This window comes from Amycolatopsis rifamycinica, assembly GCF_000695625.1.
Lineage (GTDB): Bacteria > Actinomycetota > Actinomycetes > Mycobacteriales > Pseudonocardiaceae > Amycolatopsis > Amycolatopsis rifamycinica.
Map to the genome: position 1 here is coordinate 56877 of NZ_JMQI01000063.1, position 57260 is coordinate 114136.

Annotated in this window: 51 protein-coding genes and 1 pseudogene (2 of these 52 cut by a window edge); 30 read left to right on the plus strand and 22 right to left on the minus strand. The window is 71.6% G+C overall.

Going from position 1 to position 57260, the window contains the following annotated elements:
- Positions 1–233, plus strand: partial view of an NAD(P)/FAD-dependent oxidoreductase gene (locus tag DV20_RS29845; RefSeq protein WP_043786196.1) — the 3' portion only. Its footprint begins 757 nt before the window's first position; 233 of the gene's 990 nt are visible here — the last part of the coding sequence; its start codon lies beyond the left edge, outside the window; the stop codon is at positions 231–233.
- A gap of 1 nt (position 234) precedes the next feature.
- On the opposite strand, the gene DV20_RS29850 is transcribed toward DV20_RS29845, so the two are convergent.
- From DV20_RS29850 to DV20_RS29875, 6 genes are all read right to left on the minus strand, one after another.
- A complete protein-coding gene (locus DV20_RS29850) occupies positions 235–984 on the minus strand; it encodes a S1 family peptidase (RefSeq protein ID WP_043786197.1) in 750 nt (249 codons plus the stop codon).
- A gap of 8 nt (positions 985–992) precedes the next feature.
- Positions 993–2042: a class II fructose-bisphosphatase gene (glpX, locus tag DV20_RS29855; protein ID WP_051736191.1), complete on the minus strand. Its 1050-nt coding sequence runs from the start codon at positions 2040–2042 to the stop codon at positions 993–995.
- Positions 2043–2127: 85 nt separating this feature from the next.
- Positions 2128–2349: an exodeoxyribonuclease VII small subunit gene (locus DV20_RS29860; protein ID WP_043786198.1), complete on the minus strand. Its 222-nt coding sequence runs from the start codon at positions 2347–2349 to the stop codon at positions 2128–2130.
- The gene (locus DV20_RS29865; protein ID WP_043786199.1) at positions 2346–2744 is read right to left on the minus strand and encodes a hypothetical protein; all 399 of its coding nucleotides are present in this window, start codon (positions 2742–2744) and stop codon (positions 2346–2348) included. Before DV20_RS29865 ends, DV20_RS29860 begins: the two co-directional genes overlap by 4 nt.
- On the minus strand, positions 2741–3988 hold the full coding sequence (xseA, locus tag DV20_RS29870) for an exodeoxyribonuclease VII large subunit (protein WP_043786200.1): 1248 nt from the start codon (positions 3986–3988) through the stop codon (positions 2741–2743). Before xseA ends, DV20_RS29865 begins: the two co-directional genes overlap by 4 nt.
- Entirely contained in the window at positions 3985–4743 is a 759-nt protein-coding gene (locus tag DV20_RS29875; RefSeq protein WP_043786201.1) for a lipid droplet-associated protein, read from the minus strand. The genes xseA and DV20_RS29875 overlap by 4 nt, the downstream gene beginning before the upstream one ends.
- 142 nt (positions 4744–4885) lie before the next feature.
- On the opposite strand from DV20_RS29875, the gene DV20_RS29880 reads away from it, so the two are divergent.
- A complete protein-coding gene (locus DV20_RS29880) occupies positions 4886–5881 on the plus strand; it encodes a 4-hydroxy-3-methylbut-2-enyl diphosphate reductase (protein ID WP_043786203.1) in 996 nt (331 codons plus the stop codon).
- Between the two features lie 145 nt (positions 5882–6026).
- On the opposite strand, the gene DV20_RS29885 is transcribed toward DV20_RS29880, so the two are convergent.
- Together DV20_RS29885 and DV20_RS29890 are read right to left on the minus strand one after the other, a co-directional pair.
- Positions 6027–6932, minus strand: a complete 906-nt coding sequence (locus DV20_RS29885; protein WP_043786204.1) for a DUF6542 domain-containing protein — start codon at positions 6930–6932, stop codon at positions 6027–6029.
- 634 nt (positions 6933–7566) lie between these two features.
- Positions 7567–8481: a DNA recombination protein RmuC gene (locus DV20_RS29890; RefSeq protein WP_043786206.1), complete on the minus strand. Its 915-nt coding sequence runs from the start codon at positions 8479–8481 to the stop codon at positions 7567–7569.
- Positions 8482–8708: 227 nt separating this feature from the next.
- On the opposite strand from DV20_RS29890, the gene DV20_RS29895 reads away from it, so the two are divergent.
- From DV20_RS29895 to DV20_RS29905, 3 genes are read left to right on the plus strand one after another with little or no spacing between them, the layout of a single operon-like run.
- Positions 8709–9860: an exonuclease SbcCD subunit D gene (locus tag DV20_RS29895; protein ID WP_043786207.1), complete on the plus strand. Its 1152-nt coding sequence runs from the start codon at positions 8709–8711 to the stop codon at positions 9858–9860.
- Positions 9857–12808, plus strand: coding sequence for an AAA family ATPase (locus tag DV20_RS29900; RefSeq protein WP_043786209.1), 2952 nt, complete (start codon positions 9857–9859; stop codon positions 12806–12808). The genes DV20_RS29895 and DV20_RS29900 overlap by 4 nt, the downstream gene beginning before the upstream one ends.
- A gap of 21 nt (positions 12809–12829) precedes the next feature.
- A complete protein-coding gene (locus DV20_RS29905; RefSeq protein ID WP_043786210.1) occupies positions 12830–13021 on the plus strand; it encodes a DUF1737 domain-containing protein in 192 nt (63 codons plus the stop codon).
- Between the two features lies 1 nt (position 13022).
- On the opposite strand, the gene DV20_RS29910 is transcribed toward DV20_RS29905, so the two are convergent.
- Positions 13023–14396 (minus strand): DNA-3-methyladenine glycosylase 2 family protein, encoded by a 1374-nt coding sequence (locus DV20_RS29910; protein ID WP_043786282.1) that lies wholly within the window; start codon positions 14394–14396, stop codon positions 13023–13025.
- 102 nt (positions 14397–14498) lie between these two features.
- Between DV20_RS29910 and ychF the strand changes: the two genes are divergently transcribed.
- The gene (gene ychF / locus DV20_RS29915) at positions 14499–15581 is read left to right on the plus strand and encodes a redox-regulated ATPase YchF (RefSeq protein ID WP_043786211.1); all 1083 of its coding nucleotides are present in this window, start codon (positions 14499–14501) and stop codon (positions 15579–15581) included.
- A 142-nt stretch (positions 15582–15723) separates the two neighbouring features.
- On the opposite strand, the pseudogene DV20_RS44365 reads toward ychF, so the two are convergent.
- From DV20_RS44365 to DV20_RS29940, 3 genes and pseudogenes are all read right to left on the minus strand, one after another.
- Positions 15724–16606 (minus strand): annotated as a pseudogene (locus tag DV20_RS44365) (IS5 family transposase).
- Positions 16607–16652: 46 nt separating this feature from the next.
- Positions 16653–18221 carry a restriction endonuclease gene (locus DV20_RS43485; protein ID WP_084093740.1) on the minus strand — a complete coding sequence of 523 codons (1569 nt, stop codon included), beginning with the start codon at positions 18219–18221 and terminating at the stop codon, positions 16653–16655.
- A gap of 574 nt (positions 18222–18795) precedes the next feature.
- Complete coding sequence (locus tag DV20_RS29940; RefSeq protein WP_043786216.1) at positions 18796–19080, minus strand: 4a-hydroxytetrahydrobiopterin dehydratase; 285 nt, start codon at positions 19078–19080, stop codon at positions 18796–18798.
- A 160-nt stretch (positions 19081–19240) separates the two neighbouring features.
- On the opposite strand from DV20_RS29940, the gene DV20_RS29945 reads away from it, so the two are divergent.
- From DV20_RS29945 to DV20_RS29955, 3 genes are all read left to right on the plus strand, one after another.
- On the plus strand, positions 19241–20290 hold the full coding sequence (locus DV20_RS29945; protein ID WP_051736193.1) for a thiamine ABC transporter substrate-binding protein: 1050 nt from the start codon (positions 19241–19243) through the stop codon (positions 20288–20290).
- Positions 20291–20403: 113 nt separating this feature from the next.
- Positions 20404–21960 (plus strand): ABC transporter permease, encoded by a 1557-nt coding sequence (locus DV20_RS29950; protein WP_043786286.1) that lies wholly within the window; start codon positions 20404–20406, stop codon positions 21958–21960.
- The gene (locus DV20_RS29955) at positions 21960–22967 is read left to right on the plus strand and encodes an ABC transporter ATP-binding protein (protein ID WP_043786219.1); all 1008 of its coding nucleotides are present in this window, start codon (positions 21960–21962) and stop codon (positions 22965–22967) included. Before DV20_RS29950 ends, DV20_RS29955 begins: the two co-directional genes overlap by 1 nt.
- 16 nt (positions 22968–22983) lie before the next feature.
- Here DV20_RS29955 and DV20_RS29960 read toward each other — a convergent pair whose 3' ends face one another.
- From DV20_RS29960 to DV20_RS29970, 3 genes are read right to left on the minus strand one after another with little or no spacing between them, the layout of a single operon-like run.
- Positions 22984–23862: an ABC transporter permease gene (locus DV20_RS29960; protein WP_043786220.1), complete on the minus strand. Its 879-nt coding sequence runs from the start codon at positions 23860–23862 to the stop codon at positions 22984–22986.
- A complete protein-coding gene (locus DV20_RS29965; protein WP_043786221.1) occupies positions 23859–24833 on the minus strand; it encodes an ABC transporter ATP-binding protein in 975 nt (324 codons plus the stop codon). Before DV20_RS29965 ends, DV20_RS29960 begins: the two co-directional genes overlap by 4 nt.
- Entirely contained in the window at positions 24830–25927 is a 1098-nt protein-coding gene (locus tag DV20_RS29970; RefSeq protein ID WP_043786223.1) for a LolA family protein, read from the minus strand. The genes DV20_RS29965 and DV20_RS29970 overlap by 4 nt, the downstream gene beginning before the upstream one ends.
- A gap of 148 nt (positions 25928–26075) precedes the next feature.
- On the opposite strand from DV20_RS29970, the gene DV20_RS29975 reads away from it, so the two are divergent.
- From DV20_RS29975 to DV20_RS29985, 3 genes are all read left to right on the plus strand, one after another.
- Complete coding sequence (locus tag DV20_RS29975; protein ID WP_043786224.1) at positions 26076–26792, plus strand: response regulator transcription factor; 717 nt, start codon at positions 26076–26078, stop codon at positions 26790–26792.
- The gene (locus DV20_RS29980; RefSeq protein ID WP_043786225.1) at positions 26789–28108 is read left to right on the plus strand and encodes a sensor histidine kinase; all 1320 of its coding nucleotides are present in this window, start codon (positions 26789–26791) and stop codon (positions 28106–28108) included. The genes DV20_RS29975 and DV20_RS29980 overlap by 4 nt, the downstream gene beginning before the upstream one ends.
- A gap of 142 nt (positions 28109–28250) precedes the next feature.
- Complete coding sequence (locus DV20_RS29985; protein ID WP_043786227.1) at positions 28251–28640, plus strand: NUDIX domain-containing protein; 390 nt, start codon at positions 28251–28253, stop codon at positions 28638–28640.
- On the opposite strand, the gene trpS is transcribed toward DV20_RS29985, so the two are convergent.
- The gene (gene trpS, locus DV20_RS29990; protein ID WP_043786228.1) at positions 28633–29598 is read right to left on the minus strand and encodes a tryptophan--tRNA ligase; all 966 of its coding nucleotides are present in this window, start codon (positions 29596–29598) and stop codon (positions 28633–28635) included. The genes DV20_RS29985 and trpS overlap by 8 nt on opposite strands.
- Positions 29599–29812: 214 nt before the next feature.
- Between trpS and DV20_RS29995 the strand changes: the two genes are divergently transcribed.
- Positions 29813–30112 (plus strand): YciI family protein, encoded by a 300-nt coding sequence (locus tag DV20_RS29995; RefSeq protein ID WP_043786229.1) that lies wholly within the window; start codon positions 29813–29815, stop codon positions 30110–30112.
- A gap of 8 nt (positions 30113–30120) precedes the next feature.
- Here the strand turns inward: DV20_RS29995 and DV20_RS30000 are convergent, their stop codons facing one another.
- The gene (locus tag DV20_RS30000) at positions 30121–30912 is read right to left on the minus strand and encodes a carbon-nitrogen hydrolase family protein (protein ID WP_051736194.1); all 792 of its coding nucleotides are present in this window, start codon (positions 30910–30912) and stop codon (positions 30121–30123) included.
- Positions 30913–30998: 86 nt separating this feature from the next.
- Between DV20_RS30000 and DV20_RS30005 the strand changes: the two genes are divergently transcribed.
- Complete coding sequence (locus DV20_RS30005; RefSeq protein ID WP_051736200.1) at positions 30999–31952, plus strand: GlxA family transcriptional regulator; 954 nt, start codon at positions 30999–31001, stop codon at positions 31950–31952.
- 6 nt (positions 31953–31958) lie between these two features.
- Here DV20_RS30005 and DV20_RS45980 read toward each other — a convergent pair whose 3' ends face one another.
- The gene (locus tag DV20_RS45980) at positions 31959–32108 is read right to left on the minus strand and encodes a hypothetical protein (protein ID WP_167344408.1); all 150 of its coding nucleotides are present in this window, start codon (positions 32106–32108) and stop codon (positions 31959–31961) included.
- A gap of 195 nt (positions 32109–32303) precedes the next feature.
- Between DV20_RS45980 and typA the strand changes: the two genes are divergently transcribed.
- From typA to DV20_RS47060, 6 genes are all read left to right on the plus strand, one after another.
- Complete coding sequence (gene typA / locus DV20_RS30010) at positions 32304–34229, plus strand: translational GTPase TypA (RefSeq protein WP_043786230.1); 1926 nt, start codon at positions 32304–32306, stop codon at positions 34227–34229.
- Positions 34230–34609: 380 nt separating this feature from the next.
- Positions 34610–36346, plus strand: coding sequence for an ABC transporter family substrate-binding protein (locus DV20_RS30015; protein WP_043786231.1), 1737 nt, complete (start codon positions 34610–34612; stop codon positions 36344–36346).
- A gap of 290 nt (positions 36347–36636) precedes the next feature.
- Entirely contained in the window at positions 36637–38448 is a 1812-nt protein-coding gene (locus tag DV20_RS30020) for an ABC transporter family substrate-binding protein (RefSeq protein WP_043786233.1), read from the plus strand.
- A 186-nt stretch (positions 38449–38634) separates the two neighbouring features.
- Complete coding sequence (locus DV20_RS30025) at positions 38635–39654, plus strand: ABC transporter permease (RefSeq protein WP_043786234.1); 1020 nt, start codon at positions 38635–38637, stop codon at positions 39652–39654.
- Entirely contained in the window at positions 39647–40576 is a 930-nt protein-coding gene (locus tag DV20_RS30030; RefSeq protein WP_084093744.1) for an ABC transporter permease, read from the plus strand. The genes DV20_RS30025 and DV20_RS30030 overlap by 8 nt, the downstream gene beginning before the upstream one ends.
- Positions 40577–40667: 91 nt before the next feature.
- The gene (locus DV20_RS47060) at positions 40668–40802 is read left to right on the plus strand and encodes a hypothetical protein (protein ID WP_268747452.1); all 135 of its coding nucleotides are present in this window, start codon (positions 40668–40670) and stop codon (positions 40800–40802) included.
- A gap of 184 nt (positions 40803–40986) precedes the next feature.
- Here DV20_RS47060 and DV20_RS30035 read toward each other — a convergent pair whose 3' ends face one another.
- Positions 40987–42768 carry an ABC transporter ATP-binding protein gene (locus DV20_RS30035; protein ID WP_043786235.1) on the minus strand — a complete coding sequence of 594 codons (1782 nt, stop codon included), beginning with the start codon at positions 42766–42768 and terminating at the stop codon, positions 40987–40989.
- A 112-nt stretch (positions 42769–42880) separates the two neighbouring features.
- On the opposite strand from DV20_RS30035, the gene mshB reads away from it, so the two are divergent.
- Genes mshB through DV20_RS30050 form a run of 3 tightly spaced genes read left to right on the plus strand, consistent with a single transcriptional unit; the run spans position 42881 to position 44884 of the window.
- Positions 42881–43723, plus strand: a complete 843-nt coding sequence (mshB, locus tag DV20_RS30040; protein ID WP_043786237.1) for an N-acetyl-1-D-myo-inositol-2-amino-2-deoxy-alpha-D-glucopyranoside deacetylase — start codon at positions 42881–42883, stop codon at positions 43721–43723.
- Complete coding sequence (locus DV20_RS30045) at positions 43720–44112, plus strand: hypothetical protein (RefSeq protein WP_043786238.1); 393 nt, start codon at positions 43720–43722, stop codon at positions 44110–44112. The genes mshB and DV20_RS30045 overlap by 4 nt, the downstream gene beginning before the upstream one ends.
- Complete coding sequence (locus tag DV20_RS30050; RefSeq protein WP_043786240.1) at positions 44105–44884, plus strand: hypothetical protein; 780 nt, start codon at positions 44105–44107, stop codon at positions 44882–44884. Before DV20_RS30045 ends, DV20_RS30050 begins: the two co-directional genes overlap by 8 nt.
- A 28-nt stretch (positions 44885–44912) precedes the next feature.
- On the opposite strand, the gene DV20_RS30055 is transcribed toward DV20_RS30050, so the two are convergent.
- Positions 44913–45674 (minus strand): site-2 protease family protein, encoded by a 762-nt coding sequence (locus DV20_RS30055; RefSeq protein WP_043786242.1) that lies wholly within the window; start codon positions 45672–45674, stop codon positions 44913–44915.
- 264 nt (positions 45675–45938) lie between these two features.
- Here DV20_RS30055 and DV20_RS30060 point away from each other — a divergent pair, with 264 nt between their 5' ends.
- Together DV20_RS30060 and DV20_RS30065 are read left to right on the plus strand one after the other, a co-directional pair.
- Complete coding sequence (locus DV20_RS30060) at positions 45939–46226, plus strand: WhiB family transcriptional regulator (RefSeq protein WP_161790928.1); 288 nt, start codon at positions 45939–45941, stop codon at positions 46224–46226.
- Between the two features lie 304 nt (positions 46227–46530).
- The gene (locus DV20_RS30065) at positions 46531–49854 is read left to right on the plus strand and encodes a glycosyltransferase family 2 protein (protein ID WP_043786243.1); all 3324 of its coding nucleotides are present in this window, start codon (positions 46531–46533) and stop codon (positions 49852–49854) included.
- A 250-nt stretch (positions 49855–50104) separates the two neighbouring features.
- Here the strand turns inward: DV20_RS30065 and DV20_RS30070 are convergent, their stop codons facing one another.
- A complete protein-coding gene (locus DV20_RS30070) occupies positions 50105–50569 on the minus strand; it encodes a metallopeptidase family protein (protein ID WP_004559274.1) in 465 nt (154 codons plus the stop codon).
- A gap of 79 nt (positions 50570–50648) precedes the next feature.
- Here DV20_RS30070 and DV20_RS30075 point away from each other — a divergent pair, with 79 nt between their 5' ends.
- The 5 genes from DV20_RS30075 to manA all read left to right on the plus strand — a co-directional run bounded on the left by DV20_RS30075 (position 50649) and on the right by manA (position 55110).
- Positions 50649–51002: a DUF3499 domain-containing protein gene (locus tag DV20_RS30075; RefSeq protein ID WP_026468546.1), complete on the plus strand. Its 354-nt coding sequence runs from the start codon at positions 50649–50651 to the stop codon at positions 51000–51002.
- Between the two features lie 80 nt (positions 51003–51082).
- Positions 51083–52438 carry a phosphomannomutase/phosphoglucomutase gene (locus DV20_RS30080; RefSeq protein ID WP_043786246.1) on the plus strand — a complete coding sequence of 452 codons (1356 nt, stop codon included), beginning with the start codon at positions 51083–51085 and terminating at the stop codon, positions 52436–52438.
- Between the two features lie 87 nt (positions 52439–52525).
- A complete protein-coding gene (locus DV20_RS30085) occupies positions 52526–52747 on the plus strand; it encodes a Trm112 family protein (RefSeq protein ID WP_043786248.1) in 222 nt (73 codons plus the stop codon).
- Positions 52731–53825: a hypothetical protein gene (locus DV20_RS30090; RefSeq protein WP_043786250.1), complete on the plus strand. Its 1095-nt coding sequence runs from the start codon at positions 52731–52733 to the stop codon at positions 53823–53825. Before DV20_RS30085 ends, DV20_RS30090 begins: the two co-directional genes overlap by 17 nt.
- Positions 53826–53880: 55 nt before the next feature.
- A complete protein-coding gene (gene manA / locus DV20_RS30095; RefSeq protein WP_084093747.1) occupies positions 53881–55110 on the plus strand; it encodes a mannose-6-phosphate isomerase, class I in 1230 nt (409 codons plus the stop codon).
- 895 nt (positions 55111–56005) lie between these two features.
- Here manA and DV20_RS30100 read toward each other — a convergent pair.
- Positions 56006–57260 carry the 3' portion of an AfsR/SARP family transcriptional regulator gene (locus tag DV20_RS30100; protein ID WP_043786253.1) on the minus strand. It continues 1679 nt past the right edge of the window, so only the last 1255 of its 2934 coding nucleotides appear in the window; its start codon lies beyond the right edge, outside the window; the stop codon is at positions 56006–56008.

Consider the following 57260-nt stretch of genomic DNA (forward strand, 5'->3'; position numbering starts at 1 on the left):
GCCCGATCGAGAGCTGGGGCCTGGAAATCAGCCACCGCGCCATCGCGGTCGATTCGACGATGGCGACCGCGCGCGAACGCGTCTACGCCGCGGGCGACGTCGCCGCGTACCCGGGCAAGGTGAAGCTGATCGCGACCGGCTTCGGCGAGGCCGCGACGGCCGTCAACAACATCGCCGTCGAGCTCGACCCGGACGCCCACCTGTTCCCGGGCCACTCGAGCAACGCCGAGTAGGTCAGGCCTTCGTCTTCTCCGCGAGCCACGGCGCGTAGGCGACGACGGAGGTGTAGATCGACGGCGCCGTCGCGCATTCCGGGTCGTTGTTGCCTGGACGGCTGGTGACGCCGACGAGCAGCCAGCGGTCGCCGTCGCGCACGACCTGCGGGCCGCCGGAGTCGCCGAAGCACGCCCCGGACTTGCCGCCCGGGTTGTCGGTGCACAGCTCGGCCGTGCCGTCGAACCCCGACGTGCACTTCGAGCCTTCGACGATCTTCGTGTCGAGCTGCTGCAACGTCGTCGGGAGCCCGCCGCAGTTGAGCTTCGGGCAGGTCTGGCCCCAGCCGACGATCCGGGTCGCGGTGCCCGGCGACGCGGCCGTCGCGAGCCCGATCGGCGCGGTCGTGACCGGCGCCGTCAGCCGCAGCAGCGCGATGTCGCCGGCCGGGCTCTGGGTGTTGAACGCCGGGTTGACGACGATCCCGGCGACCTGGGCGACCTCGCCGCCCTGGCTCACGTCGTTCGTGCCCGCTCGCAGCGAGAAGTCGGCCGGGGTCCTGCCGAACGCGCAGTGCGCGGCCGTGACGACCCAGGTGGGCGCGATCAGCGCGCCGGCGCAGAACAGCTTGCCCGACGAGGTGTGCAGCGAGACCGTGAACGGGTACGGCTGGTCCGCGGCGGCACCCCCGACGATGGCCGGGCGGGCCGACGCCGTGCCGGGGACCATGGCGAACACCAGCACCAGCAGGACCAGTAGTCGCCTGGACACGGAACTCCTTACGGCAGCGGGGGCACGACGTCGTCGTCGGGCGCGTCCAGGTGGCCGTCGAAGTTGACCGAGGAGTACGCCCGCAGCTTGTTCAGCCGGTGGTAGCCGTCGATCATTCTGACGGTCCCGGACTTGGACCGCATCACGATGGACTGCGTGGTCGCCCCGCCCTCGCGGTAGTGGACGCCGCGCAGCAGGTCGCCGTCGGTGACGCCGGTGGCGCAGAAGAAGACGTTGTCGCCGCGCACGAGGTCGTCGTTGAGCAGGATCCGGTCGAGGTCGTGCCCGGCGGCGAGGGCCTTCTCGCGCTCGGCGTCGTCCTTCGGCCACAGCCGGCCCTGCAGCTCGCCGCCGAGGCACTTCATCGCGCAGGCCGCGATGATGCCCTCGGGGGTGCCGCCGATGCCGATCAGCATGTCGACGCCGGTGGTCGGGCGGGCCGCGGCGATCGCGCCCGCGACGTCGCCGTCGGAGATGAACCGGATCCGCGCGCCTGCCTCGCGGACCTCCTTGATGATCTGCTCGTGCCGCGGGCGGTCGAGGATGCACACGGTGACGTCGCCGACGCTGCTGTTCTTCGCCTTGGCGACCCGGCGGATGTTCTCCGCGATCGGCGCGCCGAGCTCGACCTTGCCCGCCGCCTCGGGACCGACGGCCAGCTTCTCCATGTAGAACACCGCGGAGGGGTCGAACATCGCGCCGCGCTCGGCGACCGCGAGCACGGCGAGGGCGTTCGGCATGCCCTTGGCCATCAGCGTTGTGCCGTCGACCGGGTCGACCGCGACGTCGCAGTCCGGCCCGTCGCCGTTGCCCACCTCTTCGCCGTTGAACAGCATGGGCGCTTCGTCCTTCTCGCCCTCGCCGATCACCACGACCCCGCGCATCGACACCGTCGAGACGAGCTGGCGCATCGCGTCGACGGCCGCGCCGTCGCCGCCGATCTTGTCGCCGCGGCCCACCCAGCGGCCGGCGGCCATCGCGGCGGCTTCGGTGACCCGGACCAGCTCCATCGCGAGGTTGCGGTCGGGCGCTTCACGACGACTGTCTTCGGCGGGCATCTGTGCCTCCCGGATCGTGGAACTGGCGGGTAGCCAGTCTGTCAGATACCGGCCGTGTTTCCAGATACCGAGGGCATGGCCTACCTCACTGCTCGGAGTCGTCCTCCACGGACGCCAGGGCGGCTTCGATCCGCTCGCGCGCGCCTTCGAGGTGACGCTCACACACCTTCGCGAGCTTCTCGCCCTTCTCCCACAACGCGAGCGACTGCTCGAGGGACAGCCCACCGGCTTCGAGCTCGCGGACGACCTCGACGAGGCGGTCGCGAGCCTGCTCGTAGCCGAGTTCCTCGCCGGTTGTTTCACTCACGCTCGGTGTTCTCCGACCTTCCGGGCCTGCACGCTGTTCGCGCACACTACCGCGCTGGCCATCGCGTGGTCGTACCCGACGAACGCCAGGGCGAACTCCTGCCCGTCACCGTCCGCGATCGCCTCTTCCAGGTTCTCCTGCGCGCCGGCCACCCGCTTCCGGTGTCCCGCGCCCTCGGCGAACCACCAGCGCGAGCCGACCTGCATCGACGTCGCCTCGGACAGGCGACGCAGCTGCGGCCCGAGGTCGCGGCGGGCGGCGGTGCCGCAGCCGGCGAGCAGGGCGGTCCAGCACTCGGCGGCCGCCCGGTCGGTGCGCACGGCCTGGTCCAGCAGCGGACGCGCGCCGAGCCTCCTGGCCGCGTCCACGGTGAGCGGGAGGAACGTCACTCTCACTCCTGGGCCCCTTCCGCCACCGCGCCGATCGCACCGTCGCCCACCCGCACGCGCAGCTGGGCACCGGCCTCGACTTCGGAGACGGAGCGGAGTACCTGGAGGTTGCCTTCGGGATCGACGAACTGCACGACCGCGTACCCGCGCGCCAGCGTCGCCGCCGGGCCGAGCGCGGTGAGCCGGGCCCGCGCGTTCGCGATCTCGGCCTGGTCCTTGGCGAGCAGGCTCAGCATGGCGCGGCGGGCGCGTTCGCGGTGGACGTCGACGTCGTCCTGCCGCCGCTGGACCGGGCCCAGCGGATCGGCCAGCGACGGACGGCTGCGGAGCTGGGTCAGCAGCCGCGTCTGGGTGTCGACCCAGCCGTGCAGGGCGCGGCGCCCGCGGTCGCGCATCTGCCGGACCCGCTCGGTCTCCTCGCGGACGTCCGGGACGATGCGCTTGCCCGCGTCGGTCGGCGTGGAGCAGCGCAGGTCCGCGACGTGGTCGAGCAACGGGGTGTCGGGCTCGTGCCCGATCGCGCTGACGACGGGCGTGCCGGCGGCCGACACCGCCCGGCAGAGCGCCTCGTCGGAGAACGGCAGCAGGTCCTCGACGCTGCCGCCGCCGCGGGCGATGACGATGACGTCGATCTCGGGATCGGCGTCGAAGATCCGCAGCGCCCGCATGACCTGCGGGACGGCCTGCGAGCCCTGGACGGCCGTGTTGAGCACCTTGATCCGCACGTGCGGCCACCGGCGCTGGGCGTTGGCCAGGACGTCGCGCTCCGCCGCCGACGCCCGGCCGGTGATCAGCCCGACCCCCTTCGGCAGGAACGGGATCGGCCGCTTGCGCTGCGGCGAGAACAGGCCCTCGGCGGCCAGCAGCTTCCGCAGCCGTTCGATCCGGGCCAGCAGCTCACCGATGCCGACGGCGCGGATCTGGTCGGCGCGCAGGCTGATCGTGCCGCGGCCGAAGAAGTACGACGGCTTCGCGTGCACGACCACGCTCGCGCCCTCCCGCAGCGGCGGCTCCATCTCGCGGATCAGCCAGTTCGGGCAGGTCACGGACATGGAGACGTCCGCCGAGGGGTCACGCAGCGTCAGGAACGCGGTCTGCGTGTTCGGGCGCGAGCTGACCTGCGTGACCTGGCCCTCGACCCAGACGGTGCCGAGCCGGTGGATCCAGTCGCCGATCTTGCGGGCGACGGTCCGGACCGGCCACGGCGCTTCCGCGGTGCTCGCGGTGGCTTGGGCGGACTCGGTGCTCACGGGCCTTCCGCGCCGTCGCCGTTCCCGGAGTCGCGTTCGGCCTTGCGGGCGTTGGCGATCCGGCGCGACAGCATGCCGGTGAACGACGAGCGGTCGGCGTGCGCGCGCTCGTACTCGAGGATGGTCTCGAGCTGCTCGATCGAGAGCTGGCGCAGCCGGGCCCGCAGCTGCGGCAGGGTGAGCTGGTCGTAGCCGGTCAGCCCGGCCGGGCCTTCGTACCCCCCGGCGCTGGTCCGGGGCGTCTCGCTCTTGGTCTTCTTGTCGACCTTGGGCGTCCCGGGCTTGGGCTTGCGCGGCGCTTCGTCCTCGGCGGCTTCGTCGGCGGCTTCGCTGTCGTGCTCGCCTTCGGCGTGGTCCTCGGCGAGCGCGCGTTCCTCGTCGGCCCACGGATCGCCGAGCTCCGCTTCGAGCTCGGCCGCCGACGGGACGCGGCCGTTGATCTCCGAACGCGGTTCGGGCACGTCGGCCACCGGGGCGGGGTCCGGCCGCGCGGACGGGACGTCACCGAGCTCGGTGTCCTCGTCGAAGGTCGCCCAGCTGGGGGTGTCCTCGATCGGGCGCAGGCTTGACAGGGCGTTGTCGCCCTTGATCGCGAGTTCGGTGACGTGCTGCTGGACTCGCATGGAGGCCTGCAGCACCTGGCTGACGACGGTCACCGGGAGCCCGGCCAGCTGCCGGGGAAGTTCGCGAACCCGCTCGGCGGTGGAGACGGCGAGGCCCGCGGCGACCCGGAGGGGGAGCGGGAATGGCTTCATGGGGTCCAGCCTGCCGCATGACCGGCCTTCATGCCCAACCGAAAGGGTGCGTTGCGTGACCGCGAGCACAGCCCGGCCGAGGGACGAAGGTCACCCGAAAGGGACTTCGAGTCCGTCTCGGGGCTGCCCGTACCCTGGGGGCATGAGTGCAGCGAGTCCCGGAATCGAGCCCGCGGGTACCCCCACGATCACCGGAACCGCTTCCGGCAAGCGGGTGCTGCTCGCCAAACCCCGTGGTTACTGCGCCGGCGTCGACCGCGCGGTGATCGCCGTCGAGAAGGCCCTCGACGTCTACGGCGCGCCGGTGTACGTCCGCAAGGAGATCGTGCACAACAAGCACGTCGTCGAGACGCTGCGTGAGCGCGGCGCGATCTTCGTCGACGAGACGTCCGAGGTGCCCGAGGGCGCGCTCGTGGTGTTCTCCGCCCACGGCGTCTCGCCGATGGTGCACGCGGAGGCGGCCGAGCGGAACCTGCGCACGATCGACGCGACCTGCCCCCTGGTGACGAAGGTGCACAAGGAGGTCAACCGGTTCGCGAAGGACGACTACGACATCCTGCTGATCGGCCACGAAGGCCACGAAGAGGTCGAAGGCACGGCCGGTGAGGCGCCGGACAAGGTGCAGCTGGTCGACAAGGCCGAGGACGTCGGCAAGGTCGAGGTGCGCGACCCGTCGAAGGTGATCTGGCTGTCCCAGACGACGCTGTCGGTCGACGAGACGATGGAGCGCGTCGACCAGCTCCGCGAGCGCTTCCCGAACCTGCTGGACCCGCCGAGCGACGACATCTGCTACGCGACGACGAACCGCCAGGTCGCGGTCAAGGCGATGGCCGCGGAGTGCGACCTGGTGCTGGTGGTCGGGTCGACGAACTCGTCCAACTCGAAGCGCCTGGTCGAGGTGGCGCTGAAGGCCGGGGCGCGGGCGTCGTACCTGGTCGACTTCGCGCACGAGGTCGACGAAGCGTGGCTCTCCGGCGTGACGACCGTCGGGGTGACGTCGGGTGCGTCGGTGCCGGACGTGCTGGTCATGGAGCTGCTCGACTGGCTGGCCGAGCGTGGCTACGGCGACGTCGACGAGGTCACGACGGCCAACGAGAAGATCTCGTTCGCGCCGCCGAAGGAATTGCGGAAGGTCTGAGCCGGCTTTCGGCTTTCGGCGGCGGGGCGCTCTCGCGGCTCGCCGCCGTGTCGTCCCGCCGATCACGCGTGATGCGTCTCCGCGCACGGTCTGGGCACGCGAAACGGCGGCCACCTCCGTTCGTCCGGAAGGTGACCGCCGTTCGTCAGCGTTCTTCGTCGTCCCAGGGCCGGTTCCGGCGCGGCGGAGTGTTCCGCCCACCGGACGGGCGACGAGGCGGCGGAGTGTCCCGGCCCCCGTCCTCGGCGGGCGGGCGCGGACGCCGCCGCGGAGCATCTCCACGCGGCTCGCGCCGGCGCGGGTCACCTTCGTCCGGACGTGGCGTGCGCCGCGTGGCGGGAGGAGGCGGCTTGCGCGTGCCCCGGCTGCCCGGATCGCGTTCGGCGGGAGAGCCGGCGCGGGGCGTCCGGCGTTCGCCGTCCGCGGGCGGCCGCGGACGGCGCGGAGGTTCGCCTTCCCGGCCGCGCCGAGCGCCGGATGGGAGAGGAGTCTGCCCGGTCCGGTTCGACCCGGCCGGCCGCGGACGTCCGGCCGCGGCGCGCTTCTCGTCGTCTTCGTCGTCCCGGACGGCCTTCTTGGCTTTCTTCGGGGCGTCCGGGTCGCGCTCGCGGATGATCCGGACGAAGCCGATCAGCAGCGTGATGCCGGTAGTGATCGCCATGACGGGGAAGCCGTTGATCAGCGGGGTGCCGATGTTCAGCGCCTTCGACAGCATGTCGTCGCCCTGGGAGCCGGACGTCAGCAGGAGGACGCCGGGCACGGTCACGGCCAGCACCAGCGGAGGCATCACCATGGGCCCGAACAGGCCGCGGCGCTTCACCGCGCAGACCGCGATCACGGCCCCGGCGATGTAGCAGACGGTGAAGACCAGCGGGAGGTTCCCCTGGCTGGGCTTGCCGAGGAGGGCGCCAACGATCGCCAGGCCGAGGCCGATGAGGACCGCCGCCCACCAGGGCAGTCCCCGCCTCGAACCGACGACAGGACGCTCATCCCACGCAACGGGGACGTCGTCGGCATCTGGATCGCTCTGGCGATCGCGAATCGCGGTCACAGGGCAACACCGTATCTCGTGGTTGTGAAGATCTTGCCAGCACCGCCGCCGACGTGCGCCGACAGCCACCCGCGGGCACGAACCAGTGGCCCGGGGTAGCGACCGTCAACGAAGCCCGCAGCCCGCTACGGCAAGGGTCCTCCGGAGAGGGGTCGGGGACAACCCACGGTCGGATGAGCCTGTTGGGTGGGGCGCTCGCCGCCGGGCTCAACGGCGGCCAGGTGCGTGGTTCGGCCGGCGGTTACCGCTGGTCAGACGGCCCGCTTGCGGCCGAACCAGCCCGGCCGGCACGCCCGCTTACCGCTGGGCCCGGCGGCCGCGGCAGATTGCTGTGAGCATTCGCGTACCTGCACGGTCGGCTTGCGTACCTGGCCGGTCGGGTCGCGTATCTGGCCGGTCGGTTGTTCGGCAGTGGTTGCTGCGCCGGCTTACCGGCCGGAACCTCGCCGCCGGGACCGCGGCTGGGCTGCCCCGGGGCTGGACTGCCCCAGGTCTCCGGCCGGGCTTGCCCCTGCCCCCGGCCTCCGCCCGGACTGCCCCGGCCTCGGCCTGCGGCCGGAATGCCTCGGCCTGCGGCCGGATTGCCCCGGCCCCGGCGTCCGGCCCGCCCTCCCGGCCTCCGCCTCCCGCACACTCAGCTTGCCGCCAGCTCATCCCCCTTCCGCACCGTCGGCACACCCGCCGGGCTCCCCGATGCCTCGGTGAGCGGCGCGACCGTCGCCCGGAACGTCTCCAAAGCCTCCAGCTCCCGCCGTCGCGCCGACAAGAACCGCTGCAGGTGGGTGCTCGACAGGTTCAACGCCTCCACCGCGCCGCCCGCCGCGCGGTGGGCCGCCGCCGCTCCGGCTCGGACCTGCTCCACGTCCGCCTCCAGTGTCCGGTCGCTCGCCGCGAACAGCGCCGCCGAGGCCAGCACGCCGAAGCCCGTCGGGCCGCACAGGAACACCCTTCGGTCGATCAGCCAGCGCAGCAGCTCCGGGTCGGTGTCCAGCGCCGCGACCACCGCCGCGTCCGAGGGGACGAACATGATCGTTCCGTAGATCGCGTCCGCCCAGCGCTGGTAGCCCTTGCCCGCCAGCTCGGCCGCGCGGGAGCGGATCTGGCGGACGTGCGCGCGCAACGCGTCCAGCCGCTCGTCCGGGTCGTCCGTCTCCACCGCCTCGGACCACGTCGCCATGCTGGCCTTCGCGTCCACCGGGACCGTCCGGTCGCCGCCCACGCGCAGCACCATGTCCGGCTTCGCCGAGCCGCCGCCGCCCAGGTCCGTCTGCAGGGTGAAGTGCAGATCCTCGCGCAGCCCCAGCGCCCGCGCCGTCTCGACCAGCACCTGCTCGCCCAGCTCGCCGCGTCCGCTGATCGAGGCGAACGCGACTTCGTACCGCCGTAGCGCCAGCTGCTGCTGGTCGGCCTTCGCCCGCTCGGCCGCCACCAGCCTGGCCGCCGCGTCCGCCCGGCGCATCCCGTCCTGGTACAGCCGCCACAGCAGCGCGACGGCGACCAGCAGCAGGAGCGCGAGCACGATCGCCGCGGTGGTCAGCACCGTCGCCACTTCTTCCTCCCTCCGAGGCCTGATGAGCTTCGAGCTCGCAGACATCATGGCGGACCGCACCGACAAAAAACGCACCCGACCCGTCGCTCTGGGTAGCTGACCTGCGAACACTTCGATTCCGCGCAGGGCGTGTCCGATCTTGCCCGCTCGTGTTAGTACACACGTTCGAGTGAGGTGGCGGCGTGCCTGCGCGATTTCGTCGGAGCCGGGTCGTACCGTTGGCCCCCGTGAGATTCCTGCACACCTCCGACTGGCACGTCGGCCGCACCTTCCACGGTGCCGACCTGCTCGCGGAACAGGAAGCGGTGCTCGGGCACCTCGCCGACCTCGTGGCCGGCGAGGCGATCGACGCCGTCCTCGTCTCAGGTGACATCTACGACCGCGCCGTCCCCTCGGCGGAGGCCGTGCGGGTGGCGACGAAAGCCGTCGCCCGGATCCGCGCGGCCGGCGCGCAACTGGTCGTCACACCCGGAAACCACGACTCCGCGCCCCGGCTCGGCGCCTTCGCGGAGTTCGCCGCGGCCGGCGGTCTCCACCTCCGCACCACGGTCGCCGGGCTGGCCGAACCGGTGCTCCTCGAAGACGCCCACGGCCCGGTCGCCGTGTACGGCATCCCTTACCTGGAACCGGAACCGGCGCGCCACGCCCTCGGCGTGCCGGAGGCGCGCGGCCACACCGGCGTGCTCACCGAGGCGATGCGCCGGATCCGCGCGGACCTTGAGACCCGGCCCGGCGTCCGCTCGGTCGTGCTCGCGCACGCGTTCGTCACCGGCGGCGAACCCACCGACAGCGAACGGACCATCGCGGTCGGCGGGGTCGAGCAGGTGCCCGGCTCGGTCTTCGACGGCGTCGACTACGTGGCGCTGGGCCACCTCCACGGCCCGCAGACGCTCGCCGAGCACCTGCGCTACTCCGGCAGCCCGCTCGCGTACTCGTTTTCCGAGGCACGCCAACGCAAATCCGTCTGGCTGGTCGACCTCGACCGCGCCGGCCTCGCCGAAGTCCGCCGCCACGAACTGCCCGTCCCGAGAAAGCTCGCCACGCTCACCGGCGAGATCGAAGACCTCCTGCTGGACCCGGCGCACGACGTCTACCTCGGCCACTTCCTGTCGGTCACGGTCACCGACCGGGTGCGCCCGGTCGACGCGATGCGGCGGCTGCGCGAGCGGTTCCCGTACGCGGTGCACCTGGAGTGGGAGCCCGCGGGCGGGCACGCCGGCGCCCCGCTGCGCTACTCCGACGCCGTCCGCGGCCGGTCCGACATCGAGGTCTCGCGCAGCTTCCTCGAAGACTGCCGGGGCGCCCCACCGACCGAGAGCGAAGAACAGCTCCTGTTCCGGGCCCTGGAAGCGGCCGACCGGGGGGCCCTCGCGAAATGAGGCTGCACAGGCTGGAGGTCGAAGCCTTCGGGCCGTACTGCGCACGCGAAGTGGTCGACTTCGACGTGCTCGGCGCCGACGGTCTCTTCCTCCTGCACGGCGAAACCGGCGCGGGCAAGACGACGCTGCTGGACGCGATCGCCTTCGCGTTGTTCGGCGTCGTCCCCGGCGCCCGCAACGAGGCCAAGCGGCTGCGCTGCGACCTCGCCGAGCCCGACCAGGTCACCGAGGTCGCGCTGGAGCTCACCGTGCAGGGGCACCGGCTGAGGATCGTGCGCAACCCGGAGTACCAGCGGCCGAAACGGCGCGGCGAGGGCACGACCACCCAGCAGGCGCGGGTCTCGCTGAGCTGGATCGGCACCGCGCCCGCCGGGCTGGCGCCGGAGGGCCTGATCCGGATCGAAGAGGTCGCGCGCACCGTCGAGCGGCTGCTCGGGATGACCGCGGCCCAGTTCTTCCAGGTGGTGCTGCTGCCCCAAGGCGAGTTCGCCCGTTTCCTGCGTTCGGACACTTCCGAGCGCGAGAAGCTCCTGGAGCGGCTGTTCGGCACCGAGCGCTTCGCCGACGTCGAACGCTGGTTCGCCGACCTGCGCGCCGAGCGCGGCCGCGAGCTGGAGGTGCGGCAGCGGGACGTGCGGGAGCTGCTGGCCCGGTACGCGCAGGAGGCCCAGCAGGACCCGCCCGAAACGGACGTGGCCGAGTGGGTCGGCACCGTGCTCACCGAGTCGGAAGCCCGCGTCGCACAGGTGACAGCGGAGGAGGAGCGGGCGCGCGCGGCCGCTCAGCGGGCGGACGTCCACCTGCAGGAAGAACGCGCGGGTGCGGAAAAGATCCGCCGGGTCCGCAATGCGCACCTGCGGCTGCTCGAGATCACCGAGCAGGCGCCGCAGCGGGCCGAGTGGGCGCAGGAGGTCGCGGCCGCGCGGCGGGCGGCCGGCGTCGCCGTGGAGGCCGACCTGCTGGACCGGCGGGCCGCCGAACTGGCCGAAGCCGAGCAGGCGGAAAAGGCTCGCGGCGTCCGGCTCCGCGAGTTCGGCACCCGGGCGACCGGGGATCTGAAGGCGCGGGCGGCCGCGGCGCGCGAAGAGGCGGGTGCGGTCGCGGAGCTGGTCGCCGAAGCCGAGCAGCAAGAGCTCGACGTCATGCGGCGGGACGACCGGAAGCTCGCCGCGGTCACGGCGAAGCAGCAGGTCGAGGAGCTGACCGCCGAGCTGGCCGTGCTTCCCGGCCAGCTGGCGAAACTGCGCGCGGACGCCCTGGCCGCGGCCGAAGCCGAGGCGAAACTCGACGGTGCCAAGGCGAAGGTCGACGAGCTGAGAGCCTTCGCCCGTGACGCGGCCGAGCTGCCCGAGGCGCAGGCGAAGGTCCAACGCGGCGAAGCGAAGCTGCGCGAAGTCATCGACGCGCACCAAGCCGCCCGGCAGCGGCGGCTCGATCTGCGTGAGCGACGGCTCGACGGGATGGCGGCCGAGCTGGCCGCCGCGCTGCCCGACGGCGCGCCGTGCCCCGTGTGCGGGTCGGGCGAGCACCCGGCGAAGGCGAGCCGGGACGTCGAGCTGGTCGACCCGGCCGAGGAACGCGCGGCCGAGGAGGCCGAGCAGGCGGCGGACGTGCTGCGGCAGCGGGTCGTCGTCGCGCTGGAAGAGGCGAAGGCGCGGCTGGCCGGGCTGGTCGAGCGGCTGGCCGGGCGCACGGCCGAGTCGATCACCGCCGAGCTGGCGGAAGCCCGCGCCACGGTCACCGCGCTGACCGGGCGCGCCGCCGCCAAGGCCCAGCTGGGGCAGCAGGTCATCCTGCTGGAGCGCGACCTGGAAGCACGCACCGAACGCCTGCGCCGGGCCGAACAGGCGGCGACCGAAGCCACGACCGACGTCCGCGCCCTGGAGGAACGGCTGGCTGAGCGCGAACGCCGCCTGGTCGCCGGGCGGGGCGAGTTCGCGGACGTCGGCGCGCGGCGCCGGCATCTTCTCGGCCTGGCCGAGGCCCTGGAGGCGGTCGCGGAGGCGCGCACGGCCGTCGCCGGTGCCCGCGAGCGGGTCGCTCAGCAGAAAGCGCTGGTGGAGGCCGCGGTCACGGCGAAGGGGTTCACGTCGCTGAAGAAGGCGCGGGCCGCGATGCTGCCGGACGAGCAGATCGAGAAGCTGGAGCAGGGCATCGCCGAGGCCGAGGCGGCCGCGGCGGGCGCGCGGGCGCTGCTGGCCGAGCCGGACCTGTTCGGGATCTCGCCGGACGACGTCGCGGACGTCGGCCGCGCGGCCGACGCGGCCCAGCTGGCCCGGGCGCGCGCCGATTCCGCGTACGCGGCGCTGCGGGTGGCCATCGCGCAGCACGAGGAGCTGACCCGGCTGGCCGGTCTGCTGCGCGAGGCGCTGGCCGGACTCGCGCCGGCCGAGGCCGAGTACGCCGAGCTGAAGGCGCTCGCGGAGGTCGTCAACGGACGCGGGCAGAACAGCCGCAAGATGTCGCTGCGGTCGTACGTGCTGGCGGCGCGGCTCGAAGAGGTCGCCGTCGCCGCCACGCACCGGCTGCGCACGATGAGCCAGGGCCGGTACTCGTTCGTGCACTCGGACGCGGCCGGCGCGCGCGGCACCCGCGGCGGGCTCGGCATCGACGTGCTCGACGACTACTCGGGCACCATCCGCCCGGCGAAGACCCTCTCCGGCGGCGAGTCGTTCCTCGCGTCGCTGGCCCTCGCGCTGGGGCTGGCCGACGTCGTCGCGGGGGAGACCGGTGGCGCGCTGCTCGACACGCTGTTCGTCGACGAGGGGTTCGGCACGCTGGACGCCGAAACCCTCGACGTCGTGATGAACATCCTCGACGAGCTGCGGGCCGGCGGCCGGGTGGTCGGGCTCGTGTCGCACGTCGAGGAACTGCGGCAGCGCATCCCCACCCGGCTGCGCGTGCGGAAGTCCCGCACGGGCTCGACGTTGGAGGTGCGCGCCGGCTGATCACTCGGCCAAGATGAAGCCATGACCGACCAGCCGCCGAACGGCCTGCCCCGCTACCGCCTGCTCACCGGCCCGGACGACGCGAAGTTCTGCCACCGGGTCAGCGAGGCGCTGGAGCTCGGCTACCGCCTGCACGGCTCGCCGGCCGCGACCTACGACGGCGAGCAGGTCATCGTCGCCCAAGCCATGCTGTGGCAGGGCGAACAGGGCTAGGTCACGGCGCCGCGCGCCGGAGGTACATCCCGGCGTAGGAGCACCACGGCGTCCACGCGCGCGCTCGCTCGCCGAGCGAATCCGGCGAGATCCCCAGCGCCTCGGCGCCGCGGCAGACGGCCGGGTCGCCGGCGAGCAGGACGTCCGGGGCGCCGAGGACCCGCATCACGACGTAGTCCGCGGTCGGCGGGTCGACCCACGTCAGCAGCTCCGCCCGCAAGTCCGCCGCGTCCCGGCCGACGTGCACGTCCAGCTGTCCCTCGGCCAGCGCGGCGGCGACGGGATGGCCCGCGTCCGCGACCTGGGCCGCCGTCGGGAACAGCCGCGTCACGCCCCACTCGCCCGGGACCTCCTCGCCGAGCGGCACCTCACGCAGGAGGACGCGGAGCAGCAGTTCCTCGCCGTCGACGGCGCCCGGCACCCGGATCCCCGGCACGGCCGCGACCGCCGGGGCCAGCACCGGGTCCGCGCCGAGCACGCGGCTGACCGCCGCCGGGTCGGCGTCGAGGTCGAGCAGCCGGCGCACCCGGCTGACCGCGCTGCCGAGGTCGCGCAGGTCGGTGAGCATCAGCTCGCAACGCACGTGGTCGGCCGCGGGCGTCAGCCGCACGACGCCGGTGCCGTGGGCGAGGCGCAGGGTGCGCGCGTAGGCCTCCGGCGTCACTTCCTCGACGCCCGGCACGGCGTGGTCCGCGAAGAAGCGAAGCAGCCCTGAAGCGTCGAAAGGCGGCCTGAAAGGCAGCCGCAGGCTGAGCCGGGTCCCGGTGACGTCGCTCTGCCGTCCACGTCGTGAAGCCGCGAAGGCGCGAAGCTGCGAAGGCGTCGTCGCGAACACCTCGCGGATCGTCTCGTTGAACTGCCGGACGCTGGAGAAGCCCGCCGCGAAGGCGACGTCCGTCAGCGGCAGCTCGGACATCTCGATGAGCAGCCGCGCCGAGTGCGCGCGGTGGGCCCGGGCGAGCGCGAGGGGGCCGGCGCCCAGTTCGGCGGTGAGCACCCGGCCGAGCTGGCGTTCCGAGTAGCCGAGCCGCCGGGCCAGGCCCGGGACGCCTTCGCGCTCGACGGTCCCGTCGGAGATCAGGCGCATCGCCCGCGCGGCGAGGTCGGCGCGCACGTTCCAGTCCGGCGAGCCGGGCACGGCGTCCGGCAGGCAGCGGCGGCAGGCCCGGAAGCCGTTGGCTTGCGCGGCCGCCGACGTCGGGAAGAAGCGGACGTTCCGCTCCTTCGGCGTCGACGCCGGGCACGACGGGCGGCAGTAGATCCCGGTGGTGCGGACCGCCATGATGAACTGGCCGTCGAAGCGCGAGTCGCGGGCGGTGACGACGCGGTAGCAGCGTTCGGCGTCGCGCCAGAGCGGGAGCGTCTCGGTGACCATGGATTCGAGCATGCCAGCAGGTCAGCGTGGTCGCTGGCGGAAATCCGCCACGGCGTTGGGTGCGTGGGGCGCAGCGGGGGCGGACACGTAGACTGCGGGGTCGTGAGCCTCACCCTCGGTATCGTCGGCCTGCCCAACGTCGGCAAGTCCACCCTGTTCAACGCGCTGACCCGCAACGACGTGCTCGCCGCGAACTACCCGTTCGCGACGATCGAGCCGAACGTCGGCGTCGTGCCGCTGCCGGACCCCCGGCTGGACAAGCTGGCCGAGCTGTACAAGTCGGAGAAGACGGTCCCCGCCGTGGTGTCCTTCGTGGACATCGCGGGCATCGTCAAGGGCGCGTCCGAGGGCGCCGGGCTGGGCAACAAGTTCCTGGCGAACATCCGCGAGGCCAACGCGATCTGCCAGGTCATCCGCGTGTTCGACGACCCCGACGTGGTGCACGTCGACGGCCGGATCGACCCCTCGAGCGACATCGAGACGATCAACACCGAGCTGATCCTCGCCGACCTGCAGACCCTCGACAAGGCGCTGCCGCGGCTGGAGAAGGAAGCGCGGACGAAGAAGGAGAACAAGCCCGCGCTGGACAACGCCCAGAAGGCGAAGGAAATCCTCGACGCCGGGCGCACGCTCTTCCAGGCGCAGAAGGAAGTCGACTTCGAGGCGCTGCGCGAACTGAGCCTGCTCACGACGAAGCCGTTCCTGTACGTCTTCAACGCCGACGAGTCGGTGCTGACCGACGAAGCCCGCCGCGAGGAGCTGACCAAGCTGGTCGCGCCGGCGGACGCGGTGTTCCTCGACGCGAAGGTCGAGGCGGAGCTGCTGGAGCTGGACGACGAGGAGTCGGTCCGCGAGCTGCTCGAGTCGGTCGGCCAGCCCGAGCCGGGCTTGTACTCCCTGGCCCGCGCGGGTTTCCACACGCTCGGCCTGCAGACGTACCTGACGGCGGGCCCGAAGGAGTCCCGCGCCTGGACGATCCCCCAGGGCGCAACGGCCCCCCAGGCGGCGGGCGTCATCCACACGGACTTCGAGCGCGGCTTCATCAAGGCGGAGATCGTCTCGTACGACGACCTGATGGAGGCAGGCTCAATGGCCGCGGCCAGGGCGGCGGGCAAGGTCCGCATGGAAGGCAAGGACTACATCATGGCCGACGGCGACGTGGTGGAGTTCCGCTTCAACGTCTGACGCACATTTCGCACGACTCAACTACGGAGTGTTGCTTTTTCTGGACGCCGGATATACGGCGTTCAATAAAAGCTTCGCCGCGTCTGTCGGCGCTGCAGCGTTCGCGCATGCAGGGTGAGCTGCCGGCTCCTAGGGCCTGTCCTCAAAGCCAGAGAAGCAGGGTGGCTAGGTCGATCATGCTCCGGTAGGAGATGGCGGTCTTGTCGAAGCGGGTGGCGATGGCACGGAACTGTTTGAGGCGGTTGAAGCAGCGTTCAACGATGTTGCGGCGCCGGTAGGCGACCCGGTCGAAGGCCGGTGGGCGGCCGCCGGCCCGACCGCGGCGCAGCCGGTGGGCTTGCTGGTCCCGGCGTTCGGGGATGGTCGCCGGGATGTGCCGTCGGCGCAGGTAGGAGCGGATGGCTCGGCTGGAGTAGCCCTTGTCCGCCAGGACCCGGCTCGGCCGGGTCAGCGGGCGGCCGGGACTTGGCCTGCGGAACTCGATCCCTGCCATAACCTGCGTGAACATGGTGCAGTCGTTGACGTTGCCGGCGGTCAAGACCACTGGCAGAGGCCGCCCATGGCCGTCGCAGGCCAGGTGGATCTTGGTCGTGGGTCCGCCGCGGGACCGGCCGATGGCATGATCACCTGGCTCGCTCTGCCCGCCGCACGAGTGCGCTTCCCCCTGTGTGGGACACGCTCGTGCGGCGGGCGCCGGCGGCGTGCTGATGCGCCCGCACGATGCTCGAATCGACCGACACCTCGCGGTCGAGTTCGTCGATCGCCTCGGCGATCACCCGGACCTTCGCCACCAGCGAGGAGAGGGTGCCGGTGCGTGACCAGCGCCAGAACCGGTTGTAGACCGTCTTCCACGGTCCATACCGTTCCGGCAAGTCACGCCACGCCACCCCGGTCTTGGCCTTGAACAGCATCCCGTTGATCACCCGACGGTCATCCACCCGCGGACGCCCCTTCGCACCCGAAACGGGCAGCAAGGGCTGGATGACCTGCCACTGCTCATCAGTCAGCTCATGCCTACGCACCACGACCGAAGATCAAAGCAGATCACTGCACCAGCTTTGAGGACAGGCCCTAGGGCTTGGGGCTTGGCCGGTTCGGGATCCCGATCAGCACATCCTTCTTCAGGTACTCCTTGATCAGGTATTTCAACCGCTCGCCGTCGATCAGCTCCATCCGCCCGTGTTCGCGCGCTTTCTCCCAGCACTTGGCTGTGAACCAGGATGTCGTGATCAGGATTCCCCAACCGGCCTTCTTTTCCTCCATCGCTCCCGCCAGCTCCCGGATGTGGCTGACGCCGATCACCTTGCTGTAGCGTTTCGCCTGAACGATGCTGAGGCCGCCCATCAGTGCCTTGCGCTGGACGATGACCGCATCGACGCCGTCGTCGTTGCTCTGCTGGGTCGTCCACCCTTCCGCTCCCTGGGCCTCGAAGATCTGCCGGACCAAGTGCTCGAAGTTGGTGTATGACATGTCCATCAGGTCCGGCCTGGAGTCCAGGGTGGCCACCGCGTCGAAGCCGTCGACGAAGGAAAACTTCGACAGGTCGAAGTCCAGGATCGGTTCGATCGGTTCCAGGTCGTACGGATGGTTCGAAACGATTGCGCTGAGGTGACGGATACAGGCTTCCGGATCCACCTTTTCCAGGTTGGCGTCAGGCGGGAACCGCTCACGTTCGACGTTCAAGCTGATGATGCACGGGAACTCTTGTTCGCCGGTCGCCGGATTGATCGCGTGTACGTGCCCGTTGAACCCGACGGATTGCACCGATCCATCGCTGTTGAAGAGATCGCGCACGCACAACAGCGCAACCTGGCTTATGGTGCTCCGGTATAGCCTGTTCACCTCCGCCTTCGCCCTGGCAGTGGTCCGAATCTCGTCTTTGGTGGCCAGATACCGATACGCTCCGACGATTGGTACCACTTTGCGGTCCGGCAGTTCGAATCGCACGACGGCTTGCTCGGATCGTGGGCTGAAAGCGACCTCGGACTTGTGCGGGAAGCCTGAGGGTAGCGGTACTTGCTTCAATACCTGGCTCAGGTACTCCTCGACCGCCTGAGGTTGTCGCTCCGCGATCGCACGCACGCGTTCGTCGACTTCCTGGTTGCGCCGGCGGGCGTCCTCTTCAGCTCTCCTGACGCGATCGGCGTGCGTTCTTCTCGCTACGACAACCCGCCGCTGGCGTTCGATCTCCTGCTGCTCGGCGGCTTGCACTGCTTGCTGATGCCGATTCCGGGCAAATTCGACGTCTTGCTCGTACCGGGCTAAGCCGCCCAGGAATCGCCCCAGGGGTCCTGGAGGCCGTGGGGCGAAGCGCGCCCAGGGCGGCTGTTCGACCGGTGTGGAGTCGGAACCGAGATCGAGCGGTGGCACCTTCGCTCGGACACGTTTCGCCTGCAGATCGATGCGAGCGGGACGGTGCAGGCCTGCGGCCAGGAAGCTCTCCAAGCCACGGACGAGATCGTTCAGCGAGCGGTTCTTCGCCTCAACTTCGGCCGCGCGTGCCTCCGAGTACTTCCGCTTGGCCTCCTTGGCGGCGGCGGCCTGAGCACGCTCGGTTTCCTTCTGCTGACGTTGGGCTTCACGGGCCAGCGCCTGCTGGCGACGTTCCCACTCCGATAGCCCACCTCGACCCGACGCCATGTGCCACCCTCCAGATCATGGACGTCACCGCGTACACATCGTAATATGGTGAGTACGAAAAGTAAGAGCCAAATGAGCGACGGCGGCACAGTTGAGCAGCTGGCGCGCAGGCCTCCTGACGGCGTTCATGACCGGGAAACCGAACGCTGAAACCAACCCCGACGAGTACGCCGCCGCACTGACGATCAGGGCGGCGGCGTTCGGTGTGTCAGCCGAGCAGGCCCAGCAGCGCGATCGCGATCAGCACCACCGCCGAAGCGAGGGCGTTGATCCAGGCGCGCTGGGCGGCGGTGAGCGTGCTGTTCATGAGCGTTCCCTACGGGCCGAACCGATGCTTCCGCTCCGAACAGCGCGCCGATCATGGCCCGCGTTAACCGCTGTGATCGAACTCTCAGCCGTTCAGGTGGTGGCGGTTGCGGGCGGTGAACCAGAGCACGCCTCCGGCCGCCGCCACCATCGTTGCGAACGCCGCCGTTCCGACCACGATTGCCTGAGTCATCTCGTCTCCCTCCCGAAGGTTCCGGTAACCAAGAGACGTCGAAGGGGGGCGGAGGTGCACTCAGCGTAGCCGAGATCACACCGCCGAAAGCACCGTGTCGATCTGGGCCGCGAGCGAGAAGTCCTTCACCGTGAGGCCGCCCGCCGAATGGGTGGAGAGCCGGAACGTCAGCGTGCGCCAGCGGATGTCGATGTCCGGGTGGTGGTCGGCGGCTTCCGCCAGCTCCGCCACGCGGTTCACCACCTCGATCGCCTGGGGGAAGCTGGCCAGTTCCACCTCGCGGGAGATCACCGCACCGGATCGGGTCCAGCGCTCGCCCAGGCGTTCGTCGGCCTCGGAGTCGCTCAAGATTTCCGTCATGTCTCCATGGTTGTCGGTCCTGGACTACGCTGCACGCTTGCCACGGGAGTCCGGTCAGCCGGGCTGAGAGGCGGGTCACCCGCGACCGTTCGCACCTGACCGGATCATGCCGGCGACGGGAGGGCTTCCCTTCCGCGTCCGGCGAAGTGCAGGAGGGTAGATGAAACGCAGGGCTGTGCGCGCCGCGACGGCCATCGTCGCCGTCAGCGCCGTCGCTTCGGCGTGCTCGCTGTCGAACGGCGACGGTGGCTCGCAGCAGACGCCCACCGTCACCCTCGTGACGCACGATTCCTTCCTCGCGCCGCAGGAGGTGCTCGACGCCTTCCAGAAGCAGTCGGGCATCAAGGTCTCCGTGCTCAAGCAGGGTGACGCCGGCTCGCTGACCAACAAGCTCGTGCTGACGAAGGCCAACCCGATCGGCGACGTCGCGTACGGCGTCGACTCCACCTTCGCCTCGCGCGCGCTCAGCGAGGGCGTCTTCGAGCCCTACACCAGCCCCGAGGCCGACCGCGGGCCCCAGCGCTACGCCGTCGACCCCGAGCACCGGCTGTCCGCGGTCGACGTCGGCGACGTCTGCGTCAACGTCGACACGAACTACTTCACCACCAAGGGGATCCCCGCGCCGGAGACCTACGACGACCTGGCCGACCCGAAGTACAAGGACCTGCTGGTCGCCGAGGACCCGGCGACGGCGTCCCCCGGGCTCGCGTTCCTGCTCGGCACCATCGCCAAGTACGGCGAGGCCGGCTGGAAGGACTACTGGGCCAAGCTGAAGGCCAACGGCGTCAAGGTGGTCAGCGGCTGGGAAGAGGCCTACACGAAGCAGTTCTCCGGCTCGTCCGGCAAGGGGCCGCGGCCGATCGTCGTCTCGTACGCGTCGTCGCCCGCCGCCGAGGTCGGCGACGACGGGAAGCCGCGCACCAAGGCGCTGCTCGACACCTGCTACCGGCAGGTCGAGTACGCCGGCGTGCTCGCGAACGGCAAGCAGGTCGAGAACGCGCGCAAGGTCGTCGACTTCCTGCTCTCGCAGCAGTTCCAGGCGACGGTCGCGGCCAACATGTACGTCTACCCGGCGCGCCAGGGCGTCGACCTGCCCGCGGGGTGGGCGCAGGTCGCGCCGCTGCCGCAGAAGCCGCAGACGCTGCCCGCGGACCAGGTGCAGGCCGGACGCGAGAAGTGGATCGGCGAATGGCGCACGCTCGTGCAGTGACCGTGACGTCCGAGGCTCCGCCTCGAGCCGGGGGCCCTGCCACCCGGGGCCCCCGAAAACCGGTAGTGGCCCCACCCCGGACAGCGCGGGGTTTCGGCCTGGCGTTGCTCGGCCTGGCCCCGATCGGCTTCCTGGTGGTGTTCTTCGCCTGGCCGGTCGTCGCGATCATCGGCCGTGGGTTCGCCGCGGGCGGGCTCGAGGTGGTCCTGCAGGACGCGCGGACCTGGCAGCTGGCCGGGTTCACGGTCGCGAGCGCGGCCGCGTCGACGGTGGTCGCGGTGCTGGCCGGGCTGCCGGTCGCGTTCCTGCTCGCGCGGGTGCGCCTACCCGGCGCCGGCCTCGCGCGGACGCTGGTGCTGGTGCCGTTCGTGCTGCCGACCGTGGTGGTCGGGCTGGCGTTCCGCGCGCTGTGGCCGGACGGCGGCGTGCTGCCGATCGTGCTGGCCAACGCCTTCTTCAACGTCGCCGTCGTCGCGCGGACGGTGGCCGGGCTGTGGGCGCGGCTGGATTCGCGGACGACCGACGCCGCCCGGGCGCTCGGCGCGTCGCCGTGGCGGGCGTTCCGGTCGGTGACGCTGCCCGCGCTGGCGCCGGCGGTCGCGTCCGCCGCGGCCGTGGTGTTCCTGTTCTGCGCCACCAGCTTCGGCGTCGTCCTGATCCTCGGCGGCGCCCGCTACCGGACCTTGGAAACCGAGATCTACCTGCGGACGGTCGACCTGCTCGACCTCTCGGGCGCGGCGGCGCTCTCGCTGATCCAGTTCACGGCCGTGGTCGCCGCGCTGGTGCTCGGCGGGCTGGCCCGGCGGCGCAAGGAGGGTGCCCGGATCGGCTCGGGCCAGGCGCGCCGCCCGCGCGGCGGCGAATGGTGGGTCGTCGGCGCCGCCGGGGTCGTGCTGGCGCTGCTGGTGACGCCGGTCGTCGCGCTCCTCGCCGAATCGGTGTCCACCGAGGACGGCTGGAGCCTCGCCGGGTACCGGGCTCTCACGAGCACCGGCGAGAAAGGCGCACTCCAGGTGTCCGGCTGGGACGCCGCGCTGAACTCGCTCAAGGTGGCCATCGACGCGACGCTGCTCGCGGTGGTCGTCGGCGTGCTCGCGTCCGTGGTCCTGGTGGCGCTGCGGCGCTCGCCCGTGAAGGCCGCGCGCGGGCTGGGGGAGACGATGGACGCCGTCCTGATGCTGCCGCTCGGGGTGTCCGCGGTGACCGTCGGGTTCGGCTACCTGGTGACGCTCGACGCGCTGCCGGGCGACCTGCGGACGTCGCCCTACCTGGTCCCGCTGGCCCAGGCGCTGGTGATCATCCCGCTGGTCGTGCGCATGGTGCTGCCGGTGCTGCGCTCGGTCGACGTCCGGCTGCGGCAGGCCGCGTCGACGCTCGGGGCGAGCCCGCTGCGGGTGTGGCGGGAGATCGACCTGCCGCTGACGTTGCGGCCGCTGGTCGCGGCGGCGGGCTTCGGCTTCGTCGTGGCCCTCGGCGAATTCGGCGCGACGAGCTTCCTCGCCCGGCCGACGGCACCGACGCTGCCGGTCGCGATCGCGACGCTGATGGCGCGCCCGGGCGAGCTGAACAACCAGATGGCGTACGCGGCGTGCGCGTTGCTGATGCTCGTGACGGTGCTGGCGGTCGCGCTGATCGACCGGCTCGGGCGCGGCGGGGTGGGAGAGTTCTGATGGCGTTGTCGGTGCGGGACCTGACTGTCCGCTACGGAACGTTCGCGGCGGTCCGCGACGCCCGGCTCGACATCGCCGACGGCGAGGTGCTGGCCCTGCTCGGCCCCTCGGGCTCGGGCAAGTCGACGCTGCTGCGCGCGATCACCGGGCTCGAGCCGTCGGCCCGCGGCTCGGTGAGCTGGGACGGCGAGGACCTCGGCGCGGTCCCGGTCCACCGGCGCGGCTTCGGCCTGGTGTTCCAGGACGGCCAGCTGTTCACCCACCGCGACGTCGCCGCGAACATCGCGTTCGGGCTGCGGATGCACGGGGTGCCCCGCGCGCAGTGGGCGCCGCGGGTCGCCGAGCTGCTGGACCTGGTGGGTCTGGCCGGCTTCGAGAAGCGGCGGGTGACGGAGTTGTCCGGCGGGCAGGCGCAGCGGGTGGCGCTGGCCCGGGCGCTCGCGCCGAAGCCGCGGTTGCTGCTGCTCGACGAGCCACTGTCCGGTTTGGACGCGGGACTGCGCGAGCAGCTGGCGATCGACCTGGCGGATCTGCTGCGGCGCAGCAAGATCACGGCACTGCTGGTGACGCACGACCAGGAGGAGGCGTTCACGCTGGCCGACCGGGTGGCGGTGCTCGACGCGGGGGAGGTGCGTCAGGAGGGCGCGGTCCGCCGGGTGTGGCGGAATCCGGCGGACGACGGTGTGGCTCGGTTCCTCGGGGTGACGACGTTCGTGGACGGCACCGCGGCGGCCGGACAGGTGCGCACGTCCCTCGGAGAAGTCGCGCTGCCGGACGTCGACGACGGCCCGATACGGCTGGGGCTGCGGCCGCACGCGCTGAAGGTGTCGGCCGAGGGTGTGCCGGGCGAGGTCGTCGCGGCGGTGCACCGGCGGGAACACGTGCGGCTCGTGGTGAAGCTCGCGGAGTCCACTGTAGACGCCGTGGCGCCGGCGGCTTCGGACCTGCGCGCGGGGGACGCGGTGAAGCTGCAGTTGGACCCGGACGGCGTCGCGCTGGTCGGTTGACGCCGTCCGGGAAACCTCAGCCGTCGCGGGTGGACAACCTCGCGTACGCCAGGGACAGCCCGATCACGATGTAGCAGGCCGCGCGCAAAGCGCCTTCGCCCAGCATCTGCGTGCCCATCGGGTCCTGCAGCACCTCCGCCGGGGCCAGCGACCAGTTCTGCGTCAGCAGGAACGGGTGCAGCCAGTCCAGCGACGTCAAGAACCCGAGGATCGTGAACACGATGTCGGCCGCCAGCACGGACGCCACCACCAGCATCGGGTGCTCCGTCCAGCTGGAGATCGCCAGCGCCACCGCGCCGACCGCCCACAGCTGCAGCACGACCCAGCCCGCCACCAGCAGGATCCGGGCCAGTGCGCCGCCGAAGGACAACGTCGTGCCCGACAGGGTGAACAGCGAATCCGTGCCGTTGATGATCAGGCCCGTCACCACGCCCGTCACGCACATCGCCAGCACCGAAACCACCGACACCGTCGCGACGCCGAACGCCTTGACCGCCAGCAGGCGGCCCCGGCCGACCGGGGCGATCAGCCAGCCGCGCAGCGTCCCGTGGGACGTCTCGCCCGCGATCGCGTCCGCGCCCGCCATCGCCGAGGCCAGCGGCAGCAGCAGCGCCAGCGACATCACGATCGCCGCGATCGGCAGGACGAACGCGTTGTTGACCGCCGAGGCCAGCAGGGCCCCGCCGCCGTCGTCCGGGCCGCCACCCTGCGGCCCGGCGTCGTCGACCAGTGTCAGTCCGATGCCGATCACCACCGGGATCAGCGCCAGGAGCCCCAGCACGGCCAGCGTGCGCGGGCGCCGGAAGATCCAGCGCAGCTCCGCCGCGAGCAACCGCGGCAACGGCACCGTGTCATGGCCCGTGCGGGCCGCCGGTGCCTCCAAGACGGCAGTCATTCCGCCCCCTCCGTGAGCCGCGCGAACAGGTCTTCCAAGCCCGTGCGGGCCCGCGTCGCCTCGTGGACCGCGACCCCCGCGCCCACCAGGACCTGCAGGACCCGCGGCGCCTCGGCCGCGGTGAGGTCGGCCCGGACGCCGTCCGGCGTCAGCCGGGCGCCGATCCGGTGCTCCCGCAGCACCTCCACGGCCTTCTCCGCGTCCGGCGTGCGGACCAGCAGGGCCGCGTTCCCGGATTCCAGCAGCTCCGCCAGCTCGCCCTGGGCGACGACGTTCCCGCTCTGCAGCACGGCGACGTGCGTGCAGGTCGCTTCGACCTCGGCCAGCAGGTGCGACGACACCAGCACGGTGACGCCCTCGGCGTGCAGCTCGGCGACGATCCTGCGGATCTCCCTGGTACCCGCGGGGTCGAGGCCGTTGGTCGGCTCGTCGAGCACGACCATCTTCCGCGGCACCAGCAACGCCGAAGCGAGCCCGAGCCGCTGCTTCATGCCGAGCGAATAGCCCTTGTAGCGCCGCCGCGCCGCGCCGGTGAGCCCGACGCGCTCCAACGCAGTGTCCACTGCGGACGGAATCCCGGCCGAGGACAGCCGCGGTTCCGCCGCGGCGAAGCGCAGCAGGTTGTCGCGCCCGGACAGGAACGGGTGGAAGCCCGGCCCCTCGACCAGCGCGCCGACGTCCGGCAGCGCGTGGGCGGCGGCGTCCGGCATCGGACGGCCGAGCAGCTCGACCTCGCCCTCGGTCGGCCGGACCAGGCCGAGCAGCATCCGGATCGTCGTCGTCTTGCCCGAGCCGTTCGGCCCGAGCATCCCCACGACCGCGCCCTGCGGGATGTCGAGGTCGACGTGGTCGACCGCGACGGTGCTGCCGTAGACCTTCCGCAGTCCCCGGGTCCGCGCGGCCAGCGGGACCGCCGGGGCGGACGCCTCCGAAGAGACGTCCGCCCCGGACTGGACCGTAGTGCTGGTCACTTCTGACCCAGCGCTTCGTACAGGACCTGCTCCGGCACCGCGCCGGCGGCGAAGCGGCCGTCGTCGGTCAGCACCGCGCTGCCGACCTTCGTGGTGACGAGGTAGCCGCTGCCCCACGTGCCGTTGACCTTCTTGGCGAACCGCTCGAGCAGCGCCTTCGGGTCCGCGTTGCCGCCACGGCCCTCCCGGCCGGACTGCTGCTTCGGCGCCGCGTTCAGCGCGTCCGCGGGCACCTTGCCGGTGACGACGGTGTCCCAGCCGTCGCCGACGACCTTGACGTCCTGCTTCGCCTGCTCGGCGAGGTCCTTGTGCTTCTGGTCGACGGTCGGCGTCTTCTCCTGCACCTTGGCGCCCTTCGGCGGGGTGAAGGTGAAGAGGTCGGCCGGCTGCTGGGTGAACTCGATCTCGGTGAACGCGACTTCGAGCGCCGGCGTCGCCGTGCCGTTGCTCAGCACCGACACCCGCAGCGGCATCCGCGTCTGCGAGTCGACCGCGACGCGGATCTCGCGCAGCAGCGTCCGCTCGGTCGGCTTCGGCGTCAGGACCAGCTCGTAGGCCGGGCGCCCGGCGACGGTCGCGGTGCCGTCGACCGACACCGTGCTGCTCTCGCGGACCTTCGCGAGCAGTTCCGTCGACGCCGCCAGCGGGTCGGCCGTCCTGTCGCTGCCCGCGCCCTTCCGCTGGGCCACGTCGGCCGGGATGGTCACCTTGGTCGCGGTGTTCGTCCGGGAGCTGTAGTCCCAGACGGTGGTGCCGTCGTGGACCACGGTCTCCTGGCTGGCGCCCTGCGTGACGGCGAGCCGGCTCTTGCCGGCGCCGTCGGTGAAGATGTGCGCGGAGTCCATGTTCAGCGCCGACGCGCCCGGCACCGCGTTCCCCACCGCGGGCAGGCCCAGGTCGTTGCTCACCTTCAGCGTGCCGTCGAACGCGCCCGGCTTCGCCTTCGCCACGGACTGGACCAGGTCCTCGGCACTCACCTGCGGCAGCGCCGGCTTGTCGTCGGCGCTGGCCGGCATCGCGACGAACGCGAGCCCGCCGGCACCGAGCGCGGTGCCGAGGACCGCGGCGGTGATGCCCTTCGTCTTCGGTTTCATGCGTCTCTCCCTGTGGTGTTCCCGGACTCGAGTGTGCCCGGCTCCCTGGCACCGACGCTTCCCTCTCGAGGCTGAGATACCACTGAAGGTTCTCCCTCTCACGCTGAGATCGCGCTGAGAACCGGCGCACGACCTGCGCGGACCGGCCATGATGAGTCTCGTGAAACCTCGGGTGCTGGTGGTCGACGACGAACCGGGCGTGCGGAAGGCCCTGCAGCGGGGGCTGCGCGCGGAGGGCATGGACGTGGTCACCGCCGCGGACGGCCCCACCGGCCTGCAGCTGGCGGGCACGGGCACGTTCGACGTCGTCCTGCTCGACATCATGCTGCCGGGCCTGTCCGGCTACCGCGTGCTGGAACGGCTGCGCAAGGACGGCGTCACCACGCCGGTGCTGCTCGTCTCGGCCAAGGACGGCGAGATCGACCAGGCCGACGGCCTCGACCTCGGCGCCGACGGCTACCTCGTCAAGCCGTTCTCGTTCGTGGTGCTGGTCGCCCAGGTCCGCGCGGTGCTGCGGCGGGCCGGACCGGAGGCCGGCCGCGGCACGCTGCGGCTCGGCGCGCTGGCCGTCGACCGCGGGCTGCGGCAGGTGCACTGGCACGACGAGGAAGTCGCGCTGAGCCCGCGGGAGTTCGCGCTGCTGGAGGTGCTGGTCGGCCGGGCGGGCACGGTCGTCACCAAGGACGAGCTGCTGCGCGCGGTCTGGGGCGAGGAGCAGGCGGTGACCCGCAACCTCGTCGAGGTCTACGTCGGGTACGTGCGCCGCAAGCTCGACGCGGTCGGAGCCGGCGCGCTGCTGCGGACCGTGCGCGGCCACGGCTACCTGGCGTCCGACGCGCAGCTCGACGAGGTCATCACCCCGTGACCTCCTGGTGGCGGGGCCGGACCCTGCAGGCCCGGATCACCGTGCTGGCCGCGACGATCACCCTGGTCTGCCTGCTCGGGCTGGCGGCGCTGGCCGCGTCGAACCTCTCGCCGCGGCTCATCGGCTCGGTGGACCGCGAGCTTTCCGCAGCGCTGGGCCCGGCGGGCGCCGAGGTGAGCGCGGGCCGTCCGCTGTCCGGCTCGGCGCCGGTGACGCTGCGGGTGCTGGACATCGCGGGCGCGCCGGTGGACGGCGGCACGCCCGCCGGCCTGGCGCCGGCCGACGTCGCCGCGCTCAAGGCGGGGCAGCCGGTGCAGCGCGACGGCGCGCGGTACCTCGGCACGGTCGTCAGCGCGCCGGACGGGTCACAGCGGCTGGTCGTCGCGGGAGCCGGCCTGGTCGGGTTCGCCGCCGCGGTGCACTACGGCGGGGTGTGGCTGGTGGTCGTCGCGACGGTCGGCGCGCTGGTGGCGGGCTTCGCGACGTGGCTGGTGGTGCGCCTGTCGCTGCGGCCGGTGGCCCGCATGCGGGGTTCGGTGCGCTCGCTGCCGCCGGGGGCGCGGCTGGCCCTGCCGGACTCGCACGACGAGCTGCGCGCGCTGGCGGAGGAGTTCAACGCGCTGCTGGAGCGGCAGGAGCAGGCCAGCGACCGGCTCCGGCGCTTCACCGGCGACGCGGCGCACGAGCTGCGTTCGCCGGTCGCGTCCATCCGGGTGCAGGCCGAGGTGGCCGTCACCAACCCCGATCCGGAGCTGGCGCAGGAGACGCTGTCGGACATCCTCACCGAGGCCGAGCGGCTGTCGGCGCTGCTGGACGGGTTGCTGTCGCTGGCCCGCTCGGACGCGGGGGAGGTGCCGCCCGCGTCGCCGGTCGAGCTGGTGAGCGAGGTCCGCGCGGCGGTGGCGCGGCTGCCGGCGGGGGCACCGGAGACCCGGGTGAGCACGGCGGTCGCGCAGGCGTGGGCGTCGGCTGCGCACGCGGAGGTGGAGCTGGTGCTGGACAACCTGCTGCGCAACGCGTGCCGCTACGCGCGCGGGCAGATCGTGGTGTCGGTGCTGGCGTCGCGCTCTTCGGTGCGGGTCGTGGTCGACGACGACGGGCCGGGGATCGCCCCGGAGCACCGCGAGAAGGTGTTCGACCGGTTCTACCGGATCGCGGACGACCGGGCCCGGTCGTCGGGCGGGACGGGACTCGGGCTGGCGATGGTGGCGGAGACGGTCCGGCGCCGGGGCGGCCGGGTCCAGGTGAGCGAGTCCCCGGACGGCGGCGCGCGTTTCGTGGTCGTCTGGCGGTCGGCTGCGGGCGGGGAGGCGTGACCGAACGGGCGGTTCGCGTGATCGGAGGGGCGACACGCGTGATTGGAGGGCGACACGCGTGATTGGAGGGGCATCACGCGTGATTGGAGGGGCGACACGGCGGGGCGGCTGGGGCGGGGGCTTCCGGGTAAGTTCCGGGACTGTGAACGCTGTGATCGTGGGAGCCGCACTGGTGCGGGACGGCAAGCTGCTGGCCCAGCAGCGGGCCTGGCCGCCGAAGCACGCCGGGCAGTGGGAACTGCCCGGCGGCCGGGTCGAGGACGGGGAGTCCGAGGCCTTCGCGCTGGCCCGCGAGTGCAGCGAGGAACTCGACGTCGTCGTCGAGGTCGGCCGCCGGGTCGGGGAGGACGTTCCGCTGCCCGGCGGCAGGGTCCTCCGCATCTACGCCGCGAAGCTCGTGTCGCCGGGGGAAGAGCCGCGGGCCGTCGAGCACCGAGCCGTGCAGTGGCTCGGGCCCGACGACCTCGACGACGTCGACTGGCTGCCCGCCGACCGGATCCTGCTCCCGGCCTTCCGCGAGCTGCTCAGTTAGCGCCGATCATCCGCAGCGCCGCGTCGAGCCGGTGCGAGCCGCGTTCGCGGGCGCGCTCGGCGCCCGCCTTCCGCACCCGGTCCAGCTCGGCGACGTCGTCGAGCAGGGCCGACGCCCGTGCGCGCAGCGGCCGCAGCTCCTCGACCACGGCGTCGGCGACAGCGTCCTTCACCGCTCCGTACGACGAGAACTCGTCGGCCAGGTCCGCCGGCGACCCACCCCGGCAGGCCGCGAGGATCTCCAGCAGGTTCGCCATCCCCGTCCGGGTCTCCGGGGCGTGGACCGGCACCGACCCGCCGTCGGTGACCGCGCGGCGGATCTTGCGGCGGATCTGGTCGGGCTCGTCGAGCACGAACACCACGCCCACCGCGTCCCGCGCCGACTTCGACATCTTGCGCGTCGGGTCGGCCAGGTCCTTCACCCGCGCGCCCGCCGGCGGCAGCACCGCGCGGGGGATGGTGAACACCTCGCCGTACGTGCTGTTGAACCGCTTGGCCAGCGTCCGCGTCAGCTCCACGTGCTGCCGCTGGTCCTCGCCGACCGGCACCTCGTCCGCGCCCTGCAGCAGGATGTCCGCGGCCATCAGCGCCGGGTAGGTCAGCAGCGACAGCCGCACCCCGGCCTGACCTTTCGATTTCTCCTTGAACTGGATCATCCGCGCGGCCTCGCCGTAGTGGCAGGTGCACTCCAGGACCCAGGTCAGCGCCCCCAGCTCGCGGGCCAGGTCGGACTGGACGAACACCCGCTCGGGATCGATGCCGGCGGCGATCAGCACCGCCAGCTGTTCGCGGGCCAGTGATCGGAGTTTCGACGGGTTGTGCGAGGTCGTCATGCCGTGCAGGTCGGCGACGAAGTACAGGTCGTCCGCGCCGCCCTCGAGGGCCCAGCGGCGCACCGCGCCCAGGTGGTTGCCGAGGTGGACGTGACCGGACGGGGTGATCCCGGACAGCTTGCTCATGGTGCTTCCCTCCGAGGTGGGGCCACCCCGGAGAAGGCACGAAAAAGGCCGCCCGTCCGGGGCGGCCGCTGGTGATCAGCGCAGGTCTAGACGGCCGCCGAGGGCGGCCACCAGCTGGACGTCTGCGCGTGCATGGCGCCGACTATAACCCGGCGCGTCACCACTTCGCATCGGCCGGACGCGGGAGCGCACGAGCGGAGTTACGGTTTTATCCATGTATGTCGTCCTGCTGAACTACACGGCCCCGATCGAGGAAATCGACTACGCGCTCCCGGACCACGCCGAGTGGCTGAACAGGCAGTACGAGCACGGCCACTTCCTGGCGTCCGGGCGGCGGAACCCGCGCACCGGCGGCGTGATCATCACGCGGCCGATGGCCCGGGGCAAGCTCGACGCCATCCTGGCGTCCGACCCGTTCTGCGCGAAACACCTGGCGAACTACGAGGTCATCGAGTTCTCCCCGACGAAGACCGCGCCGGAGCTCCGGCTGGTCAACGAAGCGGTACACCACTGAGGAACGGGTCAGCGTTCCAGCCCCGCCACGTAGCGCGGGTAGGTGCGCTTGGCCTGCCGGGCGAGGTCCAGATCGACCTCGACGGTCACGAACGGCTCGCCGGGGCTCGTGGTGGCCAGCACGTTCCCGTCCGGATCGATCGCCCAGCCGAGACCGCCGGCGGCGATACCGGGCTGTTCCGGTACCCACTGGTTGGAGGACAGGCAGTAGGCGCCGGAGCAGACGGCCGTCGCCTGCCCCCCGGCCAGCCACTTCGCCAGCGTCTCCTCGGGGGTGACGCGGGGAACGCACAGCAGGTCGACACCGAGCTTCGCGTAGCGGCTCGCGGTGTGCAGGAACCACATCTCGGTGCAGATGGACACCCCGACCCGGGCACGGCCCACCCGGCACGTCGCCTGGCTCGCTTCCGCCCGGTCGTACCAGGTCGCCTCCCAGTAGCCGGGTTCGTCGGGCAGGTAGTGCTTGGCGCGGATCGCCGCTGCGCCGGAAGCCTCGTTCCACACGAACGCCTGGTTGAGCCACGATCCGTTCGGCTCGGCGGTCGGCATGGAGCCGATCACCGCGGCATCCTCGAACGCGAGGCCGGCGAGGACCCGCCGGTGCTCGTCCACGCTGTGCAGCCAGCGCGCCGCATCCGGTTCGGGATCGGCGCCCAGCCAGGTCGAGAACGGCATCTCGGGCAGCAGCACCAGATCCGCCCCCGCGGCCCGGGCGTGGTCGGCCAGGGCGGCGATGGCCTCGGTGCGGTGGCCGGGACGGTTGTCCAGCTGGCAGACGGTGACTCTCATGAGCTCGGGCATGCGGTACACGATGGCGGCTCGGGCGAGGCGCCCGCGATGATGAACGCGCCGGATTTCCCTCGGATCGGGACAAGAACGGGGTGATCGTGCGTCGCGTTGCGGTGCTCGTGTACGACGGGGTGACGTTGCTCGACGTGGCGGGGCCGGTCGATGTGTTCCGGGAGGTCGAAGCCGCCGGCGGCGAGGACCGCCGGTACGAAGTGAGCACCGTCACGCCGGGCGGAGGCACCATCACGGCGTCGAGCGGGGTGCGGCTGTGGGCCGATCCGCTCGACTTCGACCAGGTCTACGACACCGTTCTCGTCGCCGGAGCCGACGGGGTGCCCGACTCCGCCGCCGTCGTCGAGGCGCTGCGGCGGTTGCGGCCCCGGGTACGCCGGCTGGCGTCGGTCTGCACCGGCGCGTTCCTGCTGGCGGAGGCCGGGGTGCTCGACGACCGCCGCGCCACCACGCATTGGCGGTACGTCGACCGGCTGCGCCGCCGGTATCCGGCGGTCCAGGTGGAGCCGGACGCCATCTTCGTGCGGGCGGGCTCGGTCTTCACCTCGGCGGGCGTCAGCGCGGGCATCGATCTCGCGCTCGCGCTCGTCGAGGACGATCACGGCGCCGACGTGGCCCGTGAGGTCGCCCGGTCGCTGGTGGTCTTCCTGCGACGGCCCGGCGGTCAGTCGCAGTTCTCGATCCGCGTGGAGACGCGCGTCGCCACGGCCTCGCCGCTGAAGGCCGTGCTGGACGCGGTCGCCGGCGACATCACCGCCGGCCACACGACCACGTCGATGGCCGCCACGGCGAACCTGTCGAACCGGCAGCTCACCCGGCTGTTCCGGGAAGAGCTCGGCACCACGCCGCGGGCGTACGTCGAGGCGGCTCGCCTGGAGGCCGCGCAGGCGTCACTGCTGGACGGACGATCGGTGAGCGCCACCGCCCTCGCCTGCGGTTTCGGCAGCGACGAGACGATGCGCCGGGCGTTCGTCCGCCACCTCGGGGTGCCACCCACGGGTTACCTGGCCCGGTTCCGCAGCACCCACCCCACGACGTGACCGGTCTCAAGCCGCCAGATCCAGCTTCGCCTTCTTCAGAGCCAATACCGGGCACTTCTTGCAGCGCGGCTTCGACCGGCAGCACTTCTTCTTGACCTTGCCGGCTTTCATCAGCTTGCGCACGACCTTCTGCGGGTCTTTCGGCTTCTTGCCCACGCGCACGCACCTTCCGGATCGGTGTCCGTCACCGGGTTTCCACGTTAGGTCAGCCTAACCGACAGGGGGGCGTGGGGCCGCTCACAACAGGGTGGCAGGTATCCTGGGTGAGGTCCGCGTGTGACCAGAGCCGGTCACGGGATGCCTGACGGGCTTACGCGGCCATCCAAACCCTTGAAGTTCAGGAGTTCTCGCGTGCCCGCAGCCAGCGCTACCGTCGAAACCGGCCGGCCGACCGGTAAGACCCGGCCCGACCTGCGCAATGTCGCGATCGTAGCCCACGTCGACCACGGCAAGACCACACTGGTGGACGCGATGCTCCGCCAGTCCGGCGCCTTCGCCGAGCGCGCCGAGGTCGTCGACCGCGTGATGGACTCGGGGGAGCTCGAGCGCGAAAAGGGCATCACGATCCTCGCGAAGAACACCTCGATCCACCGCCAGACCCCCGAGGGCCAGGTGACGATCAACGTCATCGACACCCCGGGGCACGCCGACTTCGGCGGCGAGGTCGAGCGCGGCCTGGCCATGGTCGACGGCGTCGTCCTGCTGGTCGACGCGTCCGAGGGCCCGCTCCCGCAGACCCGGTTCGTGCTGCGCAAGACCCTCGAAGCCGGCCTGCCGGTGATCCTGCTGGTCAACAAGACCGACCGGCCGGACGCCCGGATCGCCGAGGTCGTCGAGGAGACCCACGACCTGCTGCTCGAGCTGGCCAGCGACATCGAGGACGCCGACCACGACGCGATCCTCGACCTGCCGGTCGTCTACGCCTCCGCGCGCGCCGGCAAGGCGAGCCTGGAGCAGCCCGCCGACGGCGACATCCCCGACAGCGAGAACCTGGACCCGCTGTTCGACACGCTGCTGCGCCACGTGCCGCCGCCCGCCGCGGACCTCGACGCGCCGCTGCAGGCGCTGGTCACCAACCTCGACGCGTCCAACTTCCTCGGCCGCATCGCGCTGATCCGCATCCACGCCGGCAAGCTGCGCAAGGGCCAGACCGTGGCCTGGATGCGCGAAGACGGCACGACGCAGAACGTCCGCATCTCCGAGCTGCTGGTCACCGAGGCGCTCACCCGTGTCCCGGCGACCGAGGCCAGCGCGGGCGAGCTCGTCGCCATCGCGGGCATCCCGGACATCACCATCGGCGACACCCTCGCCGACGTCGACAACCCGGTGGCGCTGCCCCGGATCACCGTCGACGAGCCCGCGATCTCGATGACCATCGGCGTCAACACCTCGCCGCTGGCCGGGCGCAACGGCGGCGACAAGGTCACCGCGCGGCTGGTCAAGGCCCGCCTCGACCAGGAGCTGATCGGTAACGTCTCGATCCGCGTCCTGCCGACCGAGCGCCCCGACACCTGGGAGGTCCAGGGCCGTGGCGAGCTCGCGCTGGCCATCCTCGTCGAGCAGATGCGGCGCGAGGGCTTCGAGCTGACCGTCGGCAAGCCGCAGGTGGTCCTGCGCACGATCGACGGCAAGCTGCACGAGCCGTTCGAGCGCCTCTACATCGACTCGCCGGAGGAGCACCTCGGCGCGATCACCCAGCTCCTGGCCGCCCGCAAGGGCCGCATGGAGGACATGAGCGGCAACGGCACCGGCCGGATCAAGCTGGAGTACGTGCTCCCGTCGCGCGGCCTGATCAGCTTCCGCACCGACTTCCTCACCGAGACCCGCGGCACCGGCATCGCGAACCACGTGTTCGAGGGCTACTTCCCGTGGGCGGGCGAGATCCGCACCCGCCACAGCGGCTCGCTGGTCGCCGACCGGTCGGGCCCGGTCACCGCGTACGCGATGATCCAGCTGGCCGACCGCGGCACCTTCTTCGTCGAGCCGGGCGCCGACGTGTACGAGGGCATGGTCGTGGGCGAGAACCCGCGCTTCGAGGACCTCGACATCAACATCACCAAGGAGAAGAAGCTGACCAACATGCGTCAGTCCTCCGCCGACGTGATGGAGACGCTGGCCCGGCCGCGCAAGATGGGCCTGGAAGAGGCGCTGGAGTTCTGCTCGGTGGACGAGTGCGTCGAGGTCGCGCCCGAGGTCGTCCGGGTCCGCAAGGTCACCCTGGACGTCAACACCCGCGCGAAGGAGCGCTCGCGCGCCAAGAGCCGCGACAACGGCTGACCGCCCACCTTCGGAAAACCTCCCGGCGCGTGTCGCCGGGAGGTTTTTTCGTGCCCGCACCCTTACGCTGGGTCGGTGGGTGGCGAACCCAGCGTCACGAATTCCGCCGTTCTTCTCCTTATATCTTTATAGGGGTCGCGACGGCTTCATCGCCTGGCGCCGACCACCGGCGTGAACCTTTTTCGTGTCCGGCCCGTGTTCGTTCCGCCGTTCCGGAACGGTCCGGGAACCCGGACGGTGTGCCGCACGTCTTTTCCCGTAGTGGCCACCTTGGGGCGGCGCGGCCGCCCGATCCGGGTATGGGAATCTCGGTTCCGGCGGTGAAGACGGTCGTGGGAGCATGGCTGACCCGATCGGGGCGAAACGGGGAGGAACGGGGCGTGCGGGTGAATCGCAAGGCGGTGCCGGTACTGGCACTCGCGGCCGTGCTGCTCACCGCCTGTTCCAACACCCCGCCACCCCCGGTCGTGTCGTCCTCGGTCGCGCCGGTGTCCAGCACCGGCAAGACGCCGTCGCAGATCGTCGTCGGCGTCGACGACGTGCTCGGCGGGTACAACCCGCACAACCTCGCGGACTCTTCCCAAGTGACCTCCGCGCTCTCGCAGTTGCTGCTGCCCTCGGTGTTCCGCCAGAAGGACGACGGCACCACCCAGCTCGACAAGAACCTGATGAAGTCCGCCGCGGTCGTCTCGCAGCAGCCGTTCGTGGTGGCCTACGACATCCGGCCGGACGCCTCCTGGTCCGACGGCGCACCCATCGCCGCCGAGGACTTCGACTACCTGCGCACCCAGCTGCGCGACCAGCCCGGTGTGATCGAGCCCGCCGGCTACCGGCAGATCACCGACCTGCAGTCCCGTGAGGGCGGCAAGCGCGTCGAGGTCACCTTCGCCAAGCCGTACCCCGGCTGGCAGACGCTGTTCTCCGACCTGCTGCCCGCCCACTTGCTCAAGGACGCGCCCGACGGCTGGCGCGGGGCGCTCGCGTCGAACTTCCCGGCCATCGCCGGCCCCTTCTCGATCAAGAGCCTGGACACCGCCCGCGGCGAGGTGATCCTCGAGCGCAACGAGCGCTACTGGGAGAAGCCCGCCGCGATCGACCGGATCGTGCTCCGCCGGTCGGACCAGAACACGCTGCTGGCCGCCCTGCGCAGCGGCAACGACCAGTTCGCGCTGGCGCGCACGACCGGCGACGAGCTCAAGCTGCTCGGCGAGCTCGGCTCGTCGGTCCGGCTGCACACCGTGGCCCGCCCGCTCGTGGCCGGCGTGCTGCTGCGCCCGGTCAGCGCGACCCTGCAGGACGCCCAGGTGCGCGCCGGCATCGCCGCCCTGCTCGACCGCGGCAAGCTGATCACCGAGGGCGTCAACGGCGGCCCGTCGTCGCAGCTGCACGCCGACGCCCAGGTGACGGCGCCGTCGGTGAAGGGCTACACGGCGACCATCCCGCCCGGCCCGCCCACCGCGCCCGACGTCGCCAAGGCCGAGCAGTCGCTGAAGGCGGCCGGCTACACCAAGACCGCGGGCACCTGGCGCAAGAACGGCCGGGCGCTCTCGCTGGTCATCGCCTCGCCGGGCACCCAGGAGCCGTACACGACGATCGCCAAGGAGCTCGCGAGCGAGCTCGCCGCGCAGGGCATCGAGGTCAACGCCATCACGCCGCAGCCGCGTGACCTGTTCAGCGGCCTGCTCGCGATGCCGGTGGCCGGTGGGGTCCAGCAGCCGACCGGCGACTCGGCGGGCAACGTCGGGGTCGACATCGCCGTCGTCCCGCAGGCGGTCGGCGGCGACACCGCCTCGGTGCTCGCGTCGACCTTCGGTTGCCGCCCGGAGCAGACGGCCGCCGGCGTGGACAAGACCAAGCCCGTCGTCCCGGGCAACGCGGCCGGCTTCTGCGACCCGGCGCTGCAGCCGTCGATCGACGCGGCGCTCTCCGGATCCACCCAGACCAGCGAAGCGCTCACCACTCTGGAGCCTGAACTTTGGCGCCAGAACGTGGTGATTCCGCTGTTCCAATTGGCTGACACCCTGGCGATCGGATCGGGCATCTCGGGCGTCACGCCCGGTCCCCCCATGGTGGGCCCGTTCGGGTCGGCCGTGAACTGGACTCGCGGCCCGAAGTAATCGGTTGGCTACGCATTCAGTACTACCGGGTGATCTTTACCAACGCCTTCGAGTGGGACGTTGTGAATCCATGAGGTAACCGTCGTATTTCTGGATGTCGACTGGAAGTCACCCTTTGGTCACGATCGACCCTGAACTGGTGACTGTCGGTGCTTTTCCTTTCTAGCGTGCACCCGCAGTGCGCCAGTTGAGTGTCGCTTGGCGTGTCGTAGGCTCCGGCCCATCCAAACCGGAGCGGTGTGGGCCCTTGTCCCGATATTCAAGGGCTCAGTGCTAGGAGGGCACACTTCATGAGGAGATCCAAAGCAGTCTCCGCTTTGTCGCTCGTCGCCGGCGCTTCGCTGTTGCTGAGCGCCTGCAGCGGCGGTGATTCGGGTTCGGGCAACACCGACCAGAACGGATCGTCGACCGACATCAAGGCGATGGCTGTCGGCAAGGCCGAAACAGCTGACCAGTTCAAGCTCGCGGACACCCCGGGGTACGACGCCACGGTCACTGTGGGTATCGACGATGGGTACTCTGGGTACAACAACCAGACGACCGACACCAACACGTCGTACAACAACTACATCCTGACCTCCGTGCTCTCCGGCGTCTTCAAGCTCGACGGCAACAACAAGCAGCTGCTGAACGTCGACGTGTTCGAGTCGGCCGAGGTCACGTCGAAGTCCCCGCAGGTCGTCACCTACAAGATCAAGCCGAACCTCAAGTGGTCGGACGGTCAGGCGTACGACTGCAAGGACATGTACCTGGCGTGGCTGGCGCAGAGCGGCCTGGCCAAGGGCCCGGACGGCAAGAACCCGTTCAACGCGGCGTCGACCACCGGGTACTCGCTGATCAAGACCGCCACCTGCAAGGACGCGCTGACCTTCGAGGCGGACTTCAGCGAGCCGTACCTCGACTACAAGGGCCTGTTCAACGGCGTGGCGATCATGCCGGCGCACGTCCTGCAGTCCAAGACCGGCATCGCGGACATCACCAAGCTGGCCCCGACCGGCGACCCGGCCCAGCTGAAGGCCGCCGGTGACTTCTGGACGAACGAGTGGAAGGGCTTCAAGGCGGACATCATGCCGTCGTCGGGCCCGTACAAGATCACCGCGTTCGACGCCAACCAGAAGGCCGTCACGCTGGAGAAGAACCCGAACTGGTCGGGTGGCAAGGGCGGTCCGGCGAAGATCGTCGTCCGGGCCATGGAAGACACCAAGGCCATGGCGACCGCGCTGCAGAACGGTGAGATCGACGTCGCGGCGTCGACCCAGCCGGACGCCACCGCGGCCCAGACGCTGAAGGGTCTCGCGGCTCAGGGCGTCACCTACGGTTCCGCTCCGCAGCTGACCTTCGAGCACCTCGACCTGAACTACAAGCGCATGTTCAAGGACAAGGACCTGCGCAAGGCGTTCTTCGAGACGGTGAACCGCAAGGAGATCACCGACAAGCTGCTCAAGGAAGTCCAGGCGGACGCCGCCCCGCTGAACTCGATCGAGTTCTTCCAGGGTGAAGAGGGCTACACCGACCTGTACGGCAGCAAGGCCGGCCTGGGCGCCGAGGCGGCGGCCAAGACCCTGTCCGACGCGGGCTGGGTCAAGGGCAGCGACGGCATCTTCGCCAAGGGCGGTCAGCGCGCTTCGTTCAAGATCTCGCACAACCAGAACGCGCGCCGCAGCCAGACCGTCGAGATCATCATCTCGCAGGCGAAGGCGGCCGGTATCGAGGTCAAGGACGAGACCGACGCCAACTTCCTCAAGGGTGGCCGTCTGGCGGCCAGCGACTACGACGTCGCGCTGTTCGGCTGGTCCTCCACGCCGAACAAGTCGGAGTCCCGGTCGATCTACGTCTGCAAGGAAAACGGTGGTGACCAGAACTACCAGGGTCTTTGCGACGAGAACATCGACAAGAACTACGACATCGCGGTGAAGGCGACCGACGAGGCCGTGAAGCTCAAGGCCTACCAGGACGTCGACAAGGCGATCGCGGACCAGTACGCGACCCTGCCGCTGTTCCAGACGCCGTCCATGTGGGCGTTCAAGGGGATCGACCGCGTGTACATGCAGTCGTACGACGGTGCCCTGTGGAACGCCGGCGAGTGGGAGCAGAAGAAGTAGGGCCCGTCCCGCCTCTTCTTTCCCCTCGCTCCAGATGACCTGGGAGGTACCGGGGCCCGGCCACGAGCCGGGCCCCGGTACCCACCGGAAGTAGCTGTTGACCGTAGGGTTACCACCACTACGGTAGACAACCGGGTAGCGGTCCAGCGCACTTCTGACGACCAGGCCCGGATGAGGAGCAGTTCGTTGAACCTGGTGATCTACATCCTTCGCCGTCTGGCGATATCGATTCCCGTCCTCCTGGTCGGGACGTTCCTGTGTTTCGTCATGGTCGCCGGCACCGGTGACCCGCTGGGCGAGCTGCGCAGCAACCCGCTGATCAGCAAAGAAGCGCTGGCCGCCACGGCGACCAAGCTGGGTCTCGACCAGGGCATCGTGCCGCGCTACTTCACCTGGCTCGGGCACTTCCTGACCGGTGACTGGGGCACGTCCATCGCGCAGGGCAACGCTCTCGCGCCGGTCGCGCCCAAGGTGCTGGCCGCGTTCGGCGTCACGTTCAAGCTGGTCGTCGGCGCCGAGATCCTCGCGCTGGTCATCGGCATCATCGTGGGTGTGCTGGCCGCGGTGAAGCAGTACTCGATCATCGACTACATCGCGACCACCCTCGCCTTCCTCCTGTTCTCCATGCCGATCTTCTGCATCGCGATCGTGTTGAAGAACTACGCGATCGAGATCAACGGCTGGGTGCGCGACCTCGGTCTGCAGGACGTGCTCGGCAACCCCTGGCTGCGCACCACCAGCCCGGAGCAGCTGAAGACGGACGGCGGTGTCGGCGACTTCATCGCCAGCACCATCGGCGCGTACCTGCTGCCGACCCTGTCGATCATGGCGATCAGCTTCGCCGCGTACAGCCGGTTCCAGCGTGCTTCGATGCTCGAGGTCTTGAACGCCGACTACGTGCGCACCGCGCGGGCCAAGGGACTGGCGAACGGCCGGGTGATCTTCCGGCACGCGTTCCGCAACGCCCTGATCCCCGTGTCGACGCTGTTCTCGGTCAACTTCGGCTCGGTCCTCGCCGGCGCGATCATCACCGAGACGGTGTTCAACTGGCACGGTATGGGCACGTTGCTGGTGGAAGCCGTCACCAAGAACGACACTCAGGTGATGATGGGTTGGCTCGTGGTGATCGCCAGCAGTGTCATCGTCGCCAACCTGATCGCCGACCTGATGTACGGCATCCTGGACCCGAGGATTCGCGTTGGCTGACCTGAACTCTCTTCTCGCGACCGAGACCGCCGCGGCCGAAGGCACCCTGCCGCCGGAGGCGCTGCCGGAACCGCGCAGCCAGGGCAAGCTCGTCCTGCGGAAGTTCCTGCACCACAAGCTGGCGATGGCGTCGTCGGCCGTGCTGCTGCTGATCGTGCTGGCCAGCATCGTGCTGCCGATCTTCTGGAAGCACAACTACGAGGACAGCTCGTTCCCGTCGTTCGCCAAGCCCAGCGGCGATTTCCCGCTCGGGACGACACAGGTCGGCAAGGACATGGTGTCGCAGGTGCTGCGCGGCACGCAGTACTCGCTGCTGATCGCGCTCACGGTGTCGATCCTGGCCACCGTGGTCGGCGTCGTGCTCGGCGCGGTCGCCGGCTACCTGCGCGGGTTCTCCGACTCGGCGATCTCGCGGGTGACGGACCTGTTCCTGATCGTCCCGCAGATCGCCGCGGCGGCCATCCTCGCCAAGGTGTTCGGCGGCGGCTCCTGGTACATCGTCGCGCTGGTGCTGGCGGCGTTCGCCTGGATGCAGATCGCCCGGATCACCCGCGCCGAGGCGATGTCGCTGTCCCAGCGCGAGTTCGTCGACGCCGCACGCGCGTCCGGCGCCGGGACGTTCCGCATCATCTTCAAGCACCTGGTGCCGAACATGGTCGGCAGCATCACGGTCAACGCGACCCTCGCGGTCGCGCAGGCCGTGCTGGCGGAAGCCGCGCTGTCGTTCATCGGCCTGGGCGTCCAGCTGCCGGACACCTCGCTCGGCCGCGTCATCCTGGAGAACTACGCCCAGCTGCAGACGCGGCCGGCGCTGTTCTTCGGGCCGTTCGTCGTGCTCGTGCTGATTTCACTGACGATCAACTTCATCGGTGACGGTCTGCGCGACGCCTTCGACCCGCGCCAGCGGAGAATGAAGGCCTGAACGCGCGCGACGCGGGGGTGACCGGATCCGGTCACCCCCGCGTCCGTTTTCGTACGCGGATCGCCGGACCTGCGGGTTCCGGACGAATCTCGTGCGCTACGTGCTCCGCCGGCTGGCCAACACCCGCGACCCCCTCGGCGAGCCGGGAATCAGCGCGTCGGCCATCGCCGAAACCGAGGACGAGCTCGGCCTCGATGTCCTGGCCCCCCGCGTCCGCGTCAGCTGACGGACGACACGCGTACCCCGCTGGACGACACGCGTACCTGGCCGGACGACACACGCGTACCGCCCCCGAGGCCGTGTCGTCCGTCCGAGTACGCGTGTCGTCCGCTTAGGTACGCGTGTCGTCCGGCCGGGTACGCGAAGGGCCCGCACCCCCGTGGGGTGCGGGCCCTTCAACGTCCAGTACGTCAGTCGGCCACCGGGGCCAGCCTGCCGGCCTCCCAGGCCGCGCGGCGCTCGGCCTGCAGCACCGGGTCCGCGACCGGCGCCGCCGACAGCAGGCGCTTCGTGTACTCCTGCTGCGGCGAGTGCAGCACCTGGTCGCGCGTGCCGACCTCGACGAGCTTGCCGTGCTGCATCACCGCGACGCGGTCGGCCAGCAGGTCGACCACCGCCAGGTCGTGGCTGATGAACAGGCAGGCGAACTGCAGCGACTGCTGCAGGTCCAGGAACAGGTCCAGCACGCGGGCCTGCACCGACACGTCCAGCGCCGACGTCGGCTCGTCCGCGATGAGCAGCGCCGGGTCGAGCGAGAGGGCACGGGCGATCGCCACGCGCTGGCGCTGGCCGCCCGAGAGCTCGTGCGGGTAGCGGTTCATGTAGTGCCCGCCCAGCTCGACCTTGTCGAGCAGCGAACGCACCCGCGCCGACAGCGCCTTGCCGGACAGCACCTTGTGCAGCACCATCGGCTCGGCGATCGACTCGCCGATCGTCATCTTCGGGTCCAGCGTCGAGGCCGGGTCCTGGAACACGATCGAGAAGAACCGGCGCAGCGGGCGGATCTCCTTCGCCGACATCGTCGTGATGTCCTTGCCCGCAATCGCGATCGTGCCCTGGGTCGCGCGCAGCAGGCCGACGGCGCAGCGGCCGACGGTCGACTTGCCGGATCCGGACTCGCCGACCAGGCCGACGATCTCGCCCTTGGCGATGGTCAGCGAGACGTCGTCGACCGCGCGGTTCTTGGCCTGGCCACGGCGGCCGGGGTACTCGAGGACGAGGTTCTTGATCTCCAGGGCCGGCGCGGCCTCCTCGATCACGGCCTCGAGCTCTTCGTCGGCCAGCCGGATCTCCTCGGCGATCCTGGCCGCCTCGGTGCTGTCGGCGTCGATGCCCGAGTCGTCGAGCAGGCGGCGGCCCTCGGGGCGCTGGCCGAGCACCGGCACCGCGGCGAGCAGCCGCCGGGTGTAGTCCTCCTTCGGCGACGCGAACAGCTCGCGCACCGGCGCCTCTTCGACGATCTCGCCCTGGTACATCACGATGACGCGGTCGGCCATGTCGGCGACCACGCCCATGTCGTGGGTGATCAGCACGATCGCCGTGTCGAGGGTGTCCCGCAGCTTGCGCAGCAGGCCGAGGATCTCCGCCTGGACCGTGACGTCGAGCGCCGTGGTCGGCTCGTCGGCGATGATCACCTTCGGGTCGCAGGCGATCGCCATGGCGATGACGACGCGCTGGCGCAGGCCGCCCGAGAGCTGGTGCGGGTACTGCTTGAACCGCAGTTCGGGGTTCGGGATGCCGACCATGTCGAGCAGCTCGACCGCGCGCTTGTCGGCGGCGTCCTTGGCGATGTCGAGGTGCGAACGCAGGGCCTCGCGCAGCTGCCAGCCGATCGTGTAGACCGGGTTCAGCGCCGTCATCGGCTCCTGGAAGATCATCGCGACCTGGTTGCCGCGGATCTTCTGCATGTCCTTCTCTTTGAGATCCGCCAGGTTGCGCTCGCCGAGGCGCAGCTCACCGGCGATCCGGCTGGTCTTGGGCAGCAGGCCCAGCACCGACATCGACGTGACGGACTTGCCGGACCCGGACTCCCCGACCACGGCGACGATCTCGCCGGGCTGCACGTCGAACCCGATGCCCTTGACCGCGTCCACGACGCCGTCCTCGGTCTGGAACGACACGCTGAGGTCGGAAATGGACAGGACCGATCCTGACACGCCGGCGACGTCCGCCGAAGTTGCTTCAGTGCTCACCAGATGCCCTTCGTGGGGGTACAGACCGTCACGACGCGGCGGTCGCGACTCGCGCGAGGATAACCGAGGGTGTCCCCGACGAAGGTCGGAGCACGGGAATTACGCTCAACCCGTGATCTCCCCGGTATCGCGAAGGCTGCTGTTCGTCCACGCCCATCCCGACGACGAAAGCATCACCACCGGCGCCTCGATCGCACGATACGCCGCCGAAGGCGTCGACGTGACCGTGGTGACCTGCACGCTGGGTGAGGAGGGCGAGGTCATGGCCGACCTCGGGGAGTTGGAGGGACTGCGGGCCCACGCCGCGGACCAGCTGGGCGGCTACCGCGTCACCGAGGTGGCGGCCGCGTGCGCCGCGCTGGGGGTGTCACGGCACCGCTACCTGGGCGGGCTCGGCCGGTGGCGGGACTCGGGCATGGCCGGCACACCGTCGGCGTCGCACCCCCGGGCGTTCACCGGGGGTTCCGCGGACGAGCAGGCCGCGCAGCTGGCGGAGATCCTCGACGAGGTCCGGCCCCAGGTCGTCGTCACCTACGACGCCTTCGGCGGCTACGGCCACCCCGACCACATCCGGGCCCACGAGATCACCATGGCGGCGGCTTCGCGCGCGGAGTCGGTGAAGCGGATCTTCCACACGGTCGCGTCGCGGGACGCGGTGCGCGCCGGGCTGGCCGCGCTGCGCGACCACGACCCGGTGTTCGACGTCCCGGAGGACGGCGAGCTGCCCACGACGCCGGACGAAGAGATCACGACGGTGCTCGACGTCGCCGCGTACCTGCCCGCGAAGGTGGCGGCCCTGCGCGCGCACGCGACGCAGCTCGCCGTGTTCGACGACGAAGTGCCGTACTTCGCGCTGACGAACGAGATAGCCCAGCCGATCCTCGATCGCGACTACTTCGTGCTGGCCCGCGGCCCGGCCGAGGGCGCGGCGGACGACCTGTTCGGCGGGCTGTGACCGTGGACGAGCGGCTCGCCCTCGAGCAGGGGCTGCTGCTCGCGCTGCTCGCGGTCGACACGGTGCTGCTCGCGCTGCTGGAGCTGTTCTTCCTGCCGCTGCGGATCGGGGTGGTGCCGGTGCCGGTGACGGTGCTCGTGGGCGCCGTCACCACGCCGTGGCTGGTGTGGACCACGGCGAAGCTGGTGCGGCCCGCGCTTTCCTGGGTACCCCTGGCCGTGTGGGTGCTCGTCGTGTTCGGGGTCGGCCTGCTCGGGCCGGGCGGTGACCTGGTGCTGATCCAGGACTGGCGGGCGTTGCTGTTGCTCGGCGCGAGTGCGCTGCCGGGCGCGATGGTGCTCGGCGGCGCGCCGCGCCGGACGCTGGGAAGGGGACCGGGACGTGGGTGAGTCGATCTCCGACAAGCAGGTCGTGGCGGTGCTGCGGCCGTTCGTGCGTGCGTGCGGGCCGATGCTGGACGCGCTGCGCGAGGCCGACCCGTTCGGCCTGCAGGCGCGCGCGTCGGAGGACCTGGCCGAGGTCGAGTCCGGGCTGAAGGCCAAGCTGATCCACGGCGTCACGTCGGTGAAGGTGCCCGGCACGGCGGCGTGGACGCGGATGACGGGCTACGACCGGTCGAGCTGGTGGATGAACCGCGTCGGCCGGTTCACGGCGCTGCTGACGTCCATCCCGGGGCTGGGCGGGGCGCTGGCCGACCGCCTGCCGGTCCAGGACGCGCTCGGCGCGGCGTCCCAGGGCCTGCTGCTGTGCGCGATCGCGGGCGAGTACGGCGTGACCGACGTCGGAACGCGCGTGCGCCTCATCGCATGGGTGCTCTTCGAGCGCGACATCGATCCGGACCTCGCGGCGGGCAAGCACGAGGAGCACGACGAAGCCGCGGAGGCGACCGAAGCGGCGAAGCTGACCGAAGACCTGAGGGCGTCGGAGAAGAAGCACGGCAAGGCCACGGTGAAGGCGGCGGGCCGCACGCTGTGGCGGCTGGGCCGGGGACTGCTGGGCATCACGGGCGAACTGGAGAAGCGTCCGCGGGGCAACCTGTTCCACCGCGCGCTCGGCATGCTGCCGGTCGTCGGGGCGGCGGGGGACTACCTGGGGGAGCGGTCGGGTCTGCGGGTCGTGTGGAAGCGCGCGCACGTCTGGCTGACCGAGCGCCGCACCTGATCTTCCCGCGCGGCGCCCGGTCCAAACCTCAGTTCCAGAACTGGAACACGCTGAAGCCGATCCTCGCGCCGTCCACGTACCCGCCGAACGCGTTGAAGATGGCGTAGGAACCGTCCCACAGCGCGTTGTTCGCCGGGCGGAAGAACCACAGCAGCGCGAACAGGATGATCGGCGCCCACGGGCGGACGCGCGCGCCCAGCTCGCGGGCCTGCGGCGGCAGGTACGGCTCGATCGCGCCCCAGCCGTCGAGGCCGGGGATCGGGAGGATGTTGAGCAGGAACGTCACGATCTGCAGCAGGGCCAGGTAGGACATCGCGATCACGAGGCCGCCCGCCATCGGGACCAGCGCGACCACCAGCGCCAGCGCCGCCCCGACCGCGAGGTTGCTCAGCGGGCCGGCCAGCGACACCCACGACGACGTCCCGCGCGAGCGCAGCGCGCCGCGGTTGATCCAGACCGCGCCGCCCGGCAGCGGGATGCCGCCGATGATGAGGAAGACCAACGGCAGGATGATCGAGAGGACGGGGTCGGTGTACTTCCGCACGTCCAGCGTCAGGTAACCCTTGTGGGCGACGCTGTAGTCCCCGCCGCGGTAGGCGACCATCGCGTGTCCGAACTCGTGCAGCGACAACGACGCCACCCAGCCGGCGGCGACGAAGATCACCACGCCCGCGATGAGCAGCGGGTCGCGGTCGCGGACGAAAACGGTGTTGATGTCACCGAACGCGGCCATGGCGCCACCGGCGACGGTGAGCGCGAGGATGCCGAGGAAGACCGGGCTGGGGCGCACTGCTGACTTCTGCACGTGCTCCAGTCTTCCGTATGCCCGGTGTGAAGTTACCGGCGTGTCCCCTTGCGCGATCGGGCCGGAACGTCCCCCGAACTCGCTACTCCGCTTGACCTGACCGCACTACACGGGTGTAATCACAGTGATGTCATTCGCCGCCGAGAGGGGACGGCGAGTGTCGTTTCACCACCGCCAGCCTGGGGAGTGCTAGGGAGCGAGGAGGCGGACGTGCGGTTGGAAGCCGATGGGAAGGAATGGGGGCACGTCATGAGTTGGGGCGAGATCCCGGAGCAGGCTCTGGGAGATCTCACCGAGCTCATCGATGCCACCGAGGAAGAGCAGGATTGGCAGGAACGCGCCCTGTGCGCGCAGACGGACCCGGAGGCGTTCTTCCCCGAGAAGGGCGGTTCCACCCGCGAAGCCAAGCGGATCTGCCTGGGCTGCGAGGTCAAGGACGAGTGCCTTGAGTACGCGCTGGCCCACGACGAACGCTTCGGCATCTGGGGCGGTCTGTCCGAGCGGGAGCGCCGCAAGCTGAAGAAACGAGCTGTCTGAGGCGGTTCGAGGGGGTGAGGTCTGTTCGCGGAATGCGCGAACCTCGCTCGCGCCTCAGGTGTCTTCTGGGGGGGCAACCCCCAGACCCCGCCCGGGGGCAAGCCCCCGGACCCCCGCGCGTGGCTGGGTCCGCGTTGAACCTGCGTCTACGTCGCGTCCACCCAGTGGAACTGCGGAAATCGCCGGTGATGCTTGCGTCACCGGCGATTTTCCTTGGGTGACGTCTCGGCGTGGGTTCACCATCGGGTGATGGGCCGGGGCCGTAGGGTGGCCGCACCGACTGCCGCCTGATCTGGAGCGTTCGTTGCCCCGCACCGCCGCGCCCGTTTCGCGCACCGCGCCCGTTCTGGCCATTGTGGTCTGTCACGACGGCGAAAACTGGCTGCCGCTGGCGCTTTCCGCGTTGCGCCGCAGCACCGTCCGGCCCCGGCACGTGCTCGCCGTGGACACCGGCTCCACCGACGCGACCCCACGGCTGCTCGCCGAAGCCGCCGAAGATCCCGGGCCGGATTCCGCCCCCGTGCTCTCCGGGGTCATCACACTGCCGGGTGAGACCGGCTTCGCCGCCGCGGTCGCCGAAGCCGTTGCGCACGCCACCGAGCGCTGGGGCGACCCCGGTTCCTGGCTGTGGCTGTTGCACGACGACTGCGCGCCCGACCCCGACTGCCTCGAGCAGCTCCTGCAGACCGCGACGAAGGAACCGTCGGCCACCGTGCTCGGCGCGCTCGGTGTCGACTGGACGGACCCGCGGCTGATCGTCGAAGCCGGCCTCTCCACCGACGCCTCCGGCCACCGCCAGCAGGTCGCCGCGACCGGCGAGGACCCGGTGGCGGTGCTCGCCGTGCCCAGCGCGGGCTCGCTCGTGCGCCGCGACGCCTGGGACTCCCTCGGCGGCTTCGACCCCGGTTTCCCGTTGCTGCGCGAGGATCTCGACTTCGGCTGGCGCGCCAACGCCGCCGGTGGCGTGGTGCTGACCGTGCCGCTCGCGCGGGTCCGGCACGCCCGCGCCGTCACCACCGGACAGCGGACGGCGGACGCGCTCCCCGGCCCGCTGCCCGCCGCCAACCGCGCCCACGGGCTGCGGGTGTTCCTGGTGAACTGCTCGCCGTTTTCCTTCTGGCTCGGCCTCATCCGGCTCCCGCTGCTGGCGGTGCTGCGCGCGCTGGCCTTCGTCCTGCTGCGCCGCACCGGGGAAGCGCGGGCCGAGCTCGCCGCTGCCGCGTACCTCCTCAGTGGACGCGGCGGATTGCGCGCCGCGCGCGCCCACCGGCGGCGGAATCCGCGGCCGGGCACGGTTCGCGGGCTCTTCACCGGACGCGGGACCCGGCTGCGCAACGCCGTCCGCGCGGGGGTCGTCGGCCTGGTGCGCCGCGGCGTCGAGAACGACGTCGCTCTCGGCCGCGTGCCCGAGACCGTCGAAACCGAGTCGGCGTGGGTGACGCCGGAAGCCCTCGACGCCCGCGAGAACCGCCCGGTCGGCCCCGACGCGCTGCCCGCCGGCGCGCTGCGCGGGGTCAGCTCGCGCGGGTCCGGGCTGCGCCGCCCGGGCACGCTCGTCGCCGTCACGCTGCCGGAAGCCCCGGCCGCCGAAGACACCCCCGACGCCGAAGAGCCGGAACCCGAACTCGTCTTCGTCGAGGTGAACCGCCGCCGGGTGCTGGCGGCCACGGTCTTCGCGCCGCCCGTGGTCCTGCTCGTCGTGCTGACCGCGCTCGGCCTGGTCGTCAACCGCGCCCGGCTCGGCCTCGACCTCTTCGGCGGCAGGCTGCTCCCGGTCGGCGGGCTGGGGGAGCTCTGGACGTCGTACCTGACGCCGTGGCACGCGATCGCCGGCGGCACCGGCGCGCCCGCGTCGGCCACCCTGCCGGTGCTCGGCACGCTCGGCGCGGTGTTCGCGCCGATCGGCGGGCCGGCCGCGCTGGTGGCCGTGCTGCTCCTCGGCGACATCCCACTGTCCGCGCTGAGCGCGTACGCGGCGACGAGACGGCTTCGCGTGCGCCGGTGGGTCCGCGCGGTCGTCGCCGCGACCTACGCGCTGCTGCCGGCCGCGACCGCGGGCGTGGCGCAGGGCCGGCTCGACGTCGTCGTGGTGCACCTGGTGCTGCCGCTGGTGGCCGCGGGCCTCGCCGGGCTGCTGGTCCACGCGGACACGCGCTGGCTGCACGTCTCGGCGCTGTCGGCGTTCGGCGTGGCGCTGCTCGGTGCGTTCTCGCCGCTGGCGCACGGGCTCGCGCTCGCCGGGCTGCTGATCGGGTTCGTCGTGCTGCCCGCGCCGACCGGGCTGGCGCGCCGGACCGCGTCGGTCGGGATCGTGGTGCTGCTGCCCCTGGTGCTGCTGCTGCCGTGGCCGACGGTGCTGCTGAAGCACCCGGAACTGCTCGTGCAGGGGCTCGGCGGCGCGGCTTCGGCCGTCTCCGGGACCGACCTGGCCGGGCTCGACCCTGGGGGGCCGGGTGCCTGGCCGATCGGCGTCGCGGTGATCGCCGCGGCGCTCGTGGCGGTGGTCGTCCGGCCGACGAAGCTCGCCGCCGGCGGGCTCGCGCTCGCGGCGCTCGGCGCGGGCGGGCTGGTGCTGGTGCGGCTGGTGACGGCGGTCCCGATGCAGGGCGGCGCGCCGTCGCACGGTTACGCGGGCGTGCCGCTGCTGGTCATCGGCGCCGGGCTGCTGTGGGTCGTGCTGGGGTCGTGGCAGCGCGGCGGCACGGCCGGCGTCCCGGCGGCCTGGCTGCCGAAGGTGATGGCGGTGGCCGGGGTGGCGGTGTTCCTGGCCCTGGCGGCCGGTGCGGTGGCCGTCGGCTCGCAGGGGCCGCTGCGGGCGGGCGAGCGGCCGTCGCTCGCCCCGGAGGTGGCGGCCGAGCTGACGGCGTCCGGCCGGTCGGTGCTCGACCTGGCCCCGGACGCAACCCGCCAGATCGGCGCCCGCCTCCCGCACTACGGCGACGACGAACTGGCCCCGGCACCGGCCACCCCGGCCCGCCTGGCGGCCTGGCGCACCGACCTCGCCCAGGGCGACGCGGCGGCGGTCCAGCGCTCCCTGGCGGCGGCGGCCGCCGCGGGCGTCCAGTTCGTGGTGCTGCCCCCAGGAGCCGACCCACGGGCGTACCCACCGCTGGCGAAGGACCTGCTCTCGGTGGCCGCCCCGACATCCGACGGCCGTGGCGTCCTCCGCCTGCTCCCCCCGGCAGGCCAGGTGATCTTGATCTCACCGGAGCAGGCAAAAGCAGCGGTCACGGGCGGCGGCGCCCCCGGCAACGCCCCAGGCGTGGCACCGGTAAGGGCAGACCTCCCGGAGGTACGCGTACGCGTATCCGACGGCCCAACCGGACGGCTCCTGGTGCTGGCGGCGGAGCAGGAAGCGGGCTGGAGGGCAACGGTGGGCGGCAAGCCGGTGCCCATCGTGCCGGCCTGGGGCCACCAGGTGGCGGTATCGCTGCCCCCGACGTCATCAGAGGTAACGGTGGAGTACCCAGGAACGGAACGAAACCTCCTCCTGCTGGCCCAACTGGCGGCAGCGCTGTTCACCCTCCTGACGGCAGTCCCAACCCGGAGCGCCCGTGAGCGGCGCAGCGGCAACACCGCACGCCCCACCGACCCACCAAAGGAGCAGGGTGGTCATCCCGTCGCCTGAGGCCAGAAAATCACTTTGAGCCGGGCCCGCAACCACCAGCGCAAGGCAGGAGAACAGCGCAGGCTTGCGGGCCCGGCTCAAAGTGATAGGCCTCAATCAGGCGACGGGATGACCACCCAGCGGCCCACCTCACGAACGAGAGCCAGCAGCAGCGAAGAGCGGCCATCCCAGAGCCTGCCCGTCCGGCGAGGACAGCTTTCAGCTTTTCAGCCGCGGCAGACTTCCAACCGCAGCAGACGCACGCCAGGAACTACTCCCCTTCGATGACGTCCGGCTCCACCCCGAGATACCCAGCCACCTGCTCCACCAGCACGTCATGAACCAGCTCAGCCAGCTCCGACGGATCCTTCGCCCGAGCCTCCAACGGCCGCCGGTAAAGCACAATCCGCGCCCGAGTCGGCAGCCCCGTCCGGTCCACCCCGGCCGGCACCAGCCGCGAAAGCGGCACCGCGCCGTCGTGCAGGACGCCGTCCGCCGGCGAATGGCCGTTCTCGCGGACCTCCGGCACGTCGTCGACCGCCACGTCGAGCTTCGTCAGCTCGTGGCGCCAGCGGGCTTCGATCGGCTCCAGTGCGTCGAGCACCAGCGCGTCGAACCGTTCCGCACGGCTCGCGGCGGCGGGCAGGGTCGCCGGATACAGCGTCCCGCGCAGGCCCCGGCCGTGCCGGTCCCGTCGCGAGCGCCGCCGCTGTCGGTAATCACGAGCCGTCGCCACGCCCGAAGTCTATGCGGTCGGCACGTCCCAGCGCGTGTCGCTCCTCCAGGCTTGCGGCGACGCGCTATCGTTTCGTTTCGTGCGGAGCGTACGGAAGTGTTCGCGTACTGGCTGTCTCGAGCCAGCGGTGGCCACGCTGACGTATGCGTACAGCGACTCCACCGCCGTCGTCGGCCCGCTGGCCACCGCCTCCGAGCCGCACTCCTACGACCTCTGCGAAGCCCACGCGCTGCGGCTGACCGTGCCCAAGGGCTGGGAAGTCGTCCGGCACGAAGGCGCCTTCGCCGCTCCGGACCCGTCGGCCGACGAACTGACCGCGCTGGCCGAGGCCGTGCGCGAGGCCGGCCGCCCCGGCAAACCGGCTCCCGCGCCCGAGCCGGAGGGCCCGTCGGGGCGCCGCGGCCACCTGCGGGTCCTGCCCGGCCGCGCCTGAACGCGTAACCCACTCACCTCGCCGGTAGGCTTTCCGCGCGGCGCAGCGGGCGCCGGGACGACTATTCGCGGGGAGACGGCGTGCCAGACCTTTCGGGCATCGTGAAGGCCTACGACATTCGCGGCGTGGTCGGCGAGCAGCTCGACGCGGACCTCGTCCGCGACTTCGGCGCCGCCTTCGCCCTGCTCATCAAGCCGGAGGCGCCATCGGTGGTGATCGGCCACGACATGCGCGACTCCTCGCCGGGCCTGGCCGCGGCCTTCGCCGAGGGCGTCACCTCGCAGGGGCTCGACGTCGTGAGCATCGGGCTGGCCAGCACCGACCAGCTGTACTTCGCGTCGGGCTCGCTGAACCTGCCGGGCGCGATGTTCACCGCCAGCCACAACCCGGCGAAGTACAACGGCATCAAGCTGTGCCGCGCCGGCGCGTCGCCGGTCGGCCAGGACACCGGGCTGGCCGAGATCCGCGACACCGTCGAGCAGGGCGTGCCGGAGTTCGAGGGCCAGCGCGGCACGGTCACCGAGCGGGACGTCCTCGCCGACTACGCCGCCTACCTGCGCAACCTCGTCGACCTGTCGGGCAGCCGGCCGCTGAAGATCGTCGTCGACGCCGGCAACGGCATGGGCGGCCACACGGTCCCGACCGTCTTCGCGGGTCTCCCGATCGACGTCGTGCCGATGTACTTCGAGCTCGACGGCAGCTTCCCGAACCACGAGGCCAACCCGCTGGACCCGGCGAACATCGTCGACCTGCAGGCCAAGGTGCGCGAGGTCGGCGCGGACGCCGGGATCGCCTTCGACGGCGACGCCGACCGCTGCTTCATCGTCGACGAGCGCGGCGAGCCGGTTTCGCCGAGCGCGATCACCGCGCTGGTCGCCGTGCGCGAGCTGGCCAAGGACCCGGGCGGCACGATCATCCACAACCTGATCACGTCCAAGGGCGTGCCGGAGATCGTCGCCGAGCACGGCGGCAAGCCGGTCCGCACCCGCGTCGGCCACTCGTTCATCAAGGCCGAGATGGCCCGCACCGGCGCCATCTTCGGCGGCGAGCACTCCGCGCACTACTACTTCCGCGACTTCTGGCGCGCCGACACCGGCATGCTGGCGGCGCTGCACGTCCTCGCCGCGCTCGGCGAGCAGACCGGCCCGCTGAGCGAGCTGACCAGCGCGTACTCGCGCTACGCGGCTTCGGGGGAGATCAACTCCACAGTCGACGACCAGGTCGCGAAGATGATGGCCGTCAAGGACAGCTTCGGCACCCGGTCCGGCGTCGAGCTCGACGAGCTGGACGGCCTCACCGTGCAGCTGCCGGGCGGCGCCTGGTTCAACCTGCGCCCGTCGAACACCGAACCGCTGCTCCGCCTGAACGTCGAGGCCGCGAACGCCGAGGCCGTGCAGGGACTGGTGGACGAAGTGCTCGCGATCATCCGCAGCTGACCCCGTCCACGATGAAGGGCGGGCCGCGGGCCGAACTGTGTCCTGAAGTGCCCTTCATCACACCTTCTCGCGTGGTATGGAGGAACCATGGCCATCACGCTCGACGCCCAGCTCCTCGAGATCCTGGCGTGCCCGTCGCCCGATCACGCCCCGCTCCGGCCGGGCGCGCCGGACGACCCCGAGGCCGACGCGCTGACGTGCACGGAATGCGGTCGCGTGTACCCCGTCCGTGACGGCATCCCGGTGCTGTTGCTGGACGAAGCGACCCGGCCCGGGGAGCACGGGAATTCCGATGCCGACAGTGCTTGACGACACGCTGCTCGACGACCCCGCGCGGCTGGCCGAGGCCGACAGCGCGGGATTGCTCCGTGCCGCCGCGATGGCGGGCGCCCAGGTGCGGGCGACCGCCGAGCTGGCCGCGGAACTGGAGCTGTCCGACCGGCTCGACATGGGCCGCCCGCGCGCCGTCGTGCTGATCGACCGGCCCGGGGTGAGCCGCACGCTCACGCGGCTGCTGGCCGCCCTGCTGGCGCCCTCGTGCCCGGTGCCGGTGGTCGTCGCCGAGGTGGTGCCGAGCTGGATCGGCGCGCTCGACGTCGTGTTCGCGCACACCGACGACCCGGGTGACCGCGAGCTCGCCGCGTCCCTGGAGCGCGCCGCGCGTTATGGCGCCTCGGTGGTGCTTTCGGCGCCGTCGGAAGGCCCGGTGGCGGCCGCCGTCGCGGGCAAGGGCATCCTGCTGGCGCCGCGGATCCCGGTGCCGCCGGAGCTGGCGTTCCCGCGCGGCCTGGCCGCCGGGCTGCTCACCGCGAACGCGCTGGGCCTGCTGATCTCCGACGTCCAGGTGCTCGCCGACCAGCTGGACCTCGAAGCCGAGAAGGACTACCTGGCCCGGGACTCGTTCGCGAACCCGGCCAAGGCGCTGGCGCTGCGCGTCGCCGACCGCGTGCCGCTGCTGTGGGGGCTGGACCCGGTCGCCGTCGCCGTCGGCGAACACGCTGCGCACGCGTTCGCGGCCCACGCGGCCACGGTGTGCGACGTCGAGGACTATCGTCAGGCCCTGGCGCGCCCCGCATTGCGGCGGGCGGCGCAATCAGGTGGCGCGGAGCGTGACATCTTCGCCGATCCGGACGATCCCTCTGGTGACATCCCCACCCGGGTGCTGCTGCTCTCGGTGCGGACCGGTCCGGCCACGGACGCGGCGCGCTACCAGGCCGAGGATCTGCTGCCGGGTGCGGACGTCATCGCGCCGGCCGAGGAGATCGAGGCCGACGAAATCGTGCGGGCCGCGGTGCTGGCACTGCGGTTCGAACTGGCGGCGGTCTATCTCGGGCTGGCGGCGGGCAGCATCGGCGGCGCGGGCCGCTTCGCGCCCGCGACGGCGTGAGACCCGCCTAGCACCGGCCTCCGGCCGGTGCCGAAGGAGTGGAGTTGAGGTGACAGTGGAGCTGCTGCGCAACGCGGTGCGGCCCTACGCCTGGGGATCGCGGACGGCGATCCCCGAGCTGCTGGGCCGTCCGGTACCCGCGCCGCACCCCGAGGCCGAGCTGTGGATGGGCGCCCACCCGGGTGACCCGTCGCACGTGATCGGCCCCGACGGGACCGAGCGGAGCCTGCTCGAGCTGGTGGACACCGACCCGGTGACCCAGCTCGGCGAGCGCTGCGCGAAGCGGTGGGGCGGGCGGCTCCCGTTCCTGTTGAAGATCCTCGCGGCCGAGGAGCCGCTGTCGATGCAAGCGCACCCGTCGGCGGCCCAGGCCGCGGAGGGGCACGCCCGCGAGGAGAAGCTGGGCATCCCGCGCGACGCGGCGAACCGCAACTACCCGGATCCGACGGCGAAGCCGGAGCTGGTCTGCGCGCTGACGGAGTTCCACGCGCTGGCGGGGTTCCGCACCCCGGACCGCACGGTGAAGCTGCTGAAGGCGATCGAGACGCCGGGGCTGGCGAAGTACACCGGGCTGCTGGAGGCCCAGCCGGACCCGGACGGGCTGCGGGCGCTGTTCACGACGTGGATCACGCTGCCGCAGCCGTCGCTGGACGCGCTGCTGCCCGAGGTGCTCGACGCGTGCGTCGTCCACGTCCAGGAGCACGGCGAGTTCGCGGTCGAGTGCCGGACGATCCTGGAGCTGGGCGAGGCCCACCCGCGTGACGCGGGCGTGCTGGCGGCGTTGCTGCTGAACCGCCTGACGCTGCGCGCGGGCGAGGCGATCTACCTGCCGGCGGGCAACCTGCACCTGTACCTCCACGGGACGGCCGTGGAGATCCTGGCGAACTCGGACAACATCCTGCGCTGCGGGTTGACGCCCAAGCACGTGGACGTGCCGGAGCTGCTGCGGGTGGTCGACTTCGCGTGCGGCGAGATGCCGGTCCAGTGCGGTGACACGGGCGGGCGCATGGCGGTGTACCGGACCGACGCGCCGGAGTTCGAACTGTCCCGCGTGGAGTGGGCGGCGGGCCAGGACGACGAAATCTCGGTCGACAGCGTGGGCCCCCAGATCCTGCTGTGCACGGCGGGCGACCTGCTGGTGACGGCCGAAGACGGCGAGAAGGTCGAGCTGCGCCGCGGCCAGTCGGTGTGGCTGCCGGCGGCGGACCCGCCGGTGCGTGTGCGCGCGCTCGGTGGGGAGCGGGCCCAGTTGTTCCGCGCCACAGCCGGCACCTGCGAAGACTGAGGGCCCACTCACCGGCCCGCCAGCCTGATCCACGCCCGGTGGGGTGCCTGCGTACCGGCTCGGCCTGCCCAGGTATCTGCCTGGTCGGCCCTGCGTACCTGCCAGGTTGACCTGCGTACCTGGAGGATCGGCTCCCGAGCCCGAGCCCGAGCCCGAGCCCGAGCCCGAGCCCGGCTACCCGGGCTGAGGGTCCAGGCACGTGAGCCGACCGTGTGGGTGCGCGAGCCGACCGCGGGAGTCGACCATCGGGGTACTGGCGGGGTCGCGGGTTTCTGTGTGCGTTCCGTGTGGCGGCGTCCGCCACGATCAACACCAAGGGGGACCTTGGTGCGCTGATGCGCGCCGCCGGGTCCGCTGGGGGTGGCGCCGGTCGGATTCGCCCGGCGTCTGGGCTCGAGGTGGTGCCGCGAGGGGGCGGCACCACCCCGGCCGCGAGGGCGAGGCAGGTGGTGCGGTGAGGGGGCGGCACCATCAGGCCTCGCCCCGCAGGCCGGTTCGGCGAGGGCCTGGCAGGTGGGTTGGCGGGGGAGCCGGCCCACATCAGGCCGGTTCGGTCAGGGGCTTAGTGGGCTGGCTCGGCGAGGGCCTGGCAGGTGGGTTGGTGGGGAGCCGGCCCACGTGAGGCCGGTTCGGTGAGGGGCTTGGCGGGCCGGTTCGGCGAGGGCCCGCAGGCGAGTTGGCGGCGAGCCAGCCCGCATCAGGCCGGTTCGGTGAGGGCTTAGCGGGCTGGCTCGGCGAGGGCCCGCAGGCGGGTTTGGGGGAGCCGCCCACGTGAGCCCGGTTCGGTGCGCGGCCCGGCAGGCCGGTCGGCCAGCGCCCGCTAGGCCGCTTCGGCGAGGGCCGCTTCGGCGAGGGCCGGAGCGGGCGAAGGTGGCGGGCCGGAGAGGCAGGGCCGTCAAGCCGGGTGGGTGAGAGCGAGCAGTGCCCTCCGCAAGGCCGCCGCGCTGGCGTCGCGTGGGTTCAGCAGCTCTGCGGCCTCGGTCTCCGCCTCGGCCGCTGCCTGCGTTTCTCCCGTGGCCAGGTACGCCCGGTGCAGCACCAGCCATGTCAGGCCCGTCGCCGCCTTGCCGCCCATCGAACGGAACTCGTCCAGACACGCCCGCAGCACCGGGATCGCCTGCTCCGCCCGTCCCGAGCCGATCCAGGCCGCCGCCAGCGCGCGAGTGCACGACAGCTCCCGTGGCCGCTCGTCCAGCTCCCGTGCCAGCTCGCGCGCCTCTTCGAACGCCGCCACCGCGTCCTCGCGCGCGCCCGTCGCCGCCGCGATCGCGCCGGACGTGCGCAACGACTTCGCCAACGCCGACCGCGCCATCGTGCCGCGCAGCAGGTGCACCGACTCCGTGATCGCCGCCACCGCGCCCGGGTCGTCGCCCGTCAGCAGGGACGACCACGCGAACCCGTGCAGGGCCTCGCCGATCACCCGGGCGTCGCCGGTCGAGCGGGCCGCCGCCAGTGCCGTTCGGTCGACCTCCCGTGCGTCGGAAATCCGGCCGAGCCGCAGCAGGGCGGCCGACTCCGCCGCTCGCACCCAGCCGAGCTCGGCCGCGGATCCGTCCACAGTGAACAGCTCGCGGGCGTCGGTCGCCGTCTGGAGCGCTTCTTCCGCGCGGCCCAGACCGATCAGGCAGTGAGCCAGGTTCGCCGACACCCACGCGTGCGTGCGGCGGTCGCCGTGGGCCTCCAGCTCCTTGGCGCACGCGCGGTAGCGGACCGCGGCCTCCTCGTACTCGCCTCGCGCGTGCCGCAGCAGGGTCAGGGTGGCCTCGGCGACCGTCGCCAGCGGTGGGTCGGCGTCCGAGACCGTCTCGTACGCCGCGCGCATGTCGGCGTACTGCCCGTGCAGGTACAGGTAGACGCCGAGGCGGTCGAGCAGCAGCAGGGCGTCGCGCGGGGCGAGCGTGCCGATGAGCAGCAGCAGGTTCGCGCGCTCGGCCGCGAACCAGTCGTCCGGACGCGCCAGCAGCCGCTCCACCAGCTCCTCCGGCAACGGCTGCGCGGGCGGCTCGTGGGCCGGGGACGGCATCGGCACTGTGCGCGGCAGCCTGGCCGCCGCCGCGTCGGCGAGCGCGAGCGTGGCCGCCAGTACCGTCCGGAGGCCTTCGCTCGGCGCCGGGTCGCCGAGCTCCGCCGCGTACAGCCGGACGAGGTCG

Coding starts and splice junctions, on each gene's coding strand:
- glpX (WP_051736191.1), bottom strand. CDS start 2,042: ATGCCCGCCGAAGACAGTCGTCGTGAAGCGCCCGACCGCAACCTCGCG.
- DV20_RS29875 (WP_043786201.1), bottom strand. CDS start 4,743: ATGAAGCCATTCCCGCTCCCCCTCCGGGTCGCCGCGGGCCTCGCCGTC.
- DV20_RS29880 (WP_043786203.1), top strand. CDS start 4,886: ATGAGTGCAGCGAGTCCCGGAATCGAGCCCGCGGGTACCCCCACGATC.
- DV20_RS29900 (WP_043786209.1), top strand. CDS start 9,857: ATGAGGCTGCACAGGCTGGAGGTCGAAGCCTTCGGGCCGTACTGCGCA.
- DV20_RS29905 (WP_043786210.1), top strand. CDS start 12,830: ATGACCGACCAGCCGCCGAACGGCCTGCCCCGCTACCGCCTGCTCACC.
- DV20_RS29910 (WP_043786282.1), bottom strand. CDS start 14,396: ATGGTCACCGAGACGCTCCCGCTCTGGCGCGACGCCGAACGCTGCTAC.
- DV20_RS43485 (WP_084093740.1), bottom strand. CDS start 18,221: ATGGCGTCGGGTCGAGGTGGGCTATCGGAGTGGGAACGTCGCCAGCAG.
- DV20_RS29940 (WP_043786216.1), bottom strand. CDS start 19,080: ATGACGGAAATCTTGAGCGACTCCGAGGCCGACGAACGCCTGGGCGAG.
- DV20_RS29945 (WP_051736193.1), top strand. CDS start 19,241: ATGAAACGCAGGGCTGTGCGCGCCGCGACGGCCATCGTCGCCGTCAGC.
- DV20_RS29955 (WP_043786219.1), top strand. CDS start 21,960: ATGGCGTTGTCGGTGCGGGACCTGACTGTCCGCTACGGAACGTTCGCG.
- DV20_RS29960 (WP_043786220.1), bottom strand. CDS start 23,862: ATGACTGCCGTCTTGGAGGCACCGGCGGCCCGCACGGGCCATGACACG.
- DV20_RS29970 (WP_043786223.1), bottom strand. CDS start 25,927: ATGAAACCGAAGACGAAGGGCATCACCGCCGCGGTCCTCGGCACCGCG.
- DV20_RS29975 (WP_043786224.1), top strand. CDS start 26,076: ATGATGAGTCTCGTGAAACCTCGGGTGCTGGTGGTCGACGACGAACCG.
- trpS (WP_043786228.1), bottom strand. CDS start 29,598: ATGAGCAAGCTGTCCGGGATCACCCCGTCCGGTCACGTCCACCTCGGC.
- DV20_RS29995 (WP_043786229.1), top strand. CDS start 29,813: ATGTATGTCGTCCTGCTGAACTACACGGCCCCGATCGAGGAAATCGAC.
- DV20_RS30000 (WP_051736194.1), bottom strand. CDS start 30,912: ATGCCCGAGCTCATGAGAGTCACCGTCTGCCAGCTGGACAACCGTCCC.
- DV20_RS30020 (WP_043786233.1), top strand. CDS start 36,637: ATGAGGAGATCCAAAGCAGTCTCCGCTTTGTCGCTCGTCGCCGGCGCT.
- DV20_RS30060 (WP_161790928.1), top strand. CDS start 45,939: ATGAGTTGGGGCGAGATCCCGGAGCAGGCTCTGGGAGATCTCACCGAG.
- DV20_RS30085 (WP_043786248.1), top strand. CDS start 52,526: ATGGCCATCACGCTCGACGCCCAGCTCCTCGAGATCCTGGCGTGCCCG.
- DV20_RS30090 (WP_043786250.1), top strand. CDS start 52,731: ATGCCGACAGTGCTTGACGACACGCTGCTCGACGACCCCGCGCGGCTG.